The 41,333-nt window shown below is 64.1% G+C and carries 39 protein-coding genes and 1 pseudogene; 30 read left to right on the top strand and 10 right to left on the bottom strand.

Features of this window, described 5'->3' with window-relative positions; all coding sequences use genetic code 11:
• Positions 1-23: 23 nt before the first annotated feature.
• Positions 24-2,936, bottom strand: coding sequence for an aminotransferase (locus HX866_RS27870; RefSeq protein WP_177140864.1), 2,913 nt, complete (start codon positions 2,934-2,936; stop codon positions 24-26).
• A 186-nt stretch (positions 2,937-3,122) separates the two neighbouring features.
• On the opposite strand from HX866_RS27870, the gene rfbB reads away from it, so the two are divergent.
• From rfbB to HX866_RS27835, 7 genes are read left to right on the top strand one after another with little or no spacing between them, the layout of a single operon-like run.
• A complete protein-coding gene (rfbB, locus tag HX866_RS27865; protein WP_177090994.1) occupies positions 3,123-4,205 on the top strand; it encodes a dTDP-glucose 4,6-dehydratase in 1,083 nt (360 codons plus the stop codon).
• Positions 4,202-5,077, top strand: a complete 876-nt coding sequence (gene rfbA / locus HX866_RS27860; protein ID WP_177090996.1) for a glucose-1-phosphate thymidylyltransferase RfbA — start codon at positions 4,202-4,204, stop codon at positions 5,075-5,077. Before rfbB ends, rfbA begins: the two co-directional genes overlap by 4 nt.
• Complete coding sequence (gene rfbC, locus HX866_RS27855; RefSeq protein ID WP_177090998.1) at positions 5,074-5,619, top strand: dTDP-4-dehydrorhamnose 3,5-epimerase; 546 nt, start codon at positions 5,074-5,076, stop codon at positions 5,617-5,619. Before rfbA ends, rfbC begins: the two co-directional genes overlap by 4 nt.
• Positions 5,616-6,500, top strand: coding sequence for a dTDP-4-dehydrorhamnose reductase (rfbD, locus tag HX866_RS27850; RefSeq protein WP_177140863.1), 885 nt, complete (start codon positions 5,616-5,618; stop codon positions 6,498-6,500). Before rfbC ends, rfbD begins: the two co-directional genes overlap by 4 nt.
• Before the next feature lie 37 nt (positions 6,501-6,537).
• The gene (locus tag HX866_RS27845; protein ID WP_177091002.1) at positions 6,538-8,352 is read left to right on the top strand and encodes a sensor histidine kinase; all 1,815 of its coding nucleotides are present in this window, start codon (positions 6,538-6,540) and stop codon (positions 8,350-8,352) included.
• Positions 8,349-9,737 (top strand): sigma-54-dependent transcriptional regulator, encoded by a 1,389-nt coding sequence (locus HX866_RS27840; RefSeq protein WP_177091004.1) that lies wholly within the window; start codon positions 8,349-8,351, stop codon positions 9,735-9,737. The genes HX866_RS27845 and HX866_RS27840 overlap by 4 nt, the downstream gene beginning before the upstream one ends.
• Positions 9,738-9,759: 22 nt before the next feature.
• Positions 9,760-10,215: a YiiD C-terminal domain-containing protein gene (locus tag HX866_RS27835; RefSeq protein ID WP_177103133.1), complete on the top strand. Its 456-nt coding sequence runs from the start codon at positions 9,760-9,762 to the stop codon at positions 10,213-10,215.
• Positions 10,216-10,328: 113 nt separating this feature from the next.
• Here HX866_RS27835 and cysQ read toward each other — a convergent pair whose 3' ends face one another.
• A complete protein-coding gene (gene cysQ, locus HX866_RS27830) occupies positions 10,329-11,171 on the bottom strand; it encodes a 3'(2'),5'-bisphosphate nucleotidase CysQ (protein ID WP_177140862.1) in 843 nt (280 codons plus the stop codon).
• Positions 11,168-11,734, bottom strand: coding sequence for an ADP compounds hydrolase NudE (gene nudE / locus HX866_RS27825; protein WP_100944033.1), 567 nt, complete (start codon positions 11,732-11,734; stop codon positions 11,168-11,170). The genes cysQ and nudE overlap by 4 nt, the downstream gene beginning before the upstream one ends.
• Positions 11,735-11,823: 89 nt before the next feature.
• Between nudE and yrfG the strand changes: the two genes are divergently transcribed.
• Complete coding sequence (gene yrfG / locus HX866_RS27820; protein WP_177140861.1) at positions 11,824-12,489, top strand: GMP/IMP nucleotidase; 666 nt, start codon at positions 11,824-11,826, stop codon at positions 12,487-12,489.
• Positions 12,490-12,693: 204 nt separating this feature from the next.
• Here the strand turns inward: yrfG and HX866_RS27815 are convergent, their stop codons facing one another.
• On the bottom strand, positions 12,694-12,972 hold the full coding sequence (locus tag HX866_RS27815; protein WP_177140860.1) for a LysM peptidoglycan-binding domain-containing protein: 279 nt from the start codon (positions 12,970-12,972) through the stop codon (positions 12,694-12,696).
• A 136-nt stretch (positions 12,973-13,108) separates the two neighbouring features.
• On the opposite strand from HX866_RS27815, the gene HX866_RS27810 reads away from it, so the two are divergent.
• The 18 genes and pseudogenes from HX866_RS27810 to HX866_RS27730 all read left to right on the top strand — a co-directional run bounded on the left by HX866_RS27810 (position 13,109) and on the right by HX866_RS27730 (position 31,981).
• On the top strand, positions 13,109-13,981 hold the full coding sequence (locus HX866_RS27810; RefSeq protein ID WP_177091014.1) for a LysR family transcriptional regulator: 873 nt from the start codon (positions 13,109-13,111) through the stop codon (positions 13,979-13,981).
• 112 nt (positions 13,982-14,093) lie between these two features.
• Entirely contained in the window at positions 14,094-14,933 is an 840-nt protein-coding gene (fdhD, locus tag HX866_RS27805) for a formate dehydrogenase accessory sulfurtransferase FdhD (RefSeq protein WP_177091016.1), read from the top strand.
• Positions 14,930-17,278 (top strand): FdhF/YdeP family oxidoreductase, encoded by a 2,349-nt coding sequence (locus HX866_RS27800; protein WP_177140859.1) that lies wholly within the window; start codon positions 14,930-14,932, stop codon positions 17,276-17,278. The genes fdhD and HX866_RS27800 overlap by 4 nt, the downstream gene beginning before the upstream one ends.
• Before the next feature lie 210 nt (positions 17,279-17,488).
• Positions 17,489-19,513: a LodA/GoxA family CTQ-dependent oxidase gene (locus tag HX866_RS27795; protein WP_177140858.1), complete on the top strand. Its 2,025-nt coding sequence runs from the start codon at positions 17,489-17,491 to the stop codon at positions 19,511-19,513.
• Positions 19,514-20,596, top strand: coding sequence for a tryptophan 7-halogenase (locus HX866_RS27790; RefSeq protein ID WP_177140857.1), 1,083 nt, complete (start codon positions 19,514-19,516; stop codon positions 20,594-20,596).
• A 207-nt stretch (positions 20,597-20,803) separates the two neighbouring features.
• Entirely contained in the window at positions 20,804-21,259 is a 456-nt protein-coding gene (locus HX866_RS27785) for a glycine zipper domain-containing protein (protein ID WP_177103139.1), read from the top strand.
• A 185-nt stretch (positions 21,260-21,444) separates the two neighbouring features.
• A complete protein-coding gene (locus HX866_RS27780; protein WP_177140856.1) occupies positions 21,445-22,347 on the top strand; it encodes a hypothetical protein in 903 nt (300 codons plus the stop codon).
• A gap of 495 nt (positions 22,348-22,842) precedes the next feature.
• Positions 22,843-23,949, top strand: a complete 1,107-nt coding sequence (locus HX866_RS27775; protein WP_371319293.1) for a methyl-accepting chemotaxis protein — start codon at positions 22,843-22,845, stop codon at positions 23,947-23,949.
• A 35-nt stretch (positions 23,950-23,984) separates the two neighbouring features.
• A complete protein-coding gene (locus tag HX866_RS27770; RefSeq protein WP_177091030.1) occupies positions 23,985-24,350 on the top strand; it encodes a response regulator in 366 nt (121 codons plus the stop codon).
• A 7-nt stretch (positions 24,351-24,357) separates the two neighbouring features.
• A complete protein-coding gene (locus HX866_RS27765; RefSeq protein WP_177140854.1) occupies positions 24,358-24,675 on the top strand; it encodes an STAS domain-containing protein in 318 nt (105 codons plus the stop codon).
• Between the two features lie 3 nt (positions 24,676-24,678).
• Entirely contained in the window at positions 24,679-26,706 is a 2,028-nt protein-coding gene (locus tag HX866_RS27760; RefSeq protein ID WP_177140853.1) for a chemotaxis protein CheA, read from the top strand.
• Positions 26,707-26,708: 2 nt separating this feature from the next.
• Positions 26,709-27,065, top strand: a pseudogene (locus HX866_RS35060) (MCP four helix bundle domain-containing protein); the annotation flags it as partial.
• A gap of 141 nt (positions 27,066-27,206) precedes the next feature.
• Positions 27,207-28,343 carry a methyl-accepting chemotaxis protein gene (locus HX866_RS27755; protein WP_442604711.1) on the top strand — a complete coding sequence of 379 codons (1,137 nt, stop codon included), beginning with the start codon at positions 27,207-27,209 and terminating at the stop codon, positions 28,341-28,343.
• A 10-nt stretch (positions 28,344-28,353) separates the two neighbouring features.
• The gene (locus tag HX866_RS27750; protein WP_177091035.1) at positions 28,354-28,881 is read left to right on the top strand and encodes a chemotaxis protein CheW; all 528 of its coding nucleotides are present in this window, start codon (positions 28,354-28,356) and stop codon (positions 28,879-28,881) included.
• A 1-nt stretch (position 28,882) separates the two neighbouring features.
• Positions 28,883-29,695, top strand: coding sequence for a CheR family methyltransferase (locus HX866_RS27745; RefSeq protein ID WP_177091037.1), 813 nt, complete (start codon positions 28,883-28,885; stop codon positions 29,693-29,695).
• The gene (locus HX866_RS27740) at positions 29,692-30,183 is read left to right on the top strand and encodes a chemotaxis protein CheD (protein WP_177140852.1); all 492 of its coding nucleotides are present in this window, start codon (positions 29,692-29,694) and stop codon (positions 30,181-30,183) included. Before HX866_RS27745 ends, HX866_RS27740 begins: the two co-directional genes overlap by 4 nt.
• A complete protein-coding gene (locus HX866_RS27735; protein WP_177103147.1) occupies positions 30,180-31,229 on the top strand; it encodes a protein-glutamate methylesterase/protein-glutamine glutaminase in 1,050 nt (349 codons plus the stop codon). Before HX866_RS27740 ends, HX866_RS27735 begins: the two co-directional genes overlap by 4 nt.
• Before the next feature lie 95 nt (positions 31,230-31,324).
• The gene (locus HX866_RS27730) at positions 31,325-31,981 is read left to right on the top strand and encodes a response regulator transcription factor (RefSeq protein ID WP_177091043.1); all 657 of its coding nucleotides are present in this window, start codon (positions 31,325-31,327) and stop codon (positions 31,979-31,981) included.
• Here HX866_RS27730 and HX866_RS27725 read toward each other — a convergent pair.
• Positions 31,966-32,394 carry an acyl-CoA thioesterase gene (locus HX866_RS27725; RefSeq protein WP_177103149.1) on the bottom strand — a complete coding sequence of 143 codons (429 nt, stop codon included), beginning with the start codon at positions 32,392-32,394 and terminating at the stop codon, positions 31,966-31,968. The genes HX866_RS27730 and HX866_RS27725 overlap by 16 nt on opposite strands.
• A 14-nt stretch (positions 32,395-32,408) precedes the next feature.
• Positions 32,409-33,353, bottom strand: coding sequence for an alpha/beta hydrolase (locus HX866_RS27720; protein ID WP_177140851.1), 945 nt, complete (start codon positions 33,351-33,353; stop codon positions 32,409-32,411).
• A 110-nt stretch (positions 33,354-33,463) separates the two neighbouring features.
• Here HX866_RS27720 and HX866_RS27715 point away from each other — a divergent pair, with 110 nt between their 5' ends.
• Positions 33,464-34,039 carry a DUF6436 domain-containing protein gene (locus tag HX866_RS27715; protein ID WP_177140850.1) on the top strand — a complete coding sequence of 192 codons (576 nt, stop codon included), beginning with the start codon at positions 33,464-33,466 and terminating at the stop codon, positions 34,037-34,039.
• A gap of 106 nt (positions 34,040-34,145) precedes the next feature.
• Positions 34,146-36,512, top strand: a complete 2,367-nt coding sequence (locus HX866_RS27710) for a penicillin acylase family protein (protein WP_177140849.1) — start codon at positions 34,146-34,148, stop codon at positions 36,510-36,512.
• 94 nt (positions 36,513-36,606) lie between these two features.
• On the opposite strand, the gene HX866_RS27705 is transcribed toward HX866_RS27710, so the two are convergent.
• Positions 36,607-37,515, bottom strand: a complete 909-nt coding sequence (locus tag HX866_RS27705; protein ID WP_177140848.1) for an AraC family transcriptional regulator — start codon at positions 37,513-37,515, stop codon at positions 36,607-36,609.
• A gap of 114 nt (positions 37,516-37,629) precedes the next feature.
• Between HX866_RS27705 and HX866_RS27700 the strand changes: the two genes are divergently transcribed.
• Positions 37,630-37,971: a carboxymuconolactone decarboxylase family protein gene (locus HX866_RS27700; protein ID WP_177091053.1), complete on the top strand. Its 342-nt coding sequence runs from the start codon at positions 37,630-37,632 to the stop codon at positions 37,969-37,971.
• Positions 37,972-38,182: 211 nt separating this feature from the next.
• On the opposite strand, the gene HX866_RS27695 is transcribed toward HX866_RS27700, so the two are convergent.
• A complete protein-coding gene (locus tag HX866_RS27695) occupies positions 38,183-39,148 on the bottom strand; it encodes a GlxA family transcriptional regulator (protein WP_177140847.1) in 966 nt (321 codons plus the stop codon).
• Positions 39,149-39,352: 204 nt separating this feature from the next.
• Here HX866_RS27695 and HX866_RS27690 point away from each other — a divergent pair, with 204 nt between their 5' ends.
• Entirely contained in the window at positions 39,353-39,994 is a 642-nt protein-coding gene (locus HX866_RS27690; protein WP_177091056.1) for an HD domain-containing protein, read from the top strand.
• Between the two features lie 160 nt (positions 39,995-40,154).
• Here HX866_RS27690 and HX866_RS27685 read toward each other — a convergent pair whose 3' ends face one another.
• Both HX866_RS27685 and HX866_RS27680 read right to left on the bottom strand, forming a co-directional pair.
• A complete protein-coding gene (locus HX866_RS27685; RefSeq protein ID WP_177091058.1) occupies positions 40,155-41,045 on the bottom strand; it encodes an ABC transporter permease subunit in 891 nt (296 codons plus the stop codon).
• The coding region (locus HX866_RS27680) for an ABC transporter permease subunit (protein ID WP_177140846.1) at positions 41,042-41,333 on the bottom strand (292 nt) is incomplete at its 5' end. The genes HX866_RS27680 and HX866_RS27685, both read right to left, overlap by 4 nt.

Below are 41,333 nucleotides of genomic sequence, written 5' to 3'. Positions count from 1 at the left end.
GCCGGCTTGCTGGCGATGCTTTTTTACAATCCTTCGTCGAGCACCTTGGCCAGCATGTCGACAAAGAAATCCACGCTGCGGCGGGAAGTGCACATCGGCGGCTTGATCTTGAGGATGTTGAGATAGTCGCCGGTCGGCTGCATGAAGATCCCCAGCTCCCGCAAGCGGTCGCACAGCAGCGCGGTCTCTTCGGTCGCCGGCTCCAGGGTTTCGCGGTTGCGGATCAGTTCCGCGCCGAGGTAGAAGCCCGAGCCGTGCACTGCTCCCACCAGCGGATAACGGTCGACCAGCGCCTCCAGGCGCTCCTTGAAATAACCGCCCACCACCCGGGCGTTTTCCCAGAGCTTTTCCTCGGCCATCACGTCGAGTACGGCGATCCCGATACGACAACTGACCGGGCTGCCGCCGGACGACGAGAAGAAATAGCCCTCGGCCTCCAGCGCCTCGGCAATCTCCCGGCGGGTGATCACCGCGCCCAGCGGCTGGCCGTTGCCCATGCCCTTGGCCATGGTGATGATGTCCGGCACCACGCCCTGCTCCTCGAACCCCCAGAAGAACTTGCCCATGCGCCCATAGCCGACCTGGACTTCATCGGCGATGCACACGCCGCCCTGGGCCCTGACCAGGGCATAGACCTGCTGCAAGTAACCCGGCGGCAACGAGATACCGCCGGCGTTGCCATACACCGGCTCGCAGATAAAGCCCGCCAGTTGGCGATTTTCTTCCGCCAGCCTGGCCAGGTTGTGTTCCACGCTGCGCACGTAGTCCGGCGCGCTGGCGCTGCCGCGGAACGCCCCGCGATACGTGTTCGGCGCGGTCACCGGGTGCACCCAGTCCGGGCGGCTGCTCAGGGCCTTGGGGTTGTCGGCGATGGACGTGGACACCGCATCCGCCGCCACCGACCAGCCGTGGTAAGCCTCCAGCACGCTGAGCATGTCGCGCCCGCCGCTGTAGGCCCAGGCCAGGCGGATCGCCAGGTCGTTGGCCTCGGTGCCGCTGTTGACCAGGAACACCCGATCCATGGAGTCCGGCGCCAGGGCCAGCAGCCGTTCGGAAAACTCGGCCACGGCGGCGTAGTGAAAGCGCGAGTTGGTATTGAGCAGCGACCACTGCCGTGCCGACTCGGCCGCCATGCGCGGATGACCGTGGCCCAGCACCGCGACATTGTTGAGCATGTCCAGGTAGGAGCGGCCCTGCATGTCGATCAGGTGATTGCGCCAGCCGCGCTCGATACGCGGCGGGTCGACGTAGTAGTGTTTTTGGGTACGGGCGAAGCTGGCGGCACGCCGAACCAGCAGGTCTGCCGAGTCCAGTTCCAGCTCGGCATCGCAGGCCAACCCCAGCAAGGTCGCCGGCGACGGGCATAGCGCCTGCCAGGCGGCAGCCCGCGACGATGTGCAGAACAGCGGCGGCGTGAGATCGGCATGGCGGCACAGCTGCACCCGCACAGCGCCGTCGGCCTCGCCCAACACCTGGCCCTTGAGCACGGCGGCGCCGGACGCGAGGGACGTCTTCACCCCCCACAGCCACACGCTCAGTTGCGCACTGGCCAACAGTAAGGCGCCATCGGCCATGATCCGCAGGGTCCCGGCGAAGGGCGACTCCACGGTGGTGCCGCCCGGCACCTGCAAGGCCACGTGCAAGGGAAAGGTATCTGGCTCGGCGGCGCTGTCGGGCCGGGTGCGCGACAAGCGATATTGCCCGTAACGACTGGCCGCCAACCCATGGGCCGCAGCCGCCTCGGCCAGCAGGCGTTCATCGATGCCGCTCTGCTCCCAGTTTCCCGCCTCGAAATGCGGGCTGAGCACGCCCAGGTCGATCAAGGCGAACTCGCGGCCCACCAGCCCGGGCAACAAGGGCGCAAAGCCCTCGCCGGCAACCGGTGACAGGTGCTCTTCGACAGCCGTCAGTATCGCCGCCTCCATCAGCTCGAACGGCACCGAGGTGGCCACCTGGAAAATTTCCCACTCGTGGGCCAGGTTGTCGCGGCTGTAGGCATTGCCCGGGTCGATGCCGACCTGTTGTTCGCCGCTGAGCACCAGCACCGCCGCCCGCGCCACGATCAGCGGCCACAGCGCACGCAGTTCTTCGCGCTGCAACGGGTTGACCGCGTGGTAGGCCTGGACCGCCGGCAGAATCACAAACGGGTCGCCTTCGGCATGGTGCAGCAACGCCGCGCAGGTCACCGACAGGTCGGCAATGCGCCAGGTCCGGACCAGGTCGCCAAAGTCGATCACGCCCTGCAACTGCCAGTGGCGCTGGGCATCGCGCCGCCAGACCACGTTGTCGTCGGTGATATCCAGATGAATGGCCTGCACCGGCAAGGCCTCGACCAGGGGTTGCAGGTGCCGCAGGGCCTGTGCAGCAGAGTCGCGAACCGATGTTTGCCGAACCGGGTCCTTGAGCACCGGCAGCAGATGTTCGATCAGCGCACCGGCATGCCGGGGGTCCCATTGCAGGGTGCGGGTCAGACCCGGGTGCTGGAAGTCGGCCAGGGCCAAATCCATCTCCGCGCACAGTTGCCCCAGGCCCATCACCAGTTCGCGGCCCAGGTGCTTGAGGTGGGTCAGCGACTGGCCTTCGATGTACTCCAGCAAACGCAGGTGCAGGGGCACGCCTTCCAGCACCAGGGACAGCAGGTCCTGGCCGTTGCGCGCGGCAATCACCCGTGGCACCCGCAACCCGGCGTGCTCGCCCAGGTGCGCGAGGCCGGCATGCTGGGCCTGCAGTTCCAGCGTGGCGTAATCGCCATGGCAGATTTTCAGGACAAAACGGCCTTTGTCGCTGTCGACGCGGTAATTGAGGTCCTGCTGGCTGCCCAGGGCCTGCAGCGTTCCAGAGAGGCCGTAATGTTCCTCAAGCAGGTTCAGCGCCTGCTGCACCGAGACATCCGGGCTGGGCAAACTGGCGCGATGAATCAACGTGGTGAGCAACATGTAAGGACTCCCTGAAGTTTTTATTGGCTGCCTATATCGCCATTGGTGCCACCAAGACGCAAGAGTGGCGCTAAAGTCAGCCGTGTGAAAACGGATACATCGCCGTAGCACTTGCACCGCCGAACGCCTGCCCACAAGCTATGCTCCATTCAGCTTGAGTCTGCTTAAGGAAGAAGGCACACCGATATGCGTATTCTAGTCACCGGCGGCGCCGGTTTTATTGGCTCGGCCCTGATCCGGCACCTGATCCGCCACACCGGGCACGAAGTCCTGAACCTGGACAAACTCACCTACGCCGGCAACCTGGAATCACTGACCAGCATCGCCACCGACAGCCGCTATGAATTCGTCCAGGCCGATATCGTCGACCAGGCCACGGTCAGCGCGGTACTGGCGCGTTTCGAGCCCCATGCAATCATGCACCTGGCGGCGGAATCCCATGTCGATCGCTCCATCGACGGCCCGTCGGACTTTATCCAGACCAATATCGTCGGCACCTACAGCCTGTTGGAAGCCGCCCGCGGCTACTGGTCGAAGCTGGCCGAACCCGAGAAAAGCGCGTTCCGCTTCCACCACATTTCCACCGACGAAGTGTATGGCGACCTGCACGGCGTCGATGACCTGTTCACCGAAACCACCCCGTACGCCCCCAGCTCGCCGTATTCCGCGAGCAAGGCGGCGTCCGACCATCTGGTCCGCGCCTGGCACCGCACCTATGGCCTGCCGGTGCTGCTGACCAACTGCTCGAACAACTACGGCCCGTACCACTTCCCGGAAAAGCTGATCCCGCTGGTGATCCTCAACGCCCTGGCCGGCAAGCCGCTGCCGGTGTACGGCGATGGCCTGCAAGTGCGCGACTGGCTGTTCGTCGAAGACCACGCCCGTGCCCTGTTCAAGGTGGTGACCGACGGCGTGGTGGGCGAGACCTACAACATCGGCGGGCATAACGAGCAGAAGAATATCGATGTGGTGCGCGGCATCTGCGGCCTGCTGGAAGAGCTGGCACCGGCGCGTCCAGCCGGCGTGGAAAAATTCACCGACCTGATCACCTTCGTCAAGGATCGTCCGGGCCACGACCTGCGCTACGCCATCGACGCCGGCAAGATCGAGCGAGAGCTGGGCTGGACCCCGGAAGAAACCTTCGAAAGCGGCCTGCGCAAGACCGTGCAATGGTATCTGGAGAACCTGGAATGGTGCCGTCGCGTCCAGGATGGCAGCTATCAAGGAGAGCGCCTGGGCGCGCTCGACCATAAGGAATTGTTGGCATGATGAAAGGTATTGTCCTCGCGGGTGGCTCGGGTACCCGTCTGCACCCGATTACCCTTGGCGTTTCCAAGCAACTGCTGCCGATCTACGACAAGCCGATGATCTACTACCCGATCTCGGTGCTGATGCTCGCCGGTATCCGTGAAATCCTGGTGATCTCCACCCCCCAGGACCTGCCGCAATACCGCAACCTGCTGGGCGACGGCAGCCAGTTCGGGGTGCACTTGAGCTACGCCGAGCAACCGTCTCCGGACGGCCTGGCCCAGGCCTTCCTGATCGGCGAAGACTTTATCGGTGATGATCCGGTGTGCCTGATTCTCGGTGACAACATCTTCCACGGCCAGCATTTCGGCGAGCAGTTGAAGCACGCCGCACGCCGGCCGAGCGGCGCGACGGTCTTCGGCTACTGGGTCAAGGACCCGGAACGCTTCGGCGTCATCGACTTTGACAGCGAAGGTCGCGCCCTCTCCATCGAGGAAAAACCGACCAAGCCGAAATCCAGCTATGCGGTGACCGGTCTGTATTTCTACGACAACTCGGTGATCGAGATTGCCAAGGCGGTCAAGCCTTCGCCCCGTGGCGAGCTGGAAATCACCGACGTCAACAACGCCTACCTCAAGCGCGGCGACCTGCATGTCGAACGCTTCGGACGGGGTTTTGCCTGGCTCGATACCGGGACCCATGACAGCCTGCTGGAAGCCTCGCAGTACGTGCAGACCATCGAGCATCGCCAGGGCCTGAAAGTCGCCTGCCTGGAAGAGATCGCCTACCAGAACGGCTGGATCGACCGTGAGTATCTGCTGGAGCGGGCCAAATACTTCGGCAAGACCGGTTATGGCCAATACCTGTTTACCGTCGCGGGAGAGCATCGATGAAAGCAACGCCAACACGCCTGCCGGGGGTACTGATCCTCGAACCCAAGGTCTTTGGCGACGAGCGCGGTTTTTTCTATGAAAGCTTCAATGCCCGGGCGTTCCAGGACGCCACGGGGCTCGATGTGGCGTTCGTCCAGGACAACCACTCGCGCTCGCAGCAGGGTGTCTTGCGTGGCCTGCACTACCAACTGGAACACACCCAGGGCAAGTTGGTGCGGGTGATTGCCGGTGAAGTGCTGGATGTGGCCGTGGATATTCGCCGTAGCTCGCCCCATTTTGGCCAATGGGCAGCGATGCGCCTGTCCGCCGAAAACAACCGCCAACTGTGGATACCCGAGGGTTTTGCCCACGGTTTCGTGGTCCTCAGCGATTCCGCCGAGTTCCTCTACAAGACCACCGACTATTACACCCCCAGCGCCGAACGCTGCATTCGCTGGGATGATCCAACCCTGGCCATCGACTGGGAATTCGACGGTGTTCCCCAGCTGTCGGCCAAGGACCTGAACGGTAAACTCCTGCACGAGGCCGACCTGTTCGAATGAACACCTCACCCCTGAAAATCCTTATCAGCGGCCAACACGGCCAGGTCTCCCGGGCGCTGCAACAGCGGCTCGCCGACCTGGGCGAGCTGATTGTCCTGGGGAGCGACCAGCTCGACCTGGCGCACCCGGAACAGATTCGTCAACACGTCCGGGCCCAGCGCCCCGACCTGATCATCAACGCGGCGGCCTACACCGCGGTCGACCAGGCCGAAAGCGAAGTGGACCTGGCGTTCGCCATCAACGCCACGGCGCCGGGCGTCTTCGCCCAGGAAGCCGCGGACCTGGGCATCCCGCTGATCCACTACTCCACCGACTACGTGTTCGACGGCAGCAAGGAAACGCCCTATAGCGAAGACGACCCGACCAACCCGTTGAGCGTCTACGGTGACAGCAAGCTGACCGGCGAGCGGGCCATCTCTGCGGCCCACGGCCAGCACCTGATCCTGCGCACCAGTTGGGTCTACTCCAATCACGGGCGCAACTTCCTGCTGACCATGCAACGCCTGTTGCAGGAAAAGCCCGAGTTGCGCATCGTCGCCGACCAGATCGGTGCACCGACCTGGGCCGGCACCATCGCCAACAGCACCCGCGCCCTGATCGAACGCTGGCAGGCCGGCCATGCCGGGGCCTGGGGCACTTACCACCTGACCGCCAACGGCGAAACTTCCTGGTTCGGTTTTGCCCAGGCCATCGGCGAGCAACTGCTGGCCCTGAACAAGCCCTGCGCCTTGCTCGAAGCCATTCCCTCCAGCGCCTACCCGACGCCCGCCCGCCGGCCGTTGAACTCACGCCTGGATTGCAGCCGCCTGTTGCACGAATGGCAGGTTGCCCAACCCGACTGGCACACCGCATTACGCGAGTGTCTTGCGGAGCAGGGCTGAGACATAATGCGTCGGACTCTACCGGCGCATTCTCTTCATGATCACGAGCCCCACCCTTCCCCGCAGACCCCGTTGGCGCAGCCTCGCCCTGCTGTTCCTGTGCCTGGCGCCGCTGTTGTGGCCGCTGGAACACCTGGCCGAGCGTTACTACCGCAACGAACTGGTGAGCCAGAACCGCCAGACCCTCGACCTCTATGTCGCCAACCTGCTGGGCACCCTGCACCGCTATGAGGTCCTGCCGCAGATCCTCGGCGACCTGCCAGCCCTGCGTGATGCCCTCGAGGAGCCGGAGCACGGCCTGCGCCTGAGCAATGCCAACAGCCTGCTGCAAAGCATCTGCGCCCAGAGCGGCGCCGAAGTCATGTACCTGATGGACACCAACGGCAAGACCCTGGCGGCCTCCAACTGGGACAAGCACGACAGTTTCGTCAATCGCAACTTCGCCTTCCGCCCCTACTTCACCGAAGCCATGGCCGGGCGCCTGGGGCGCTTCTTCGGCCTGGGTACCACCTCGGGCAAACGCGGCTACTTCTTTGCCGCGGCCGTGCATGAAGGGCAGAAGATCATCGGGGTGCTGGTGGTCAAGGTCGATCTGGACCGCACCGAAAGCCTCTGGGGCAAGACCCCGGAACAGTTGATGATGACCGACCAGAACGGCGTGGTCATTCTCACCTCGCACTCGGAATGGCGTTTCCGCTCGACCCGCGCGCTCAGCGAACAGGAGCGCGACGCGATCACCGCCGTGCAACCTTATCCGACCCGCAACCCGCAGCCGCTGAACCTCAATCCCGATGCCTGGCTGACCCAGACCCAGCAGATCGAGGAAACCGGCTGGAACGTGAGCATCCTCGCCCCCCGGACCCTGGTCGATCGTCCGGTGCGCACCGTCGTCGCGGTCGGCGGCGCGACCCTGCTGGTGCTGATGCTGCTGCTCGGCCTGATGATGCAGCGGCGTCGCCATTACCTGGAACGGATCGCCTTCGAGGCCAAGGCCCGGCGTGAATTGGAAATGCGTGTCGCCGAACGGACCAGTGACCTGGAAGGCCTCAACCGCCGCCTCAAGCAGGAAGTGCTGGAGCGTGAACACGCCCAGCAGGAGCTGGTGCGCGCTCAGGACGACCTGGTCCAGGCCGGCAAGCTCTCGGCCCTGGGCACCATGTCGGCGAGCATCAGCCACGAACTCAACCAGCCGCTGGCGGCGATCCGCAGCTACGCGGAAAACGCCGAAGTGCTGCTCGACCACCAACGCACCGACGATGCCCGCGGCAACCTCAAGCTGATCAGCGAACTGACCGGACGCATGGCCTCGATCATCGCCCACCTGCGCGCCTTCGCCCGCCGCGACCGGCATGCCCCGGAAAGCGTGGCCCTGCAACCGGCCCTGGACGATGCCCTGGCCTTGCTGGCCAAGCGCCGGCGGGCCATGGAAGTCGAACTGATCCGCGACCTGCCGGCGGCGGCCCTGTGGGTCCAGGCCGGTGAAACCCGCCTGCGCCAGGTGCTCGGCAACCTGCTGGCGAACGCCCTCGATGCGCTGACCGAAAAGGGCCCGCCGCGTAAACTCTGGTTGAGTGCGCAATCCTCCGAACAGGGCGTCAGCCTGACGATTCGCGACAATGGCCCGGGCTTCTGCCTGGAGGCCCTGGACCGCGCCGGCGAGCCGTTCTACACCACCAAGACGCGGACCCAAGGCCTGGGCCTCGGCCTGGCCATCTGCGATTCACTGATGCGTGCCTTCGGCGGCGAGCTGCTGTTTGCCAACCACCGTGAAGGCGGTGCCTTGATCACCCTGCGGATGCGCGCCGGCGCGCCGGGGGTCAGCTTGCAACCACCCGAGGACTCGAGTGTATGAAAATCGACCACCAGATCCAGGTGGTACTGATCGACGACGATCCCCACTTGCGCCAGGCCCTGGGCCAGACCCTGGACCTGGCCGGCCTGAAGATCCTGACCCTGGCCGAAGCCCAGGGCCTGGCGGCGCAGATCGAGCGCGACTGGCCGGGGGTGATCGTCAGCGACATCCGCATGCCGGGCATGGATGGCCTGGAACTGCTCAAGGAACTGCATGACCAGGACCCGGAACTGCCGGTGCTGCTGATCACCGGTCACGGCGACGTGCCCCTGGCCGTGGAGGCCATGCGCGCCGGCGCCTATGACTTCCTCGAGAAGCCTTTCGCCAGCGATGCCCTGCTCGACAGCGTGCGCCGGGCCCTGGCCTGGCGCCGCCTGGTACTGGACAACCGCAGCCTGCGCCTAGCCCTGAGCGACCGTCAGGAACTCAGTGCGCGCCTGGTCGGGCACTCGCCGCTGATGCTGCGTCTGCGCGAACAGATCGGCGCCCTGGCGGCGACCCGCGCCGATGTATTGATCCTCGGTGAAACCGGCGCCGGCAAGGAAGTGGTGGCGCGGGCGCTGCACGACCTGTCGAACCGCCGTAACGGTCCCTTCGTGGCGATCAACGCCGGGGCCCTGGCCGAATCCGTGGTGGAAAGCGAACTGTTCGGCCATGAACCGGGGGCCTTTACCGGGGCGCAGAAACGCCGGATCGGCAAGTTCGAATTCGCCAACGGCGGCACGCTGTTCCTCGACGAAATCGAAAGCATGAGCCTGGATGTGCAGGTCAAGCTGCTACGGCTGTTGCAGGAGCGGGTGGTCGAGCGCCTGGGCGGCAACCAGCAGATTCCCCTGGATATCCGCGTGATCGCCGCCACCAAGGAAGACCTGCGCCAGGCCGCCGACCAGGGACGATTCCGGGCCGACTTGTATTACCGGCTGAACGTCGCGCCGTTGCGGATTCCGCCATTGCGCGAACGAGGTGAAGACGCGCTGATGCTGTTCCAGCACTTTGCCGACGAAGCCAGCACCCGCCACGGCCTGCCGCCCCATACCCTGCAACCGGCGCAGCGCGGCCTGCTGTTGCGGCATGCCTGGCCGGGCAATGTCCGCGAACTGCAAAATGCCGCGGAGCGCTTCGCCCTCGGCCTGGAACTGGCCCTGGACAATACGCCGGAGAGTCTCGATGCGAACATTGCCGGGCATCCGGGCGGCAGCTTGAGCGAGCAGGTGGAGCACTTCGAGAAATCCTTGATCGCAGCCGAGCTGGCGCGCACCCATGGCTCGCTGCGCAGCCTGGCCGAGGCGCTGGGGATTCCGCGCAAGACCCTGCACGACAAGCTGCGCAAACACGGTTTGAGCTTCGACAGCGTCGGCACCGCCGCCAGCGACGAACTCGAATGAATCACCGCCAAGAGGTCAGTGCATGAACCGCGACAGTCGTTACCTGGAATCCGTTCTCCATCACGACATTCCGCTTACCCGCGACATGAAACTGAAGGTCGTGGACTGGCAGGCCGGGCAATTGCGCCTGCACCTGCCGCTGGAACCCAACGTCAACCACAAGAGCACCATGTTCGGCGGCAGCCTCTATTGCGGCGCGGTACTGGCCGGCTGGGGCTGGTTGCACCTGAGCCTGCGCGAAGCCGGCATCGAGGATGGGCATATCGTGATCCAGGAGGGGCAGATCGGTTATCCGTTACCGGTGACCGGGGATGCCCAGGCGATCTGCGACGCGCCGCAAGAGAAGGTCTGGAAGAAATTCCTGGCGACCTACCAGCGTTATGGCCGGGCGCGGCTGACGCTTGAGACGCGGGTGGTGAATGAGGGCAGTGAGGAGGCGGCGGTGCGTTTCAGCGGGCAGTACGTGCTGCACCGCTGACAACACAACCCCATGTAGGAGCCGGCTTGCCGGCGATGGCGTCCGTTTGGGCGGCACAAGACTCAAGGGCCTCATCGCCGGCAAGCCGGCTCCTACAGGGTTCAACGGTGTTTTCAATCACGCAGTAAGCCCGGCAACTGCCCGCGCCATTGCGCATTGGCCGGCAGCGCCAGGAAAAACGGATTGAGCAACGACTCCCGCGGCGGATAGCTGAAGCGCTCGCCGCTCAGTTCCAGCACCTCGCCACCCGCACCTTCCAGTACACCCTGGGCCGCCGCCGTATCCCACTGCGAGGTTGGCGCCAGACGCGGATAAAAGTCCGCCGCCCCTTCGGCCAGCAGGCAGAACTTCAGCGAACTGCCAACATTCGCCAAGGCCAGCTCGCCAAGACTGCTGCTCAACCCCGCCAGCAACTTCTCCTGCTCAGGGCTCGAATGCCGACGACTGGCGACCACGGTAAACGCCTCTCCCGCCGCCGGTACGTCACGCACGCGAATCGGTAGCGGTGCGGCATCAGCGTCCGCACGCCACGCACCCAAATCAGCGCCGCCGAAATAGCAGCGGCCATTGGTCGGCATCGACACCACGCCAAACACCACCCGTCCCTGCTCGATCAACGCGATGTTCACCGTGAACTCTTCGCTGCCGGCGATAAATTCCTTGGTGCCATCCAGCGGGTCCACCAGCCACCAGCGCTGCCAGCCGGCGCGCACCGCCAGGGCAATATCCGCGTCCTCTTCGGACAACACCGGAATGCTCGGGTCCAGTGCCGTCAGGCCGTCGAGGATCAGATGATGGGCGGCAATATCAGCGGCGGTCACCGGCGACGCATCGGCCTTGTCCATGACCTGCACATTCGCCCGCCAGAACGGCAGGATAACCTCACCGGCCCGGCGCGCCAGTTCGATGACCGGGGCCAGGTGCGGGTGCGGCAGATTCGAAAAAAACTCACTCACGATTGAAACACTCCACGCTGGGTCAACAGGTCTCGCACCAGGTACAACGCCGCCAGGGCACGGCCCTCGCTGAACTGCGGGTTCTGCACCAGCGCGGACAATTCACGCAGGTTGACGCGCTCGACCCGCATCGGCTCCGGCTCGTCGCCTTCCAGGCGCTCCTCGTACAGCTCGGTGGCCAGGACCACCTGAATCTTCTGGCTCATATAGCCGGGCGACAAGGACAGCTCGGTCAAATGCTCCAACTGCCGCGCGCCATAACCGGCTTCTTCCTTGAGCTCACGCTCGGCTGCCGCCAGCACGTCCTCACCCGGCTCGATCAGGCCCTTGGGCAAGGACAGCTCGTACTCGTCGGTGCCGCCGCAGTACTCCTCCACCAGCAAGGCATGCTCGGCATCGATCATCGCCACGATCATCACCGCTCCATAACCGGCGCCCCGGCCGACCAGGCGTTCGTAGGTCCGTTCAACACCATTGGAAAAGCGCAGTTGCACTTCTTCGACGCGGAACAAACGGCTGCTGGCGACAATCTCGCGGGCGAGGACGGTGGGTTTCTGGCGCATGGGGCGGCTCCTGGGCGTGAACGGGTTACTATACCGTGGCTTTCCGATTCTCTGTTGCCTCCTGTTTTTTACCGTTCGAGAAGTTTCCCATGCCCTCATTGCCCTGGCGCGACATCGACACCGTTCTGCTGGATATGGACGGCACCCTGCTGGACCTGCACTACGACAACCACTTCTGGATGGAGCACCTGCCCCAGCGGTACGCCGAACTGCATGGCGTCAGCCGGGAACTGGCCGAGCAGGAACTGATGCCCTTGTTCAAGGACAATGCCGGCCAGTTGAAGTGGTACTGCCTGGACTTCTGGAGCTCCGAACTGAAGCTGCCAGTGCGTGAGTTGAAGCTGGAGACGGCGCACCTGATCGCCCTGCGCCCGGATGCCGATACCTTTCTGGCGGCGATCCGCCAGGCCGGCAAACGGGTCATCCTGATCACCAACGCCCACCGCGACTCCTTGTCATTGAAGCTGGAGCGGATCGAGCTGGCGCCCTATTTCGAACGGCTGATCAGTTCCCATGATTACGGTTTTGCCAAGGAAGACCCGCAGTTCTGGGACGCCTTGCAAGCCGATATCGGCTTCGACCCGGCCCGCAGCCTGTTTATCGATGACACCTTGCCGATCCTGCGCAGCGGCCGGCGTTTCGGCGTGGCCCACCTGCTCGCGGTCAGCGAGCCGGACAGCCGCAAAGGGCCGAAGGACACCGAGGAATTCGAAGCCGTGGGTGATTACCGGGCATTGATCGAAGGCCTGGAATAACGCAATTTGAACTTGTGGCGAGCGGGCTTGCCCGCGCTCGGCTGCGAAGCAGTCGTAAAACCATCGTCCCGGCTACACCTGATACACCGCGATTACAGGTTTTGGGGGCGCTTCGCACCCCAGCGCGGGCAAGCCCGCTCGCCACACTCCTCAGTCAGGTTTGAGAGTTTTCTTAACTGACCGGCATTGGCGCAATGCCCTGCGCTAACGCGGAATCTTCAGTTCCTGCCCCGGACGAATATTGTTCGGGTCCGGCACTGTCGCTCGGTTGGCCTCGGCGATTTCCGGCCACCGCCCCGCATCGTGCAATTTCTGCTCGGCAATCATGCTCAGCGTATCGCCCGGCTGCACCGTGTAGGTGTCAAACAGCGGCACCGAAACGAGCGGATCCTCCACCGGCGGAACTTGCCACGGGTTGTCGGGCGGTTTGTCGGCCGTGGGTTGTGGATGCAAGAGGTTCTTCAGCGTATCTAAAAGGCTCATGGCTCTTTCTCCTTGGATGTAAACGCCAAGACGCGAAAGACCTGATCGGTGACGTCCGGCAAGGTTCCGATCCACCAATCAACAAGCATAGTCCAGGCGCGCTAGAATCCACCGCTGTACAGCCCGCGGAGCGACGATGGACATCAAACAGCTGAAATTCCTGATTGCCCTGGACGAGACCCGGCACTTCGGCCAGGCGGCCGCGCGCTGCCATATCACCCAGCCGACGCTGTCCATGCGCCTGCGCAGCCTGGAAGAAGAACTCGAACTGCAACTGGTCAACCGCGGCCAACGCTTCGAAGGTTTCACCGCGCCCGGCGAACGGGTACTCGCCTGGGCCCGCACCGTGCTCGCGGCCTACGACGGCCTGCAGGCCGAAGCCGCGGCCTGTCGCGGCAACCTGGTCGGCACCCTGCGCCTGGGCGTCGTGCCGTTGTCCAGCTTCGATCCGGTACAACTGATGCAACGCCTGCACCGCGAACACCCGAGCCTGCGCTTCGAACTCTCGGCCTGGAGCTCCGAGCAGATCCTCGAACAACTGGCGAGCAACCGCCTGGACCTCGGCGTGTCCTACCTGGAGCGCCTGGACACCGAACGCTTCGAAGCCCTGACCCTCGACGAAACCCCCATGGGCCTGCTCTACGACCAGCGTTTCTTCAGTTTCAGCGAGCAACCCCTGAGCTGGGAGGCGCTGATCGAGCTGCCCCTGGGCATGCTCACCAGCGGCATGCACTTTCGCCAGTCCATCGACCACAACTTCCACAGCCGTGGCCTGACCCCACAACCGTTGCTGCAAACCGATGCCGTTCATCAGTTGCTGCAAGCCGTCCACGGCGGTCTGTGCTGCGCCATCATGCCATTGCACGGTGGCCTTGAAGACCTGACCGAGCATCTGCGCCTGCAACCCATCGCCGAGGCCCGCACCCTGGCCCGCCTCGGCCTGATCATGCGCCGTGGCGCACCGCGCTCGGCGCTGGCGGAAGCCTGCTTCGCCCTGTATCAAAATTGATCAGCCAGGAAGCTTGATCGACGCGCTCTATCGGTAGATCAGTACTAGCGATTAGACGCGACCCTTTGTCGCGCCTAGTCTTGACACTGGATATTCCGCCGGTAAATACCTCATGAACCCCAAGGACCCGGCCTGCGAGCTCCCTGCCGCCTCGACAGCCGTGCCCGCCGCCAGCCAGAGTTATCAGTACAGCAGCCTCGATCACAGCGAAAGCGCTGAGACGGCCCTTGCCGAAGAAGTGGCCCTGGCGATTGCCTACAACGGCATCAACCAGGCGGTCATGCTGGTCACTCCGACAGACCTCGAAGATTTTATCGTCGGCTTCAGCCTCGGCAGCGGCATCATTGCCGACGCCTCTGAAATCTACGACCTGAAGCTCAGCGGCAACGGTTCGGCCCAGTACGCCCAGGTGGAAATCGCCAGTCGTGCGTTCTGGAACCTCAAGCAGCAACGTCGCCAACTGGCCGGTACCAGCGGCTGCGGCCTGTGCGGCGTGGAAGCGCTGGAGCAGGCACTGCCCGAGCTGAGCGTACTGCCCGGCGCGCCCTTGCCGCCGGCAGAATGGCTCGAAGGCCTGCGCCAGCGCATCAGCGCCTTCCAGCCCCTGGGGCAATATTCCGGGGCGGTGCATGCCGCCGTGTTCATGAACGGCCAGGGTGAACTGCTGCTGGGCCGTGAAGACATCGGCCGGCACAACGCCCTGGACAAGCTGATCGGCGCGCTGATCCGACAAAACATCCCGACCGCCGGCGGCCTGGCAATTGTCACCAGCCGTTGCAGTCTCGAATTGATCCAGAAAGTCCTGCGCGCCGGCATCCAGACCCTGGTCAGCCTGTCGTCGCCCACCGGCCTGGCCCTGCAGTGGGCACGCCGGCACAACCTCAATCTCATCCACCTGCCGCAGAAAAATGCGCCGCGGGTCTACAGTCCTGCGATGGAGAAACCCGCGTGAGCAATCATCAACAAGCCGATCAGACACCGACCCCACGCTACAAGCCCTACAAAGGGGCGGCGGGGGGCTGGGGCGCGCTGATCAGCGTGGCCCAGGCCTGGCTGACCAGCGACAACGCGCTGAAGAACCTGCGCATGATGCTCAAGACCAACCAGAACGGCGGCTTCGACTGCCCGGGCTGCGCCTGGGGCGACTCGCCGGAAAGCGGCATGGTCAAGTTCTGCGAGAACGGCGCCAAGGCGGTCAACTGGGAAGCCACCAAACGGCGCGTGGATGCGGCGTTCTTCGCCAAGCACAGCGTCACCTCGCTGTTCGAGCAAAGCGACTATTGGCTCGAATACCAGGGTCGCCTGACCGAACCGATGAGCTACGACCCGCTCACCGATCGCTATAAGCCCATCAGCTGGGAGGCCGCCTATGCCATGGTGGCCAAGCACCTGCTCAACCTGACCAGCCCCGACCAGGCCGAGTTCTACACCTCGGGCCGGGCCAGCAACGAGGCGGCGTACCTCTATCAACTGTTCGTCCGGGCCTTCGGTACCAACAACTTTCCCGACTGCTCGAACATGTGCCACGAGGCCAGCGGCGTCGCCCTGGCCCAGAGTGTCGGGGTCGGCAAAGGCACCGTGACCTTTGACGACTTCGAACACGCCGACGCGATTTTCGTCTGGGGCCAGAACCCCGGCACCAACCACCCACGGATGCTCGAACCGCTGCGTGAAGCGGTGAAACGCGGCGGCCAGGTGGTCTGCATCAACCCGCTCAAGGAGCGCGGCCTGGAACGTTTCCAGCACCCGCAGCACCCGCTGGAAATGCTCACTAACGGCGACAAGCCGACCAACACCGCCTATTTCCGTCCGGCCCTGGGCGGCGACATGGCCGTGCTGCGCGGCATGGCCAAGTTCCTCCTGCAATGGGAACGCGAAGCCCAGGCGGCGGGCGAACCGTTGGTGTTCGACCATGACTTCCTCAACGAACACACCGCCAACGTCCTCGACTACCTGGCCGCCATCGATGACACGTCCTGGGAGCAGATCGTTTCGCAATCGGGGCTGACCCTGGTGGAGATCGAGCAAGCGGCGCGGATGTACGTCAAAGGCAAGAACGTCATCATGTGCTGGGCCATGGGGATCACCCAGCACCGGCACTCGGTACCGACCATCCAGGAAATCGCCAACCTGATGCTGCTGCGCGGCAATGTCGGGCGGCCCGGCGCCGGCCTGTGCCCGGTGCGTGGCCACAGCAACGTGCAAGGCGACCGCACCATGGGCATCAACGAGCGTCCACCGGTGGCCTTCCTCGACGCCCTGGAGCGACGCTTCCAGTTCAAGGTGCCACGCAGCAACGGCCATAACGTGGTCGAAGCCATCCACGCCATGCTCGATGGCCGGGCCAAGGTGTTTATCGGCCTGGGCGGCAACTTTGCCCAGGCGACCCCGGACAGCCCACGGACCTTCGAAGCCCTGCGCAACTGTGAGCTGACCGTGCAGATCAGCACCAAGCTCAACCGCAGCCACCTGACCCATGGCAAGGAAGCGCTGATCCTGCCGTGCCTGGGCCGCACCGACATCGATATCCAGAGCGAAGGCCCGCAGGCGGTTACCGTCGAAGACTCGTTCAGCATGGTCCACGCCTCCAACGGCCAGTTGCAGCCACAGTCGAAACTGATGCGCTCGGAGCCGGCGATCATTGCCGGCATCGCGGCGGCCACCCTCGGCGCCAAGCCGGTGGACTGGAACTGGCTGGTGGCCGACTACGGGCGTATCCGCGACCTGATCGCCGATACCATTCCCGGCTTCAAGGACTTCAACCAGCGCCTTCAACACCCTGGCGGTTTCCACCTGGGCAACTCCGCGGGCATGCGCCGCTGGCACACGCCGTCGGGCCGGGCGAACTTCCGCTCGAACATCCTGCCGGCCGACCTGATCCACGAGCGCATCCATGCCACCGGCAAGGTGCCGCATCTGATCATGCAATCGATGCGTTCCCACGATCAGTACAACACCACCATCTACGGCCTCGACGACCGTTACCGTGGGGTCAAGGGCCAGCGCGACGTGTTGTTCGTCAATGAAGCGGACATCATCCGCCTGGGCTTCAAGCCGGGCCAGAAGGCCGACATCGTCTCGCTCTGGGAAGACGGCCGCGAGCGCCGGGTCAAGGGCTTCACCTTGCTGGCGTTCGATATCCCCGCCGGACAGGCCGCCGCCTACTACCCGGAAGTCAACCCGCTGGTGCCGCTGGAAAGCATCGGCGACGGCAGCCACACCCCGACCTCCAAGTTCGTCGCCATTGTCCTGGAGCCGGCCAGCGAAACCGGGCTGATCCTGGCCAAGGCGAGTTGATCGAGGCCCCGCGACGCGCGCTATAACCCGAGCGTCGGATAGCCGCCCGGACCATAGCAAAAGGCCATTCGACAAACCGATGGCCCTTTACTAAAGTCTGCGGGCGGTGCCCCACATTCACTCAGGCGAATGTGCTGTCTGGCACCCGCCCAGGGATCCTGCCCGCAGGTCGGGCAACGTCCTCTTTAGCACGGATTGCGGAGAGCCTTCATGTCGATCACGCCCGGCCATACCACGCACCATCACGGCGACACCCCCTCCTCCCCCAGCCAAGACAAGCGCATCGTCAGCGCCGCCATCCACCCCGCCATTGGCGTGGCGCGGGTCGGCAACAGCGAGGCGGAATACTTTGTCGGCCCCCAGGTGACCTCCCCGCGCCCCGAACCCCAGGGGTTCTACCGCGATGCCCAGGGCGCGCTGAAGCGCCAGGCCGCCGAGTTCCGGCTGTATGGTTACAACCTGGCCGGAGAAGTGGTCGCTGAACTGACCGTCGAAAACGCCGATATCGTCTGGTCGGCCCATGTCGCCAACAGCAAGGCGCAGTGGTATCAGTGGCAACTGGCAATGGACATCCCCGAAGCCGCCACGGTGGTGCTGCCCCTGCGCAACGCGAAGATCACCGACCCCACGGCCCGCGCGGCCCTGACCATCGACGGCGGCCTGCAAAACATCAGCGGGCCGAACCAGAGCGGTGTCGAATTCAACGGGCAATACGAAGGCACTCCGGTCAATCTCGGCGAACTGCGCACCGATGCCCAGGGCCGCCTGCTGTTCCTCGGCGGACGCGGCGTCTCGGCCTCGCCCAAAGGCACGCCGATCTTCAACCCGCTCGACGGCAACAGCTTCATCAACGCCGACGGCTGGTTCGACGACACCTCCGACGGCCCGGTCAGTGCCCAGGTCAGCATCGGCGGGCGCTCGATCCCGGTGGAGTCGGCCTGGGTCGTCACCGCCCCCCCGAACTACGCACCCCAGGTCAAGGCCGTGCGCACGCTGTACGACCTGACCTACGACCTGTTCATCCAGGCCGGTTGGCTGACGCCGAACACCTCGGTGTCGTTCCGCACCGATGTCTACCCGATCCTGCAACGCCTGTCGGGCCTGCAATGGGTCAACCAGGGCTTCGCCACCCAGTTCGGCCATAACGGCCGCTACAACTTCGAGGACCCGAGCTTTATCGCCCAACTGGCGAGCAAGCCGGCCCCGGGCAACTACGACCTGTTCGCCGAAACCCGTCGGCAGATTCTCAACAGCTTCCGCCAGCCCGATCCGAGCGATGGCAACGTGTTGCCCTGGCCCTGGATCTACGGCGACTTCATGAGCTCGGTGCCGAACCAGAGCCCACGGCAGAATTCGGCGATTACCCAGACCCAGTACCTGGCCCTGAGCAGTTGGGCCGCCGGCAACTTCGAAGCCGACTGGACCCGCGAACCGCCGCCGGGGCACCTCGACTCCGTGCCTTTGGCCGAACAGCCGGCGATGCTCGACCGCGCGGCCCTCGACTTCTGCCTGGCCGACGCCTTCCACCCCGGCTGCGAACTGACCTGGCCGATGCGCCACCTGCCGCTGTACGCCAAGCCCTGGCGCATTCGCCAGCGCGCAGCGGGCAGCCCGCAACCGGACTACGGCGCGACCCTGGATCAGACCCAGGCGCTGGCCGTCGGCGGTCCGCTGTACGGACAAGCCCCCGGCGACCTGAACCGCTGGATGGGTCTGCCCTGGCAAGCCGACACCGCTTATTGCCGGGGCGGTTATGACCAGGCCTACAACCCGTTCACCTCGACGTTCTGGCCGGCCCGCGTGCCCAACCAGGTCCTCAGCGATGCCGATTACGATCTGGTCATTGACCCGGCGGTGGCGCCGGAACAGCGCCGTGACGCCTTTGCCGAACGCAGCAACTGGAACGCGCCGCTGGACATCAACTATCCGAAAAAGACCCCGACCGCAGTACAGATGCAGACCATGGTCGATATCTTCGGCTCCATGGGCCTGCTGGAAGTGCGCCAGGGTGTCCCCGGCAATCCGTTGTACCCCGACACCATGATGGTCGCCAGCTATGGTCCGGCCATTACCCAGGCGCAGACCTTTGCCAGCCCGCAATTGGCGGCCGACTTTGCCGCGGCGGGCAGTCCGCCGAGCGCGGGACCCCGTCCGCCCAAAGGCGCCAACTTCGGCAGCCAGGAAGAAGCATTGCAGGCACCTCGCGGCGTCAACCCCGGGAAACGTCCGATCTAGATGGAGCGCTACGACGTCGCCATCCTCGGTGGCGGCCCGGCTGGCTCGGCGACTGCGATTACCCTCGGTCGCCTGGGCTGGCGCGTGCTGTTGGCCGACTCGACGCCCGCCGGGCGCTTTCGGGTGGGCGAGGGTTTTCCACCTTCGGCACGTTCGCTGCTCAGTGACCTGGGGGTACTCGACAGCTTTCTCGCCTCCAGGCATCGCACCAGCTACGGCAATGTCTCCGTGTGGGGCTCCGACGAGCCCCACACGGACGACTTCATTTTTCATACCCACGGCCAGGGCTTTCAACTGGACCGTGCCGCTTTCGACAACCAGCTGCGCCTGGCGGCTCGGCAGGCCGGGGTCTCGGTTCACACCTCCACGCGAATGAGCCAGACCGCCGACGGGGAAGGTTTTCACCTGCAACTGACGCGCGACGGCCACGAACACCTGGCCCACAGCCGCTGGCTGATCGACGCCGGCGGCCGCCCGGCCGTGCTCGCACGCCAGCAAGGTGCACAGCGCCTGACGGATGATCGGCTGGTGGCGTTCTATCTGTTGCTGCACAGTTCGCAAGGCACCGACCAGGACGGCCGAACCCTGGTCGAGGCGGTCGAGCACGGCTGGTGGTACAGCGTGCTGCTGCCCTCGGGGGAACGGCTGGTGACCTACCTCAGCGATCTCGACCTGCTGGATCGCCAACAGTTGCTGAGCAGCGAAGGCCTCTGGCAACAGCTGGCCCAAACGCGCCTGCTGTGGGGATTGTGCCAAAGCCACGGCTACCGCCCAGGCACCTCGGTCCACGGCATGGACGCTGGCAGCGGGAGGCTTTCAGAGTTTCACGGCGAACGCTGGGTAGCCGTTGGCGATGCCGCGCTGTCCTTCGACCCACTGTCCTCGCAGGGTATCGCCACCGCCCTTTACTGTGGTCAACACTGCGCCCAGGCCGTGCATGCCGCGCTGCAAGGCGATGCGCAAGCATTGCCCGGCTATGCCGATCTGCTGACACGGATCTACGCCGCTTACCTGAACAACCGGCAGCAGTTCTATGGGATGGAAAAGCGTTGGAGCGAATCGGCTTTCTGGAGCCGGCGCTAGGTCCGGAAAAACGCTGTTCGGCGGCGCAGAAGGCACAAAACGGGCGGGTTCAAGGGACGTAGGACCGACTAAATTCGACTAAGTTCCCGTTTAAAAACAGTAAGTTATGATTTTGTATACAATCCGTGTTACTCGTCGGATTACCATTGTAACTATTCCTACACAAGCCTCAGGATCGCGCCGTCATCCCTTGGAGGCTCCTCTCACATGAAGTTCTCGTCGATTCTTTTGTTGTCCCTGAGCCTGGCCAGTGGCCTCGCTTGCGCCGGTGGTACCACCGAAGCCGGTATCGGCGGCGCCTTGGGCGGCGTGCTCGGTTCCGCCGTCGGTCAATCCCTGGGCGGCAACACCGGTTCAACCATCGGTGCGGCCCTGGGCGGTGCCGGTGGTAGCGCGGTTGGCGCCAACAAACACAGCCGTGGCGAAGCCGCCATCGGTGGCGCACTGGGCGCGGCCGGCGGCAACGTGGTCGGGCGCAGCATGGGCGGCAGCAACGGCGCCCTGCTCGGCGCAGCCGCCGGCGGTGGTGCGGGCGGCGCGCTGGGCAACTACATGGGCAACGCCAGCAATCGCGAAGATCGCAGCTACCGGGGCGATCGCCGCGACTACCATCGCAGCCACGGTCATGGCCATCGCAAACATCGCCGGCATTGGGATCACTGACCACCCGGTCAATGCATAACGCCCGTCAACCCGCGTCCGATCATGCAGTTTGCATGGGCTTCAGACCCTCTAAAAAAACCAACCTGTTGATAACGCTGACAATTCAGCGATAAAACGGGTTGGCATGCGCTCTGCTCTGTTCTGAATGAAGGCTGCACGTCTTTCATTCATGGAGCAGAACAACAATGATCGAGCACACTCAATACTCATCTGCCATACGCCACGATGCGTCGACTCACTCAGGGGTTTCCTGGGCGGCGATCTTCGCGGGCGCCGCCGCCGCTGCGGCACTCTCCCTGCTGCTACTCATGCTCGGCGCCGGGTTGGGCTTCTCGACGATGTCACCCTGGGCCGGTGAAGGTCCCAGCGCCAAGGGCCTCGGCGTGTCGGCGATTATCTGGCTGGCCGTGACCCAGATCCTCGCCTCCGGCATGGGCGGCTACCTCGCCGGTCGCCTGCGGGTGAAATGGGCCAACCTGCATGACGACGAAGTCTATTTCCGCGATACCGCCCATGGCCTGCTCGCCTGGGCCGTCGCCACCCTGGTGACGGTGACCCTGGTCGCCGGGTCCGTCAGCGGCTTGGTGAGTGGCGGGGTCAAGGCCGGTGCCGCCACGGCAAGCAGCAGCGCGCTGCAGAGCAAGGCCGCGGACAGTAGCAACTACTACATCGACAAACTCTTTCGTGACGACCGTCCCGTGGCCGTCACTGAAGACGCTGCCCATGGCGTGGTCACGCGCATCTTTGCCCGCAACCTGGGTGTCGGCGCATTAAGCGTCGAAGACCATGCCTACCTGGCGCAACTGGTGACCCAACGCACCGACCTCTCCCAAACCCAGGCGGAGCAGCGGGTCGACCAGGTCTACGGCGAAGCCCGCCAGGACCTCGACGCCACCACCAACAAAGCCCGACAGGCAGCCGACAGCGCGGCGAAAGTGGCTGCCTGGTCGACCCTGTGGCTCTTTATCGCCCTGCTGATCGGCGCCTTCTTTGCCAGCCTGGCCGCCACCTTCGGCGGACGCCAGCGCGATGGCGTGCACTCCGTGGAAAGCGCCGACTACCCGACCCACGCCACCACGCTGAGCTAACCCAAGGAGAACAAAAATGCGCTCACTACTGCTGTTTTTTCTAGGCGTACCGATCCCTGTGATCATCCTGATTGCACTGTTCGTACACTGACGCGGCACGTTATAAGGCGGCCACCTAAGCCGCCTGCAACAGGCCATTTTGTAAGAACTGGCTTGCCAGCGATGACTGCCGGAAGAGCAACGCAAGGCTCAAGGCCTTATCGCCAGCAAGCTGGCTCCTACAAGGTTCGTGGCGTTCTCAAGACGTTACATTCCATTACATCTTTTCTGTTACCAAACCTTAAGCCTAATTCCTAGAAGCCGCCGATTAGAGCCTTTGCACCATTCCCTCAGCAGCCAGCGCCGTTGCTGAATGACGGTTCAGACAACTCACCCGGCCGGCCGTTTGAAACCCCGGCCGCGTCCCCGAAAACCGGGCCTTTCGTCCTACAGGATTAAGGGTTATCCCGATATTGATATCAATATGCTACCGATATGATCCGCCGTCCTTGAGCTATGCAATGGAAGCAGGAGATGCGGATCTACTTTGGAGTTTGGCTAGGCATCGGGCTCAGTACCCTCGGGTTGTTCTTCAATCAGTCCCTTCTTATCGGCACCGGCCTGCTCATAGTCGCGGTGGCCTCCCTGGCCTTGCGCGCCACCCAGCTGTCGACACCGGCCACCCTCCCCGCCCTTACGCCAGTACCCGATACTGACGAGACCGACCTCGACCTGCATACCTTGCTGCCCGCAGTCGCCCCGGCCTGGAGCGCTGGCATCGGCCAGAGCCGCGATCTGCTGCAAGCCAATATCAGTGAGCTGTTCCAGCGTTTTGCCAGCATCGCCACACGCCTGGAAGGCGGCCTGCACAACTCCGAAAATATCCTCGGCAGTGGCGGTGTCGGCGAAAGCCTGCGCGACGCCAACCAGCGCCTGCATGAAGTGACGCAATCCTTCGAAGCCAGCAGCCAGCGCCAGCACGATCTGCTGGACACCATCAGTCACTTGGGCGACTACGCCAGCCAGTTGCAGCACATGGCCAAGCGGGTCCAGGAAATCGCCAGCCAGACCAACCTGCTGGCCCTCAACGCCGCCATTGAGGCGGCCCGTGCCGGCGAGTACGGGCGGGGCTTTTCAGTGGTCGCCGACGAAGTCCGCAAACTCTCCACCCTGTCCGCCGAAACCGGCCAGGGCATGGACGCCAAGGTCGGCGAAATCAACCTGGCGATCCAGACCACCATCGCCGAAGCGGCGGAACTGGGCACCAGCGAACAGGCCAACCTGGACTTCCTCAACCGCTCGGTGACCCAGGTCATGGCCCGCCTGGGAGACAACCTCAACGAACTGACCGACGCCTCCCGCGCCCTGCAGCAGGATGCCCGTGCGACCCAAGCCGACATCCAGGCAATCATGGTCAACCTGCAATTCCAGGATCGCACCGACCAGATGCTCGATCACGTGCAGATCGACCTCGCCCACCTGCTCGACGCCATTGCCCGCCAGGACAGCAGCCTCAAGGATCCGGCGGCCTGGCTCGAACGCCAGCGCCAGCGCTTCACCACCGATGAAGAACGCCATGGCCAGGCGCAGATGAGCGCCAGCAGCGAAGTGACCTTTTTCTAGTATTTCCGCCTTCCCCCTTTGCAAGAGTGATGAACATGGCCAAGACCATCCTGATCGTCGACGACTCCCTGTCCATGCGCCAACTGGTGAAGATGAGCCTGACCGCTGCCGGTCACCAGGTCATCGAGGCCTGCGACGGCCGCGATGCACTGAGCAAGCTCAACGGCCAGAAGATCAACCTGATCATCAGCGACGTGAACATGCCCAACCTCGACGGCATCGGCCTGGTGAAAGAGGTCAAGGCGCGCAACGAATACCGCTTCACGCCGATCATCATGCTCACCACCGAGAGCGAGCAATCGAAGAAAGCCGAGGGCCAGGCCGCCGGGGCCAGGGCCTGGATCGTCAAACCGTTCCAGCCCCAGCAACTGCTGGCGGCCGTGGAAAAACTACTGGGATGACCACGCCATGTTTTCGCTGACACCCGCCAGGGATGACACCCCCGCGCAACTGCACCTGACGGGCGACCTGACCCTCTACGAGGTCAGCATGGCCCGCGACCAACTGCTCGGCCTGCTGCCACTGCCGGCAGGCCCCTGGCAGCTGGACCTGGGCGACCTGAACGAGCTGGACAGCGCCGGGGCGCAATTGCTCCTGGCCATCCAGCGGGCGTTGTCGTCCATCGACCAGCCGACCACGGTGTCGCGGGTCTCGCCCCCGGTGCACGAACTGCTGACCCTGCTGAACCTGGAATCGCTGTACCCCGCCGTCCCCAACGAGGATTGACCGATGCTCAGTGGCGAACAATGGAACCAGCTCCTGCTGGGCTTTCTCAGTGAAGGCCGCGACCTGCTCAAGGAGGCCGAGGACAGTCTGCTGCGCCTGGAGGCCAGCCCTGACGACCAGGACGCGGTCAACCAGTTGTTCCGCGCCGTGCACACCCTCAAGGGCTCCGCCGGAATCTTCTCGCTGACGCCGCTGGTCAACCTCACCCACCATCTGGAAAGCCTGCTGATGTCGGTGCGCGACGGCCAGCGCGTGCTCACCCCGGCCCTGACCTCACTGATGCTCAACTGCATGGACGAACTGAGCGCGATGATCGAGCGGGTCGATCCCGACAGCGGCCTGCTGGACGCCGACGAAGCCCGCCAGGCACCCTTGCTCGCCGCGCTGTTCGAAGCCCAGGGGCACATCGCCGAACAGGTACCGGAACCCGAGACGGTCACCACGACACCCGCCGAGCTCCAACTCGTCACCTGGCAGATCTCGATTCGCTTTTCCGAAGAGCTGTTTCGCAACGGTTTCGACCCGGCCGCCTTCCTGCGCTACCTCAAGCGCCTGGGCGAAATCGTCAACCTGAAGACCCTCAGCAAAGCCCTGCCGGCGCTACAACAACTCGATCCGGAAACCTGTCACCTGGGCTTCGAATTCAGCCTGCGCACCGCCGCGAGCCAAAGTGAAATCGAAGACGTGTTCGAGTTTATCCAGGACTTCTGCACCCTGCGCCTGGTCCCGGAAGATCATCTGCCCGTGCCGGTGGCGGAAACGCTGCTGGAGGTGCTGACCACGCTCGAACCTGCTCCGCAAAGGACCCCGGTCAGCCGCGACCGCCGCACACTGGACACCAGCCTGGTCAAGGTGGCCGCGCACAAACTCGACGAGTTGATCAACCTGGTCGGCGAGCTGGTGATCAGCACCGCCGGGGCCCAGATGCACGCCCGGCGCAACGGTGACAGCGGCTGCCTGGAAAGCATCCAGGCGGTGCACCAGCACGTCGAGCAGATCCGCGAAACCGCCTTGAAGCTGCGCATGGTGGAAGTCGGCGAAACCTTCAACCGTTTCCATCGGGTGGTCCGTGATGTCAGCCAGGAGCTGGGCAAGCAGATCCAGCTGAGCCTGCGCGGCGGCGAAACCGAACTGGATAAATCGGTGATCGACAAGATCGCCGACCCGCTGACCCATCTGGTGCGCAACGCCATCGACCATGGCATCGAGTCCGCCGCCGAACGCCTGGCCGTGGGCAAACCCGCCGAGGGCAACCTGAGCCTCAATGCCTACCATGACTCCGGCATGATCGTGCTGGAAGTGCAGGACGACGGCCGCGGCCTGAACACCGCACGCATCCTCGAAAAGGCCATCGACAAAGGCCTGGTCGATCCGGATGCGCAACTGGCCGATGCGGACATCCACGGGCTGATTTTCGAAGCTGGTTTTTCCACCGCCGAACAGGTTTCCAACCTCTCCGGACGGGGCGTCGGCATGGACGTGGTGCGTAGCGCCATCGACCAACTGCGCGGCGTTATCGAGATCGATTCCCTGGCCGGCCAGGGCTGCACCTTCCGCATCCGCCTGCCGCTGACGCTGGCGATCATCGACGGCTTCCAGGTCAGCGTCGGCCAGGACAGTTTTGTCATTCCCCTGGACATGGTCACCGAGTGCATGGAGGCCAGCCCCGAGCAGCTCGGCCAGGGCTACCTCAACCTGCGGGGCAAGCCGCTGCCGTGCATCGCCCTGGACAGCCATTTCGGCCTGACGCCGAGCAGCGCGCGGCGCCGCAACATCGTCGTGGTCAGCCATGGCCGCCAGCAGGCCGGCCTGATCGTCGACCAGTTGCTCGGCGAATTGCAGACCGTGATCAAGCCCCTCGGCCAGATGTTCCAACACCTGCGCGGCATCAGCGGCTCGACCATTCTCGGCTCCGGCCAGGTCGCGCTGATCCTCGATATCGCCAGCCTGTTCCGCCATTTGCAGAGCGCCGCCGAGCCCACCTCGCCGTCCGCGCTCCATACCCCTTTGCCCAGCCTTTCAGGAGATTGATCATGCAATTCATCAGGAACATGAAGATAGGACTCCGGCTGACCGCGGGGTTCCTGCTGGTGGTGGTGCTGACCGCGAGCATCGGCGTGATCGGCATTCGCAACCTGTCCCAGGTCAACAACCTCTCGGACCGCATGTACGACCTCGACGTCACCGGCATGAGCCTGATGCAGGAAGCCAATATCCAGTTGATCGTCGTTGGCCGCGCCATGCGCCACACCCTGCTCGCCACCAGCCAGGCCGGGCGCGAACAGTCCGCCAATCAGGCACGGGCGGCGATGGAGAAGACCCGCAAGCTGATCGCCGACGCCCGTAAAGCCTTTATCACCCAGGACGGCCTGGCCCAGCTCGATCAACTCGACGCGCCGCTCAAGGACTACGAGAACGTGGTTCAGCAAGTGCTCGCCACCCACCAGCAATCCGGGATGCTGCAGGAAACCAGCGATGTCACCGAATTGCTGCCCAAGGCGGTGATCAGCGGTGACGTGGTGGACAACCTGATGGGCCAGGTCACCCGGGGCAAACAGGACCGCGCCGCCGAGGCCAACCAGCAGATCAACGACATCGCCACCCGCTCCCAGAGCCAGATGATCGCCCTGGTCATCGCCGCCACCCTGCTGGGGATCATGATCGGCGTGCTGGTGACCCGTAGCATTACCCGTCCGCTCAACGGTGCCGTGGCCGCCGCCAACCGCATGGCCGCCGGCGACCTGGGCCAGGACTTGCCGACCTCCGGCAAGGATGAGACCGGGCAGTTGCTGACCGCCATGCAGAACATGACCTTGCGCCTGCGCAGCATTCTCGGTGACGTGCGCAGCGCCGCCGACTCGCTGTCGTCGGCGTCCGAACAGGTCAGCTCGACCTCGCAGTCGCTGAGCCAGGCGGCCAACGAACAGGCCGCCAGCGTCGAACAGACCAGCGCCTCGGTGGAGCAGATGTCCGCCTCCATCGCCCAGAACACCGAAAGCGCGAAGATCACCGACGGCATCGCCGGCAAGGCTGCCAATGACGCCGTGCAAGGTGGCGGCGCGGTGAGCGACACGGTGCTGGCGATGAAACAGATCGCCGACAAGATCAGCATCATCGACGACATCGCCTACCAGACCAACCTGCTGGCCCTCAACGCCGCCATCGAAGCCGCCCGCGCCGGCGACCACGGCAAGGGCTTCGCGGTGGTCGCCGCCGAAGTGCGCAAGCTGGCTGAGCGCAGCCAGGTCGCCGCCCAGGAAATCGGCCAGGTGGCCTCCAGCAGCGTGCGCCTGGCCGAACAGGCCGGGCAGTTGCTCAATGAAATCGTGCCGAATATCCAGAAGACCTCGGACCTGGTCCAGGAAATCACCGCCGCCTCCCTGGAACAGAGTGGCGCTGCCGGGCAGATCAATATCGCCATGGGCCAGATGAACCAGATCACCCAGCAGAACGCCTCGGCCTCCGAAGAACTGGCGGCCACCGCCGAAGAAATGAACGCCCAGGCCGGGCAGTTGCAGGAGCTGATCGGCTTCTTCCGTTTCGACGGCGAAACCGCGCCGGCCTACAAACCGCAACCGCGCAGCTTCGACAGCTACACCCCGAGTACGCGGGACGGCTTCAAGGGTCGCGCGCCGGTGGATGAAGGCCAGTTCGTCAGTTTCTCTTGAGGGCCGGATCATGACTGCCAACCTGCGCCACGGGCTCCAGGCCCTGCACGAAGTGCTGCCGGCACCGAGTATCCAGCACCTGTCGTTTCGGGTACGCCAGGCCGCCTATGCGGTGCCGATCGACGGCGTGCGCGAGATCATCGAGTACGGCGATGTCACCGCCGTGCCGATGATGCCGGCGTTTATCCACGGGGTCATCAACCTGCGTGGCAACGTGGTGCCGGTGCTCGACCTGGCGGCGCGCTTCGGCTTCGAGCTGACGGCGGCCGGCAAACGCACCTGCATCGTGATCATCGAGCCGGAACTCGACGGTATCGCCCAGCGCATCGGCCTGGTGGTGGATGCGGTGGACGCGGTGCTGGATATCGACCCGCACCAGGTGGTGCAGGCGCCACCTTTCGGTTCCGGTATCCGCACCGACTTCATCGCCGGCATGGCCCGCCACGAGCAAGGCTTCACCATCATCCTGAACATCCCCCAGGTCTTGTCCCTGGACGATATCCGCCAGCTCAGCCTGGCCGTGGCCCAGGGCAGCTGAAATGTCCAGCCAACCCATGCTGCCCAGCCTCGGCGACAGCGAATTCCGCAGTCTGCAAAAGCTTATGGCCGAGGCCTCGGGGATTATCCTCGCGCCGAACAAACGACCGTTGGTGGCCGGGCGCCTGATGAAGCGCCTGCGCCATTACCGCCTCGACAGCTACGCCGACTACCTGCGCCTGCTCGATCAGCAGGTGCACCTCAAGGAACGCCGCCTGGTGGTGGACCTGCTGACCACCAACGAAACCTATTTCTTCCGTGAGCAGGCGCACTTCGACTATCTCGGCCAGTGGCTGGGCCAGCAGCGTGGCCCGCTGAAACTCTGGAGCGCGGCCTGTTCCTCCGGCGAGGAACCCTACAGCCTGGCCATGGTGGTCCAGGAACACCTGCGCGGCGGCGACTGGTCGATCCTCGCCAGCGACCTGAGCCAGAGCATGCTCGAGAAGGCCGGCGACGGCATCTACGACATGGCCCAGGCGAAGAACTTTCCCCAGGGCTGGCTGCACCGCCATTGCCTCAGCGGCATCGGCGAGATGAGCGGACGCTTCCGCGTCCAGGCCGCACTGCGCGAGCGGGTCAGCCTGCGGGAAATCAATATCGTCCAGCCGCTGCCCGACGGGCTGGGGCGCTTCGACGTGATTTTCCTGCGCAATGTCCTGATCTATTTCAACAACGACGAAAAACAGCGCATCGTGCAACGCCTGGTCAGCCAGTTGCGTCCGGGCGGGCTGCTGTTCATCGGTCATGCGGAAAGCATCCACGGCTTCGACGTGCCGGTGCGACTGCTCAACCCCTCGGTCTACGAACGCCTATGAATCCGCCACTGTTCCTGCGCCCCGGCGACTACTTCTTCGGGCGGCACCAAGGCAGTGTCACCACCCTGCTCGGCAGTTGCGTGTCGATCGTGCTCTGGCATCCCCGTTGGCAATTGCTGGCCGTGTCGCACTATCTGCTGCCCAACGATCCGAGCGCCCGCAACGCCCTCGACACCCGTTACGGCGAAGGTGTATTCCAGCGCATGCTGGCCGACATGCGCCGCCACGGCACCCACCCCCACGAATACCGCAAAAGCATTTTCGGCGGCGGCAGCCTGGTCCGCATCGACGGCCCACCCGCCCACCGGGTCGGGCACAACAACAGCACCTTCGCCCGGGAGCAATTCAGCCTGCGCAACTGGGCGGTGGACCACTGCGACCTCAACGGCCAGCACTACCGGCGCCTGCGCATCGACGGCGCCAGCGGCCTGATCGAGTGTCAACGCAACAGCGTGCAACCGCTGCGGCTGGGGATGCGTCCACGATGATCCGGGTCTTTATCGTCGACGACTCGGCCCTGGTGCGCCAGGTGCTGACCCAGTGCCTGGACAACCACCCGAATATCCAGGTGATCGGCCAGGCCGCCGACCCGCTCTATGCCATCGACAAGATGCGCCGCGACTGGCCGGACGTGCTGATCCTCGACATCGAGATGCCACGCATGGACGGCCTGACCTTCCTGCGCCAGATCATGGCCGAGCGACCGACCCCGACCCTGATCTGCTCGACCCTCACCGAAGACGGTTCGGCAGTCGGCGTCGAAGCCCTGGCCGCCGGCGCGGTCGGGGTGTTCACCAAGGCCCGGCTGGGGCTCAAGCAAAGCCTGCTGCAACTGTCCGGCGAACTGATCCGCAAGGTCGAGGAAAGCGCCCGGACTCGGCCTATGGCCCTTCGCCACAGCGTGCCTGCCGCAGAATCCATCGCCATACCCGCGATCAACCCGCTCAGGACCACCGACCGGGTGGTCGCCCTGGGCTGCTCCACGGGTGGCACCCAGGCCCTGGAATTCATCTTGCGGCAGTTGCCACGTGACTGCCCGGGGATTGTCATCGTTCAACACATGCCGGAGAAGTTCACAGCCGATTTTGCCAGGCGCCTGGACAAGCTCTGCCAGATAGAAGTGCGCGAGGCCAGACACCTGGATCGCGTCCACAGCGGCCTGGCATTGCTGGCACCGGGCGGCCTGCACATGCAGCTCAAACGCAGCGGCGCGCACTACCAGGTAGAGGTCCTCGACGGGCCGCCGGTCAACCGGCACAAGCCGTCGGTGGATGTGCTTTTTCGTTCAGTGGCCAGACAGGCGGGCGCCAACACCTTGGGCATTATCATGACCGGCATGGGCGACGACGGGGCGCGCGGGCTGTTGGCCATGCGCGAAAACGGCGCCTGTACCGTGGCCCAGGACGAAGCCAGTTGCGTGGTCTTCGGCATGCCGAAAGAGGCCATCCGCCTGGGTGCCGCGCAGTGGGTCGAACCCTTGGCAAAGCTTGCGAAAATGATCCAGCAGTTCGGTGACAGCGCCCGCCACGGCTGACCAGCACCCGGCATCCGGACCTTGCACCCGACATAAACCATCGCAGCCCGCCCAGGCGGCTGCGCCCTTCCCTTTGCTTCATTGGGCTTGAGCTTATGCTTTGTCGAATACTGCTTGCCGACGATTACCCGCTGTTTCGCGCGGGTATGAAGGCACTGCTGGAAAAACAACAAGAATACGAAATCGTCGGCGAAGCGGGCGATGGGCAGGCGGCGATCGAGCTGGCCTCACGGCTCAAGCCGGACATTGTGTTGTTGGACATGTCCATGGAGCGGATGAACAGTGTGGCGGCGCTCAAGGAGCTGTCATTGCGCGCGCCGCGCAGCAAGGTGCTGATGCTGTCGATGCACACCGATAGCCACTTTGTGATGAAGTGCCTGCAACTGGGGGCCCACGGCTATCTGCTGAAAAATGCCACGGTGCTGGAACTGGAGCTGGCGCTCAAGGCCTTGCGCCACGGCGGCCAGTACCTGTCCTCGGCAGTGGTGCCGCTGGTGGTCGACCAGGCCGTGCGCCAGACCCACAGCCAGCCGATCCGCGCCAGCCAGGTCGCGCTGACGGCGCGGCAACTGGAAATCCTCCGGCTGATCGCCCGGGGCGAGACCACCCGTTCCATCGCGGTCGGCCTCGGCCTGAGCGTCAAGACCGTGGAGGCACACCGCTCGCAGATCATGCACCGGCTGCGGATTCACGATATCGCCGGGCTGGTGCTGTTCGCCGTGCGTGAAGGGATCATTCAGCTCAACGACTGAAGCGCCTCGCGCAATGGCGCGGGGATGCTCACCGGCAGGTTCGAGGCGCGATCGACGAACACGTGGACAAAGCGCCCGGCCGCGCAGGCATCTTCTTCACCGGCCTTGAACACCGCCAGTTCGTATTGCACCGAGCTGTTACCCAGCTTGCCGACCCGCAGGCCGATCTCGATGCGTTCGGGGAAGGCAATCGAGGCGAAATAGTCGCAGGCCGAACTGACCACAAAACCGACGACTGCGCCGTCATGGATATCCAGGCCACCCTGTTCGATCAGGTAGGTGTTCACCGCCGTGTCGAAAAAGCTGTAGTAGGTGACGTTGTTCACGTGGCCGTAGACATCGTTGTCATGCCAGCGTGTGATGATCGGCTGGAAGTGACGGTAGTCGCTGCGTTGCGGCAGGCGGTCGGTCATGGCGGGCTCTTGGGTCATGGCTGCAGGTGCTCGCTGATAAAACGGAAATAGCGCTCGCGATAGGCCGGGATTTCATTGGCCAGGTGGTGCCGGGCGTCGGGCAGCATCAGTACCTCGGGGCGGTCGAACTTGCCGCGCAGCACGCTGAGGTTATGGGTCCAGTCGACGGTCATGTCGGCCTCGCCTTGCACGATCAGCGGCCGCCGCGGGCTTTTCGCCGCGGACTCGATACCGGGAATCCAGCGCGCCAGGGCTCCGACCCAGGCCGTCGGCAGGCGTTGCGGTTGCAACGGATCGGCTTGCAGGAACGGCATGAACGCCGGGTCGTTGGTGTTCTCGCTGAAACGCCGGGCGATGCCTTTGACGAAGGGCTTGAGCAGGTAGTAACTGAACTTCGACCAGTCCCAGGCCCGTGGCCGCACCAGCGGCGAGAGCAGGATGGTCTGGCCCTGGGCCGGGCTGGCGCTGCCGTGCCGGAGCAGGTGGTCGATGATGATCGCACCGCCGGTGCTCTGGCCGAACAAGTGCCAGGGTTGCGGCAGGTCAAGGCCGCGGGCCTCATTGAAGAGGCCTTGCAACGCCTGCTGATACTGGGCGAAATCGTCGATGCTGGCCCGCTCGCCGCTGGACAGGCCGTGCCCCGGCAGATCACAGGCGATCACCGCGAAGCCCTGGTCCAGCGCCCAGTCCACGACATGGCGAAACAGGCCCATGTGATCGTAGAAACCGTGGAACAGGAACAGCGTCGCCACTGGATCGACGGGCAGCCAGAGCTGGCTCACCAGGTCGAAAGCGCCGCTGCTGAAACGGCCCAGGCGACTGGCGACTGGCGGGCTGCGCTGGGGCAGGTCGAGGCCATAGAAGCGCTGATAGGCCCGTGCCTCTTCCGACAACGGCTGCGCCGCGGCCAAGGGTCGCAGGCTGGAACGCAGGGAATTGGCGGTAAAGGTGGCGGACATAGGCTTTCCAGGTAAAGGTGCGGCAACGCCAAAGGCGTTTTACAGACCTGCGATATTCATCTGTCAGGGCGGGCATGGCAAGCTACGCGACCTTCGAGGACCGAATCGTCATGCCCCTGATGCGTCACAAGAGATTACTTGCCGGCCTGCTCGCCGTGGTTTGCGCGACAGGGCTGTGGTTCGCCTATGCCTGGTTCCAGGGCCGCTATATCCGCGCCTTCAGCGAGCAGACCGCACTCTTCACCGGCGACAGCCTGAGCCTGCCGGCGGAGCTGGCCGGACCGGGGTCGATCCGCCTGGTGCACTTCTGGGACCCGAGCTGCCCCTGCAATGTCGGCAACCAGCAGCACCTGGCGGAATTGGTCGAGCATTTCGCGCCGCTGGGGGTGCAGTTCTACTCGGTGCAGAAATCCGCGACCCACGGCCAGTTGCCGAGCACCTTGAGTGCGATCAAGGCGCTGCCCGGCTTGCCGGGGGCCGAACACCTGACGGTCAGCCCGGCGGTGGCGATCTGGGACCGCGCCGGCAAGCTGGCGTATTTCGGCCCCTACAGCCAGGGCGCCACCTGCAATTCCAGCAACAGCTTTATCGAACCGATCCTGCAGGCGCTGAGCGAAGGCCGGGCGGTGAATGCCACCCACAACATGGCGGTGGGCTGTTACTGCCCATGGCAGCCGGCCCCGTAGGGCGAACCGGACTTTTTACAGTAATCGCCCGCCCGGCCGATGCATCCCCACACTCTCCTGTGCTAAACCTTCCCGAACCAGTCCCGGTAGCCACAAGGATTCATGCATGAAACGTAGCCTGACCGTTCTCGCCGTCCTGATCGCCGCCATTGCCGGGGGCGGCCTGTGGTACGTCCAGAGCAAACAGCCGATGCGTCAGGGCCAGGTCACGCTGCAAAACCTGCAAGGGCCGGTCACGGTGCGTTACGACGACCGTGGCGTGCCGCATATCCGCGCCGAAAACGACACCGACCTCTATCGCGCCCTGGGTTACGTGCAGGCCCAGGACCGACTGTTCCAGATGGAAATCATGCGCCGCCTGGCCCGTGGAGAACTGGCCGAGGTGCTCGGGCCCAAGCTGGTGGACACCGACAAGATGTTCCGTGGCCTGCGCATCCGCGAACGGGCCGACCAATACGTCGCCCAGCTCGACAAGCAGTCCCCCAGCTGGAAGGCCCTGCAAGCCTACCTGGACGGTATCAACCAGTATCAGGCGACGCACGTCAAACCCGTGGAGTTCGACCTCCTGGGCATCGACAAGCGGCCGTTCACCGCCGAAGACACCATCAGCATCGCAGGCTACCTGGCCTACAGCTTCGCCGCCGCCTTTCGCACCGAGCCGCTGCTGACCTATGTGCGCGACAAACTCGGCGCCGACTACTTGAAGGTCTTCGACCTGCAATGGCGCCCCCAGGGCGCGTTCGGCACCCCGACGCCGCTGGCCGATGCCGACTGGAAGAGCCTCGGTGCCCTCGCCCGACTGAACGACCAGGCCCTGGAACACGCCGGCCTGCCGCAGTTCGAAGGCAGCAACGCGTGGGTGGTTTCCGGCAACCGGACCAAGAGTGGCAAGCCGCTGCTGGCGGGTGATCCGCATATCCATTTCTCGACGCCTTCGGTCTGGTACGAGGCGCATCTCTCGGCGCCGAACTTCGAGCTGTACGGCTATCACCAGGCGCTGGTGCCCTTCGCCTTCCTGGGCAACAACCAGGCGTTCGGCTGGAGCCTGACCATGTTCCAGAACGACGACCTCGACCTGATCGCCGAGAAGACCAACCCGGACAACCCCAATCAGGTCTGGTACCACGGCCAATGGGTCGAGATGACCAGCACCCAGCAGCAGATCGCCGTCAAGGGCCAGGCACCGGTCACCGTCACCCTGCGCCGCTCGCCCCACGGCCCGATTGTCAACGATGCCCTGGGCACCATTGGCGGAGCCAAGCCCATCGCCATGTGGTGGGCCTTTCTCGAGACCCCGGACCCGATCCTCGACGCTTTCTACGAGCTCAACCGTGCCGACACCCTGGGCAAGGCCCGCGCGGCCGCGTCGAAGATCCAGGCGCCGGGGCTCAATGTGGTCTGGGCCAATGCCAAGGGCGATATCGGCTGGTGGGCGGCGGCGCTGCTACCCAAGCGTCCGGCCGGGATCAACCCGGGCTTTATCCTCGATGGCAGCACCGGCGATGCCGACAAGGACGGCTACTACCCGTTCAGCGCCAATCCCCAGGAAGAAAACCCGGCGCGCGGTTATATCGTCTCGGCCAACGCCCAGCCGGTATCGCCCACCGGGATGGAGATTCCCGGTTTCTACAACCTGGCCGATCGCGGCCAGCAGTTGAACCGGCAACTGAGCGACAGCAGCGTGCGCTGGAGCCTGGAAAACACCCAGAAGTTGCAGCTGGGCACCACCACCGACTACGGCCCGCGCCTGCTCAAGCCGCTGTTACCGGTGCTGCGTGAGGTGGTGAAAGACCCGGCGGAGCTGAAGCTGGTGGAACAGCTGGCGCAGTGGAAAGGTGATTACCCGATGAGTTCCACCACGGCCACCTTGTTCAACCAGTTCCTCTATGACCTGACCTATACCGCAATGCACGACAAGCTCGGCGACGACTATTTCAAGGCGCTGCTGAGCACCCGCGTGGTCGACGGCGCCCTGCCGCGCCTGGCCGCCGATGAGCGCTCCCCGTGGTGGGGCAAGGGCCGTGCCGAGACGGTCAAGACCGCCTGGCAGGCGAGCATCGCCCACCTCAAGGGACTCTATGGCGACGACCCGGCCAGTTGGGTCTGGGGCAAGGCCCATACCCTGACCCATGAGCATCCGCTGGGCCAGCAGAAGCCGCTGGACCGCTTGTTCAATGTCGGGCCGTTCGATGCACCGGGCAGCCACGAAGTGCCGAACAACCTGTCGGCGAAAATCGGCCCGGCGCCCTGGGCGGTGAGCAACGGGCCTTCGACCCGCCGGATCATCGACTTCGCCGACCCGGAGCACAGCCTGACCATCAACCCGGTGGGGCAAAGCGGGGTGTTGTTCGACAAGTATTACGACGACCAGGCCGAGACCTATATCGAGGGCGGGTATGATCAGGTGCGCCTGGATGAAGTGGAGGTGTCAGCCAATACCCGCAGTGTGCTGAAGCTGCTACCGGGCCGATAAAACCACTGCGGTCATTGTGGCAGCCGACTGCCCGTGAGCCTTGCATCGCCTTACCGGCCGCCATCGCCGGCAAGCCGGCTCCTACAAATGCGCTCTAGCCTCCCGCCCGGCGAAGCCGTCCTGGCGCCTCGCCGTAGATCTCCTTGAACTTCTTGCTGAATGCCGCCTGGGATTGATAGCCGACCTGGACGGCGATATCGCTCAAGCCCAGGTGCGAATGGCTCAGCAAGCCGTACGCCAACTCCATCCGCACCCGCGTCAGCAACACCCAGGGCGACTCTCCGGCCACCGCGGCGAACGTGCGCATGAAGGTCGCCCGCGACATATTCGCCAACGCCGCCAGGGCCTCGATGGTCCACTCGTGGGCCGGCTCGTCGAGCATCGCCTGCCAGGCCCGGCTCAGGCGCTTGTCGGCCAGTAACGCCAGGGTCCCGCTGGCCGGCGCCTGCTGTTGCAGATAGGCCCGCAGGATCAGCGTGAACAACGCCGACGACAGCGCATCGACCAGGAACCGCGCCCCGGTCTGATCGCCATCAGCCTCCACCCGCAACAGGCTCACCAGCGCCGCCAGCTGACCGTTGGCTTGCAACGCCTGGCTGGAAATCACCAGGTACTCCGGCAACGCGGCAAACAACATCGACTCGCGCTGGTAGTGAAAGCGCCCACAGAGAATGTCCAGGTCCACCTGTTCGCCACCCAGCCGATGCACCGGCAGCAAACCGCCACGGCTGATCCGCATCGCCGCCGGCGCTACCGCTTGCCCCGGGCTGCGCAACAGATGACTGCCGCCACCGGGCAGCACCAGGATATCGCCGGCGTGCAGGCGCAACGAACGGCCGTCCGGCAATTCGGCCAGGCAGTCGCCGGACAGCACCAGATGATAAGGCGCGACCCCGACGCTTTCCTGCCCGTGATCCATGGCCCAGTCGCCCTGCAACTGGCAGCGCAGGTCGAGGCAGCCGCGGACCCCGGCGAGGGTGATGAGTTTATCGATCGAATTCATTTGCGCGTTTCGGACAAAACCTTGAGTGAATCGAACAAGAGTGACGACACCGGACAGAGGAGACTGAGCTCGTTGCCAAGCCACTTTACCCTTACCCTTTCAGGAGTTACCACTATGTTTCTCAATTGGCCCGAACTGCTGCCAACCATCAAGAATGCCTTTGGTGCCTTGGGCAAATCCAATCCGAAGATGGTCCAGGCGTACATGAAGCTGGGCGAGGCGGCGGCGGAAAACAATGTGCTGGACGCCAAGACCCGCGAGCTGATTTCCATCGCCGTGGCGATTTCCACCCGCTGTGACGGTTGTATCGGTGCCCATACCGATGCCGCGATCAAGGCCGGTGCGACCCGCGAAGAAGTGGCCGCAGCCCTGGCCACGGCGATTTCGCTGAACGCCGGTGCAGCCTATATCTACTCGCTGCATGCGCTGGAGGCGTACGACACGCTGAAATCCTGAGGTTGTGGTGAGCGGCCTTGTCGGAACGCCGCACCGCCGCGCTGGGCTGCGAAGCAGCCCCTTGTAGGAGCGAGCTTGCTCGCGATGGACGTTAACGATGACGCAGCGTTTGCTGGACGAATGCGGCGCTCTCAGGTCCATCGCGAGCAAGCTCGCTCCTACATAGCATTAGGGCTTGCCCGCGAAGGCGTCTTCCCAGACACCCTCTGACTCAAAGCAACCCCGCAAAATGCCGCCTGAACTGCTGCGGCGTCACACCCAACCGCCGCTGAAACACGCTACGCATATGGTGTGCATCACGAAAACCGCATTCATAGGCCACGGTCTTCAACGGCGCCCCGCCGCTTTCCAGCATCACCCGCGCCGCATCCACCCGCGCCCGCTCGACAAACTCCGCCGGGGTCACCTGGGTCTCCCGGGCAAATACCCTGGAGAAATTTCGCGCACTCATATTCGCCGCCCGCGCCAACTCAGCAATGCTCAAATCCCCGGTCAGGTGCTCCAGCACATACTGCTGCGCCTGGGCCACCGGTGACGAGTCCTCGGCATAGGGCGCCAGGTACGGACTGAACTGCGACTGCCCGCCCGATCGCTGGGTGAACACCACCAGCCGCTTGGCGACCTTCAGCGCCACCTGCGCACCGTGATCCCGCGACAGCAGGTACAACGACAAGTCGATCCCCGCCGTCACCCCCGCCGAAGTGAACAGCCGGTCGTCCTGGACATACAAACGATCGGCCTCGACCCGCGCCGCCGGGCACAACGCCGCCAGCGCCGACGCATCACTCCAGTGGGTGGTCACCGTACGCCCGTCGAGCAATCCGGCCCGGGCCAGCATGAAGGCGCCGTTGCAGATCGAACCGAAGCGCTCGGCGCGAGCACTGGCCCCACGCAACCAGGTATGAAAGGCCTCACCAAAATCCAGCCCCGGCAAACTCGGCCCGCCGGCGCACAACAGCAGGTCATAAGGCTCCACGGCCTCGCTGAAATGCCGATGTGCCTGGATCGCCAGACCGTTGGAACAGGCCAGCCAGCCGTGCTCGACACCGATCACTTCCAGCCGGTATTGCGCCTCGGGGGGCAGGAAGCTGTTGGCTTCGGCGAAGACGTCCAGGGGCCCGGTGACGTCCAGGGACTGGACACCGGGAAACACCACCACGGCAAGGGTTCGGGTCATGGGCGGGCCTCAATGCAAGTCAGCGTTACGGTAACGCAAGCCTCCAGGCGATGCGACAGCCACTTCTATCGCGCACACGCACTGGCGTGGAACCCACCCCGAATGGCCGGATTCGCCACCTTGTGTCGATTGTTGCCATCACGCCCTGGCGCCACACTGAACCCATCAGCGCCAACCGGGCGCTCCCCCCAAGGAAATCTCGACATGAGCAACAACATTGCTGGCATCAAGATCCCCGACAGCGCCCTGGCCAAAGCCACCACCGAATACATCCGCGACGTGGAAAGCGATCTGCTCTACCACCACTCGCGGCGGGTCTTCCTGTTCGGCGCCCTGAGTGGGGAGCGCAAGCAACTGGCCTACGATCCGGAGCTGTTGTACGTCGGCGCGATGTTCCATGACCTCGGACTGGTGGAAGGCCATCGCAGCGATGACGAACGTTTCGAAGTCGACGGCGCCAATGCGGCCAAGGTGTTCATGAAGCCTTACGGGCTGTCGGATGACGATATCGAGCAGGTCTGGTTGTCGATTGCCCTGCACACCACGCCGGGCGTACCGCAGCATCTGCGGCCGACGGTGGCGCTGGTCACGGCCGGGGTGGAAATGGATGTGCTGGGGATGGATTACGCAGCGTTCCCAAGCGCCCAGCGCGAAGCGGTGGTGCATGCGCATCCACGGGGGGAAGGCTTCAAGGAGTGCATCATCTGCGCGTTTGCCGAGGGCCTGCGCCATCGGCCGCTGACCACATTCGGCAACGTGAAGACCGATGTGCTGAAGGACAAGGACGCGACGTTCAAGCCGATGAATTTCGTTGATGTGATCCGGCATTCGCCTTGGGCCGAGTAAATCTCCAAGGACGCCACAAACCTTGTAGGAGCCGGCTTGCTGGCGATGGCGTCAGTAAGAACAGCGCCAAACCCAAGGGCCTCATCGCCGGCAAGCCAGCTCCTACAGTACTGCGTCGTTCACTGCACTTGTGCACGACACAATATTGCAGGAGCAGGGCCTACGCGGTCTCTGCCACCTGGGCCCGACGCACATCCGGCTGCTTCCAGGAGTCCGCCGCGCTTTCTTCGATGGCCAACTGGATGGCTTTCTTGCGACGCTCTTCGGCCTGACGGCTGAAGTACCAGACCAGGAAGGTCACAATCGACACCGCCAACAGAATCAGGCTCGCCACCGCGTTGATCTCCGGCTTCACGCCCAAACGCACCGCCGAGAACACTTCCATCGGCAAGGTTGTCGAACCCGGCCCCGACACGAAGCTGGCCAACACCAGGTCATCCAGCGACAGCGCGAAGGACATCATCCCCCCCGCCGCCAACGACGGCGCGATCATCGGGATAGTGATCAGAAAGAACACCTTCCAAGGCTTGGCGCCCAGGTCCATGGCCGCCTCTTCGATGGACAGGTCCAGCTCCCGCAGACGCGCCGACACCACCACCGCGACATAGGCCGCACAGAAGGTCGTGTGGGCGATCCAGATGGTGACGATGCCACGTTCCTGGGGCCAACCGATCATCTGCGCCATGGCCACGAACAGCAGCAACAGCGACAGACCGGTAATCACTTCCGGCATCACCAACGGCGCCGTCACCAAACCACCGAACAGCGTGCGGCCCTTGAAGCGGGTAACCCGGGTCAGGACGAATGCCGCCAAAGTCCCCAGCGCCACTGCGGCCACTGCGGTGTAGCAGGCGATTTCCAGGGAGCGGGCCACCGAGCCCATCAGTTGGGTGTTATCCAACAACCCCACATACCACTTCACCGACCAGCCGCCCCACACCGTCACCAGCTTGGAGGCGTTGAACGAGTAGATCACCAGGATCAGCATCGGCAGGTAGATAAACAACAAGCCCACTACCAGCATCAGGCTCGAAAAACTGAAGCGCTTCATTCTTTGCCCTCCATTTCCTTGGCCTGACTACGGTTGAACAGAATGATCGGCACGATCAGGATCGCCAGCATCACCACGGCAAGGGCGGACGCCACCGGCCAGTCACGGTTGTTGAAGAATTCCTGCCACAGCACTTTACCGATCATCAGGGTTTCCGGACCGCCGAGCAGCTCGGGGATCACGAACTCACCCACCACCGGGATAAACACCAGCATTGCACCTGCGATGATGCCGTTCTTCGACAGCGGCACGGTGATCTTCCAGAAGCTGTTGAAGGTACTCGAACCC

The organism is Pseudomonas gingeri, assembly GCF_013386165.1.
In the GTDB taxonomy this organism is placed as follows: domain Bacteria; phylum Pseudomonadota; class Gammaproteobacteria; order Pseudomonadales; family Pseudomonadaceae; genus Aquipseudomonas; species Aquipseudomonas gingeri_C.
Note: the sequence above shows the minus strand (reverse complement) of the source record. Positions and strands in the feature narration are given on the sequence as shown.

What these genes read in the sequence shown, in the direction of transcription:
- HX866_RS27870 (WP_177140864.1), bottom strand. Translation starts at nt 2,936, where the DNA reads ATGTTGCTCACCACGTTGATTCATCGCGCCAGTTTGCCCAGCCCGGAT.
- rfbB (WP_177090994.1), top strand. Translation starts at nt 3,123, where the DNA reads ATGCGTATTCTAGTCACCGGCGGCGCCGGTTTTATTGGCTCGGCCCTG.
- rfbA (WP_177090996.1), top strand. Translation starts at nt 4,202, where the DNA reads ATGATGAAAGGTATTGTCCTCGCGGGTGGCTCGGGTACCCGTCTGCAC.
- rfbC (WP_177090998.1), top strand. Translation starts at nt 5,074, where the DNA reads ATGAAAGCAACGCCAACACGCCTGCCGGGGGTACTGATCCTCGAACCC.
- rfbD (WP_177140863.1), top strand. Translation starts at nt 5,616, where the DNA reads ATGAACACCTCACCCCTGAAAATCCTTATCAGCGGCCAACACGGCCAG.
- HX866_RS27845 (WP_177091002.1), top strand. Translation starts at nt 6,538, where the DNA reads ATGATCACGAGCCCCACCCTTCCCCGCAGACCCCGTTGGCGCAGCCTC.
- HX866_RS27840 (WP_177091004.1), top strand. Translation starts at nt 8,349, where the DNA reads ATGAAAATCGACCACCAGATCCAGGTGGTACTGATCGACGACGATCCC.
- HX866_RS27835 (WP_177103133.1), top strand. Translation starts at nt 9,760, where the DNA reads ATGAACCGCGACAGTCGTTACCTGGAATCCGTTCTCCATCACGACATT.
- nudE (WP_100944033.1), bottom strand. Translation starts at nt 11,734, where the DNA reads ATGCGCCAGAAACCCACCGTCCTCGCCCGCGAGATTGTCGCCAGCAGC.
- yrfG (WP_177140861.1), top strand. Translation starts at nt 11,824, where the DNA reads ATGCCCTCATTGCCCTGGCGCGACATCGACACCGTTCTGCTGGATATG.
- HX866_RS27815 (WP_177140860.1), bottom strand. Translation starts at nt 12,972, where the DNA reads ATGAGCCTTTTAGATACGCTGAAGAACCTCTTGCATCCACAACCCACG.
- HX866_RS27810 (WP_177091014.1), top strand. Translation starts at nt 13,109, where the DNA reads ATGGACATCAAACAGCTGAAATTCCTGATTGCCCTGGACGAGACCCGG.
- fdhD (WP_177091016.1), top strand. Translation starts at nt 14,094, where the DNA reads ATGAACCCCAAGGACCCGGCCTGCGAGCTCCCTGCCGCCTCGACAGCC.
- HX866_RS27795 (WP_177140858.1), top strand. Translation starts at nt 17,489, where the DNA reads ATGTCGATCACGCCCGGCCATACCACGCACCATCACGGCGACACCCCC.
- HX866_RS27790 (WP_177140857.1), top strand. Translation starts at nt 19,514, where the DNA reads ATGGAGCGCTACGACGTCGCCATCCTCGGTGGCGGCCCGGCTGGCTCG.
- HX866_RS27785 (WP_177103139.1), top strand. Translation starts at nt 20,804, where the DNA reads ATGAAGTTCTCGTCGATTCTTTTGTTGTCCCTGAGCCTGGCCAGTGGC.
- HX866_RS27780 (WP_177140856.1), top strand. Translation starts at nt 21,445, where the DNA reads ATGATCGAGCACACTCAATACTCATCTGCCATACGCCACGATGCGTCG.
- HX866_RS27775 (WP_371319293.1), top strand. Translation starts at nt 22,843, where the DNA reads ATGCAATGGAAGCAGGAGATGCGGATCTACTTTGGAGTTTGGCTAGGC.
- HX866_RS27770 (WP_177091030.1), top strand. Translation starts at nt 23,985, where the DNA reads ATGGCCAAGACCATCCTGATCGTCGACGACTCCCTGTCCATGCGCCAA.
- HX866_RS27765 (WP_177140854.1), top strand. Translation starts at nt 24,358, where the DNA reads ATGTTTTCGCTGACACCCGCCAGGGATGACACCCCCGCGCAACTGCAC.
- HX866_RS27760 (WP_177140853.1), top strand. Translation starts at nt 24,679, where the DNA reads ATGCTCAGTGGCGAACAATGGAACCAGCTCCTGCTGGGCTTTCTCAGT.
- HX866_RS27755 (WP_442604711.1), top strand. Translation starts at nt 27,207, where the DNA reads ATGGGCCAGGTCACCCGGGGCAAACAGGACCGCGCCGCCGAGGCCAAC.
- HX866_RS27750 (WP_177091035.1), top strand. Translation starts at nt 28,354, where the DNA reads ATGACTGCCAACCTGCGCCACGGGCTCCAGGCCCTGCACGAAGTGCTG.
- HX866_RS27745 (WP_177091037.1), top strand. Translation starts at nt 28,883, where the DNA reads ATGTCCAGCCAACCCATGCTGCCCAGCCTCGGCGACAGCGAATTCCGC.
- HX866_RS27740 (WP_177140852.1), top strand. Translation starts at nt 29,692, where the DNA reads ATGAATCCGCCACTGTTCCTGCGCCCCGGCGACTACTTCTTCGGGCGG.
- HX866_RS27735 (WP_177103147.1), top strand. Translation starts at nt 30,180, where the DNA reads ATGATCCGGGTCTTTATCGTCGACGACTCGGCCCTGGTGCGCCAGGTG.
- HX866_RS27730 (WP_177091043.1), top strand. Translation starts at nt 31,325, where the DNA reads ATGCTTTGTCGAATACTGCTTGCCGACGATTACCCGCTGTTTCGCGCG.
- HX866_RS27725 (WP_177103149.1), bottom strand. Translation starts at nt 32,394, where the DNA reads ATGACCGACCGCCTGCCGCAACGCAGCGACTACCGTCACTTCCAGCCG.
- HX866_RS27720 (WP_177140851.1), bottom strand. Translation starts at nt 33,353, where the DNA reads ATGTCCGCCACCTTTACCGCCAATTCCCTGCGTTCCAGCCTGCGACCC.
- HX866_RS27715 (WP_177140850.1), top strand. Translation starts at nt 33,464, where the DNA reads ATGCCCCTGATGCGTCACAAGAGATTACTTGCCGGCCTGCTCGCCGTG.
- HX866_RS27710 (WP_177140849.1), top strand. Translation starts at nt 34,146, where the DNA reads ATGAAACGTAGCCTGACCGTTCTCGCCGTCCTGATCGCCGCCATTGCC.
- HX866_RS27705 (WP_177140848.1), bottom strand. Translation starts at nt 37,515, where the DNA reads ATGAATTCGATCGATAAACTCATCACCCTCGCCGGGGTCCGCGGCTGC.
- HX866_RS27700 (WP_177091053.1), top strand. Translation starts at nt 37,630, where the DNA reads ATGTTTCTCAATTGGCCCGAACTGCTGCCAACCATCAAGAATGCCTTT.
- HX866_RS27695 (WP_177140847.1), bottom strand. Translation starts at nt 39,148, where the DNA reads ATGACCCGAACCCTTGCCGTGGTGGTGTTTCCCGGTGTCCAGTCCCTG.
- HX866_RS27690 (WP_177091056.1), top strand. Translation starts at nt 39,353, where the DNA reads ATGAGCAACAACATTGCTGGCATCAAGATCCCCGACAGCGCCCTGGCC.
- HX866_RS27685 (WP_177091058.1), bottom strand. Translation starts at nt 41,045, where the DNA reads ATGAAGCGCTTCAGTTTTTCGAGCCTGATGCTGGTAGTGGGCTTGTTG.